Origin of the sequence: Catalinimonas alkaloidigena (assembly GCF_900100765.1) — a bacterium.
GTDB classification, from domain to species: Bacteria; Bacteroidota; Bacteroidia; order Cytophagales; family Flexibacteraceae; genus Mooreia; species Mooreia alkaloidigena.
Window position 1 is genome coordinate 1 of record NZ_FNFO01000013.1, and the last position, 57,671, is coordinate 57,671.

43 protein-coding genes (1 of these 43 running past the window's edge) are annotated in these 57,671 nt (G+C 59.6%); 28 read left to right on the forward strand and 15 right to left on the reverse strand.

Features of this window, described 5'->3' with window-relative positions; genetic code table 11:
* Positions 1-758, reverse strand: a 758-nt coding sequence (locus BLR44_RS28735; protein WP_143017467.1) for a hypothetical protein, incomplete at its 3' end; no start/stop codon positions are given.
* 120 nt (positions 759-878) lie between these two features.
* Between BLR44_RS28735 and BLR44_RS24940 the strand changes: the two genes are divergently transcribed.
* Entirely contained in the window at positions 879-1,295 is a 417-nt protein-coding gene (locus BLR44_RS24940; RefSeq protein ID WP_089687366.1) for an EVE domain-containing protein, read from the forward strand.
* Here the strand turns inward: BLR44_RS24940 and BLR44_RS24945 are convergent.
* On the reverse strand, positions 1,290-1,928 hold the full coding sequence (locus tag BLR44_RS24945) for an HAD family hydrolase (protein WP_089687368.1): 639 nt from the start codon (positions 1,926-1,928) through the stop codon (positions 1,290-1,292). The two genes, BLR44_RS24940 and BLR44_RS24945, sit on opposite strands and share 6 nt — an antisense overlap.
* A 59-nt stretch (positions 1,929-1,987) precedes the next feature.
* Positions 1,988-3,058 carry a branched-chain amino acid aminotransferase gene (locus BLR44_RS24950; RefSeq protein WP_176956200.1) on the reverse strand — a complete coding sequence of 357 codons (1,071 nt, stop codon included), beginning with the start codon at positions 3,056-3,058 and terminating at the stop codon, positions 1,988-1,990.
* Positions 3,059-3,556: 498 nt separating this feature from the next.
* Between BLR44_RS24950 and BLR44_RS24955 the strand changes: the two genes are divergently transcribed.
* The 3 genes from BLR44_RS24955 (at position 3,557) to BLR44_RS24965 (ending at position 8,312) form a co-directional block, all read left to right on the forward strand.
* Positions 3,557-4,150 carry an RNA polymerase sigma factor gene (locus BLR44_RS24955; protein ID WP_176956201.1) on the forward strand — a complete coding sequence of 198 codons (594 nt, stop codon included), beginning with the start codon at positions 3,557-3,559 and terminating at the stop codon, positions 4,148-4,150.
* 302 nt (positions 4,151-4,452) lie between these two features.
* Entirely contained in the window at positions 4,453-6,972 is a 2,520-nt protein-coding gene (locus BLR44_RS24960; RefSeq protein ID WP_089687373.1) for a glycoside hydrolase family 31 protein, read from the forward strand.
* Between the two features lie 11 nt (positions 6,973-6,983).
* Positions 6,984-8,312 carry a rhamnogalacturonan acetylesterase gene (locus BLR44_RS24965; RefSeq protein WP_089687713.1) on the forward strand — a complete coding sequence of 443 codons (1,329 nt, stop codon included), beginning with the start codon at positions 6,984-6,986 and terminating at the stop codon, positions 8,310-8,312.
* A 14-nt stretch (positions 8,313-8,326) separates the two neighbouring features.
* On the opposite strand, the gene BLR44_RS24970 is transcribed toward BLR44_RS24965, so the two are convergent.
* Positions 8,327-8,578, reverse strand: coding sequence for a hypothetical protein (locus BLR44_RS24970; protein WP_089687375.1), 252 nt, complete (start codon positions 8,576-8,578; stop codon positions 8,327-8,329).
* A gap of 343 nt (positions 8,579-8,921) precedes the next feature.
* Here BLR44_RS24970 and BLR44_RS24975 point away from each other — a divergent pair, with 343 nt between their 5' ends.
* The 12 genes from BLR44_RS24975 to BLR44_RS25030 all read left to right on the forward strand — a co-directional run bounded on the left by BLR44_RS24975 (position 8,922) and on the right by BLR44_RS25030 (position 29,534).
* Complete coding sequence (locus BLR44_RS24975; protein ID WP_176956202.1) at positions 8,922-9,482, forward strand: RNA polymerase sigma-70 factor; 561 nt, start codon at positions 8,922-8,924, stop codon at positions 9,480-9,482.
* A gap of 81 nt (positions 9,483-9,563) precedes the next feature.
* The gene (locus tag BLR44_RS24980) at positions 9,564-10,673 is read left to right on the forward strand and encodes a FecR family protein (RefSeq protein ID WP_089687379.1); all 1,110 of its coding nucleotides are present in this window, start codon (positions 9,564-9,566) and stop codon (positions 10,671-10,673) included.
* Positions 10,674-10,814: 141 nt separating this feature from the next.
* Positions 10,815-14,327, forward strand: a complete 3,513-nt coding sequence (locus BLR44_RS24985; protein WP_089687381.1) for a TonB-dependent receptor — start codon at positions 10,815-10,817, stop codon at positions 14,325-14,327.
* Between the two features lie 25 nt (positions 14,328-14,352).
* Entirely contained in the window at positions 14,353-16,278 is a 1,926-nt protein-coding gene (locus tag BLR44_RS24990; protein WP_089687383.1) for a RagB/SusD family nutrient uptake outer membrane protein, read from the forward strand.
* Positions 16,279-16,412: 134 nt separating this feature from the next.
* Complete coding sequence (locus BLR44_RS24995) at positions 16,413-19,346, forward strand: exo-beta-1,4-galactosidase (protein ID WP_089687385.1); 2,934 nt, start codon at positions 16,413-16,415, stop codon at positions 19,344-19,346.
* A 1-nt stretch (position 19,347) separates the two neighbouring features.
* On the forward strand, positions 19,348-22,371 hold the full coding sequence (locus tag BLR44_RS25000; protein WP_089687388.1) for a glycosyl hydrolase 115 family protein: 3,024 nt from the start codon (positions 19,348-19,350) through the stop codon (positions 22,369-22,371).
* Between the two features lie 48 nt (positions 22,372-22,419).
* A complete protein-coding gene (locus BLR44_RS25005; RefSeq protein WP_245706169.1) occupies positions 22,420-23,790 on the forward strand; it encodes a glycoside hydrolase family 28 protein in 1,371 nt (456 codons plus the stop codon).
* A 10-nt stretch (positions 23,791-23,800) separates the two neighbouring features.
* Positions 23,801-25,273: a glycoside hydrolase family 28 protein gene (locus BLR44_RS25010; RefSeq protein ID WP_089687393.1), complete on the forward strand. Its 1,473-nt coding sequence runs from the start codon at positions 23,801-23,803 to the stop codon at positions 25,271-25,273.
* Between the two features lie 296 nt (positions 25,274-25,569).
* Positions 25,570-26,595, forward strand: coding sequence for a hypothetical protein (locus BLR44_RS25015; protein ID WP_089687395.1), 1,026 nt, complete (start codon positions 25,570-25,572; stop codon positions 26,593-26,595).
* Between the two features lie 18 nt (positions 26,596-26,613).
* A complete protein-coding gene (locus BLR44_RS25020; protein WP_089687397.1) occupies positions 26,614-27,609 on the forward strand; it encodes a T9SS type A sorting domain-containing protein in 996 nt (331 codons plus the stop codon).
* Between the two features lie 79 nt (positions 27,610-27,688).
* The gene (gene rbsK / locus BLR44_RS25025) at positions 27,689-28,615 is read left to right on the forward strand and encodes a ribokinase (RefSeq protein WP_089687399.1); all 927 of its coding nucleotides are present in this window, start codon (positions 27,689-27,691) and stop codon (positions 28,613-28,615) included.
* Between the two features lie 274 nt (positions 28,616-28,889).
* Positions 28,890-29,534 (forward strand): hypothetical protein, encoded by a 645-nt coding sequence (locus BLR44_RS25030; protein ID WP_143017468.1) that lies wholly within the window; start codon positions 28,890-28,892, stop codon positions 29,532-29,534.
* Between the two features lie 4 nt (positions 29,535-29,538).
* Here the strand turns inward: BLR44_RS25030 and BLR44_RS25035 are convergent, their stop codons facing one another.
* The 9 genes from BLR44_RS25035 to BLR44_RS25075 all read right to left on the reverse strand — a co-directional run bounded on the left by BLR44_RS25035 (position 29,539) and on the right by BLR44_RS25075 (position 43,012).
* On the reverse strand, positions 29,539-30,567 hold the full coding sequence (locus BLR44_RS25035; RefSeq protein ID WP_089687402.1) for a GntR family transcriptional regulator: 1,029 nt from the start codon (positions 30,565-30,567) through the stop codon (positions 29,539-29,541).
* A gap of 219 nt (positions 30,568-30,786) precedes the next feature.
* Complete coding sequence (locus BLR44_RS25040) at positions 30,787-31,332, reverse strand: cob(I)yrinic acid a,c-diamide adenosyltransferase (protein WP_089687404.1); 546 nt, start codon at positions 31,330-31,332, stop codon at positions 30,787-30,789.
* A 201-nt stretch (positions 31,333-31,533) separates the two neighbouring features.
* On the reverse strand, positions 31,534-32,256 hold the full coding sequence (locus BLR44_RS25045; protein WP_089687406.1) for an ABC transporter ATP-binding protein: 723 nt from the start codon (positions 32,254-32,256) through the stop codon (positions 31,534-31,536).
* A 166-nt stretch (positions 32,257-32,422) separates the two neighbouring features.
* Positions 32,423-33,004, reverse strand: a complete 582-nt coding sequence (locus BLR44_RS25050; RefSeq protein WP_089687408.1) for a YdeI/OmpD-associated family protein — start codon at positions 33,002-33,004, stop codon at positions 32,423-32,425.
* An 8-nt stretch (positions 33,005-33,012) separates the two neighbouring features.
* A complete protein-coding gene (locus BLR44_RS25055; RefSeq protein WP_089687410.1) occupies positions 33,013-33,873 on the reverse strand; it encodes a Nif3-like dinuclear metal center hexameric protein in 861 nt (286 codons plus the stop codon).
* Positions 33,874-34,011: 138 nt separating this feature from the next.
* Positions 34,012-36,780 (reverse strand): phosphoenolpyruvate carboxylase, encoded by a 2,769-nt coding sequence (locus tag BLR44_RS25060; RefSeq protein WP_089687412.1) that lies wholly within the window; start codon positions 36,778-36,780, stop codon positions 34,012-34,014.
* A 132-nt stretch (positions 36,781-36,912) separates the two neighbouring features.
* Positions 36,913-37,869, reverse strand: coding sequence for a cation diffusion facilitator family transporter (locus tag BLR44_RS25065; protein WP_089687414.1), 957 nt, complete (start codon positions 37,867-37,869; stop codon positions 36,913-36,915).
* Positions 37,870-38,057: 188 nt separating this feature from the next.
* Positions 38,058-41,624, reverse strand: a complete 3,567-nt coding sequence (locus BLR44_RS25070) for a PAS domain-containing protein (protein ID WP_089687416.1) — start codon at positions 41,622-41,624, stop codon at positions 38,058-38,060.
* Positions 41,625-42,025: 401 nt separating this feature from the next.
* Positions 42,026-43,012 (reverse strand): glycoside hydrolase family 43 protein, encoded by a 987-nt coding sequence (locus tag BLR44_RS25075; protein ID WP_089687715.1) that lies wholly within the window; start codon positions 43,010-43,012, stop codon positions 42,026-42,028.
* Positions 43,013-43,223: 211 nt separating this feature from the next.
* On the opposite strand from BLR44_RS25075, the gene scpA reads away from it, so the two are divergent.
* The 7 genes from scpA to BLR44_RS25110 all read left to right on the forward strand — a co-directional run bounded on the left by scpA (position 43,224) and on the right by BLR44_RS25110 (position 48,916).
* Positions 43,224-45,371, forward strand: a complete 2,148-nt coding sequence (scpA, locus tag BLR44_RS25080) for a methylmalonyl-CoA mutase (protein WP_089687418.1) — start codon at positions 43,224-43,226, stop codon at positions 45,369-45,371.
* Positions 45,372-45,457: 86 nt separating this feature from the next.
* On the forward strand, positions 45,458-46,087 hold the full coding sequence (locus tag BLR44_RS25085) for a hypothetical protein (RefSeq protein ID WP_089687420.1): 630 nt from the start codon (positions 45,458-45,460) through the stop codon (positions 46,085-46,087).
* A 63-nt stretch (positions 46,088-46,150) separates the two neighbouring features.
* On the forward strand, positions 46,151-46,756 hold the full coding sequence (locus tag BLR44_RS25090; RefSeq protein ID WP_089687422.1) for a hypothetical protein: 606 nt from the start codon (positions 46,151-46,153) through the stop codon (positions 46,754-46,756).
* Between the two features lie 95 nt (positions 46,757-46,851).
* Positions 46,852-47,250: an antitoxin Xre-like helix-turn-helix domain-containing protein gene (locus tag BLR44_RS25095; protein ID WP_089687424.1), complete on the forward strand. Its 399-nt coding sequence runs from the start codon at positions 46,852-46,854 to the stop codon at positions 47,248-47,250.
* On the forward strand, positions 47,250-47,726 hold the full coding sequence (locus BLR44_RS25100) for an RES family NAD+ phosphorylase (RefSeq protein ID WP_089687427.1): 477 nt from the start codon (positions 47,250-47,252) through the stop codon (positions 47,724-47,726). The genes BLR44_RS25095 and BLR44_RS25100 overlap by 1 nt, the downstream gene beginning before the upstream one ends.
* 338 nt (positions 47,727-48,064) lie before the next feature.
* Positions 48,065-48,541 carry an MEKHLA domain-containing protein gene (locus BLR44_RS25105; RefSeq protein WP_089687429.1) on the forward strand — a complete coding sequence of 159 codons (477 nt, stop codon included), beginning with the start codon at positions 48,065-48,067 and terminating at the stop codon, positions 48,539-48,541.
* 3 nt (positions 48,542-48,544) lie between these two features.
* Positions 48,545-48,916 (forward strand): biotin/lipoyl-containing protein, encoded by a 372-nt coding sequence (locus BLR44_RS25110; protein ID WP_089687432.1) that lies wholly within the window; start codon positions 48,545-48,547, stop codon positions 48,914-48,916.
* Here BLR44_RS25110 and BLR44_RS25115 read toward each other — a convergent pair.
* The gene (locus BLR44_RS25115; protein WP_089687434.1) at positions 48,913-50,220 is read right to left on the reverse strand and encodes a hypothetical protein; all 1,308 of its coding nucleotides are present in this window, start codon (positions 50,218-50,220) and stop codon (positions 48,913-48,915) included. The two genes, BLR44_RS25110 and BLR44_RS25115, sit on opposite strands and share 4 nt — an antisense overlap.
* A 104-nt stretch (positions 50,221-50,324) precedes the next feature.
* On the opposite strand from BLR44_RS25115, the gene BLR44_RS25120 reads away from it, so the two are divergent.
* From BLR44_RS25120 to BLR44_RS25140, 5 genes are all read left to right on the forward strand, one after another.
* Positions 50,325-51,473 (forward strand): 3-keto-alpha-glucoside-1,2-lyase-like domain-containing protein, encoded by a 1,149-nt coding sequence (locus BLR44_RS25120; RefSeq protein ID WP_089687436.1) that lies wholly within the window; start codon positions 50,325-50,327, stop codon positions 51,471-51,473.
* 195 nt (positions 51,474-51,668) lie between these two features.
* Positions 51,669-52,652 (forward strand): YbaY family lipoprotein, encoded by a 984-nt coding sequence (locus BLR44_RS25125; RefSeq protein WP_089687438.1) that lies wholly within the window; start codon positions 51,669-51,671, stop codon positions 52,650-52,652.
* A 275-nt stretch (positions 52,653-52,927) separates the two neighbouring features.
* On the forward strand, positions 52,928-55,645 hold the full coding sequence (locus BLR44_RS25130; RefSeq protein ID WP_218127182.1) for a PAS domain-containing sensor histidine kinase: 2,718 nt from the start codon (positions 52,928-52,930) through the stop codon (positions 55,643-55,645).
* 3 nt (positions 55,646-55,648) lie between these two features.
* Positions 55,649-56,050, forward strand: a complete 402-nt coding sequence (locus BLR44_RS25135; RefSeq protein ID WP_089687445.1) for a response regulator — start codon at positions 55,649-55,651, stop codon at positions 56,048-56,050.
* Positions 56,051-56,119: 69 nt separating this feature from the next.
* Positions 56,120-56,503 (forward strand): hypothetical protein, encoded by a 384-nt coding sequence (locus tag BLR44_RS25140; RefSeq protein WP_143017470.1) that lies wholly within the window; start codon positions 56,120-56,122, stop codon positions 56,501-56,503.
* Positions 56,504-56,587: 84 nt separating this feature from the next.
* Here the strand turns inward: BLR44_RS25140 and lepB are convergent, their stop codons facing one another.
* Positions 56,588-57,671, reverse strand: the 3' portion of a protein-coding gene (lepB, locus tag BLR44_RS25145; RefSeq protein ID WP_245706170.1) for a signal peptidase I. It continues 26 nt past the right edge of the window; the window shows 1,084 of its 1,110 coding nt (coding positions 27-1,110); the start codon falls outside the window, past its right edge; its stop codon occupies positions 56,588-56,590.

Genomic DNA, 57,671 nt, shown 5'->3' on the forward strand with positions numbered 1-57,671 from the left:
CAGCCACCAGCCACCAGCCACCAGCCACCAGCCACCAGCCACCAGCCACCAGCCACCAGCCACCAGCCACCAGCCACCAGCCACCAGCCACCAGCCACCAGCCACCAGCCACCAGCCACCAGCCACCAGCTACCAACTACGGGCCGCAGTTTGCGGGTGCTGAACGTATAGCGCTGCCAGGTCTGCGGTTCGTGGGCTTCGTAGGTGCCGTTGCCGTTGGCATCTTCTCCAAATTTCACCAACAGCACGTCGGGGTCGGGCGTACGCTGGTACTGCAGGCACGAATGCCCCGGCAGTCGCAGCGTATAGCGATGGGTCCGGTCGAGCGAGTGCACAAAAAGTTGTTGCAGATCGGTCGCGTTCAGCCGACCATCCTGGTTGCTATCCTGGTCGGTAGCGACGACGTAGAGCGTAGCGTCTTCCACCGCATAGCGCTGAATGCCCAGTGGCTCCTGAAAGACCCGCACGGCCTGATCGTCTTCCCAGGCGGGGTGCATGCGGTACAGCACCAGGTTGCTGCATTGCTGTGCGGTGGTTTCCGGAATAAGAAACAGGTGCTGCGCCGAATCGAGTAGTTCGGCACGACCGAGGGAGGGGCCGCTGGGCGACGGCCGTGGCGTAGACGGCGTGGGAAGGGTCACGTGCGGATGACGCCACGACTGGACGAGCCGCGAACCGCCTTTGGCGACGAGCCAGCCCGAACAGGCCAGCAGGCAGGAGAGGAAACCGATGCGCAGGAAGTGACGTGCCTTTTTCATGGGTGCAGGGGGATAAAGTGAAAAAAGGTAGAGGTCAGCGCATATAGTTCGTAACGACGCGGGGGCGTGGATATTGGGCGAACGATTGGAAGAAGGCCCCTGAGCCTTTACTTTCGTCCCATGAATTATTGGTTAGTCAAGTCCGAACCCGAGGCTTTCTCGTGGGATCAGTTTGTGCAGGATGGCAAGGCGATGTGGGATGGTGTTCGTAACTATCAGGCACGCAATCACTTAAAGGCGATGCGTACCGGCGATCTGGTAATGTTCTACCACAGCGTGAGCGAGAAGGCCGTCCGGGGTGTCGGGCAGATCACGCGCGAATTTTATCCTGACCCTACCGTAAACGACGAGCGCTGGGTAGCGGTCGACCTCAAGCCGGTCTACCGACTGAAAAATCCCGTATCGCTGGCGACCATCAAACAGGACGAACGGCTGAGCGGCACCGCCCTGATTCGGCAGTCGCGGCTGTCGGTGATGCCACTCACCCCCGACGAATTCAACCGGATGCTGGAGCTGGGCGAGGCGGTCGAGTTATAAGCGACCAAGCAGCCACGTGTGTAGTTCCTCTACCGAATGGACCAGCGCGTCGGGGCGGAGGGAGGCCAGCTTTTTAGGCTCGGCAAGGGGCGTAAGCGCCACCGATACCACCGGAATCCCGACTTCCTGCGAGGCCAGAATGTCGCTCGGAGCATCGCCCACGTACACGGCCTGCGCCGGTTCCAGTCCCCACGCCGTCAGCATCGTGCGTATGCCGTCGACCTTGCGGGGCCCCTGGGGCGAGCCGGTTTCGATGTGCTCAAAGTAAGGGGCCAGCGCCAGGCGGTTGAGGGAAATTTCGGTGCTTTGCCGGCCTTTGCCCGTTACCAGCCCGATCCGGACATTTCGCGATTGCAAGGCTTCCAGCAGAGCGACAATGCCCTCAAACGGATGAGGGTATTCGTCGTGCAGCGTTTCGTAGTGCGTGAGGTAGGCACGCAGGCAGGTATCGTAGTGGGCGGGCGCCAGTGCCTGAATGGTGCCTTCTTCCGAAGGACCGAACGTCGCCACAATTTCTTCGTCCGAAAGGGAGCGCCCGGTGGCGGGTTCGATGGCGTTGCGGAACGCGGCGATGCACAGCGGAAGGGTATCGGCCAGCGTGCCGTCAAAATCAAAAATAACTGCCTGTAGCATAGGGAAATAAAAAAGGAGATTGCGGTGGCAACCTCCTGGAAATACGTAGTAGAGAAACGTTATTCGATGGGCATCAGCCAGCCGTGCGGATCTTCCGCGCGCCCGTAGCGCAGGTCGTCGAGTGCCTTGCGCAGTTGGTCGCCCACGGCGTTGTCGGTGGGACTGGGCAGGGGCAACTCTTCGCCCTGGTAGCTGATCATGGCAATCGGGGCCAGGGTGGCGGCCGTCCCGATTCCGAACGCTTCCTGCATTTTTCCGTCGCGCAGGGCCGTCACGACCTCATCGACCGTGACGCGGCGCTCTTCTACCGAGATGCCGAGGTCGCGGGCCATCTGCAACAGGCTGTTGCGCGTGATGCCGTGCAGAATGGTTTCGCTGGGCTGCGGGCTGATCAGCTTGCCGTCGATCACGAACGCCAGGTTCATGGTGCCGGCTTCTTCAATGTACTTGTGCTCCAGACCGTCGGTCCAGATCAACTGATGGAAGCCTTGTTTCTGGGCTTTCACGGTAGGGTACAGCGCGCCTGCGTAGTTCCCGGCCGACTTGGCGTAGCCGGTGCCGCCCGGAAAGGCCCGTGTGTATTCCGTTTCGATTTTCACCCGCACCGGTTCGCTGTAGTACGCGCCTACCGGCGAAGTGAAAATCATGAACCGATACGTATCCGAAGGACGAATGCCGATGTACTCGTCGGTAGCGAACATGAACGGACGGATGTAAAGCGACGACTGCGGGCGGTTGGGCACCCACGCTTCGTCGAGTTGTAACAGCTTTTTGAGGCCGCCTACAAAGATCTCTTCCGGAATGGTCGGCATGCACATGCGCTCGGCCGACAGGTTAAAACGCGCCCAGTTGGCCGACGGGCGGAACACCCGCACCTGCCCGGCATCGCTCCGATACGCCTTCAATCCCTCAAAAATGGTCTGACCGTAGTGAATCACCGCCAGGGCCGGATTGAATTCCATCGGGCCGAAGGGCACAATGCGCAGCTCCTGCCACTGTCCGTCGCGGTAGTCGGCAATGAACATATGATCGGAGAACTGACGGCCAAACTTCAGGTTGTCCTGATCCAACTCCGCCACACGCGACTGCGGAGTGTTTTCTATCGAGATATCAAGGGAAGTATCGATCATGATGGTATGCATTCGTTGGAAGGGGCAAGATACGCAAATCAGTGCGAAAAAATGTGTGGCCGCCGCCGGTTTCTGCCGAGTTTTCTTCGCTTACAGGCTTCTGGAAACGGAAAAGGACACCGTTGGCGGGAGCTTCCCGCGGCGCAAAAACTATCCTGGTGCCCAAGCAGGATAGTACCTTATAGTACAGAAGAGTACAGTACGGATGCAGCACACCTCATCCATACTTTCGTGATACTGAAAGTTTCGAAGTGGCTACTTCCCCAACCACTCGTTTGAGTGCACCTCGGTAGCCGTTTTGAAGCGGACAAGTCTTGTCGAAATTTTGAGGATCTGCCTCCGTTCCGAACGCTTGTTTCGGAAGCCTGATTCGTATTGCTCTGAAAATTTTGATGGTTGCTTTTTGAGGCATGCCCGCGGCGTATGTGCGGGACCGGTATGCCTTGCTCAAAACACTGGCGAACTACTACCCTACATAATCTGATAAACAACGAACCTATGCAAGCTACGCACGTCCGCTACGGAGGAACCAACGAAGAAGAAATCGCACTCTGGCGTCAGGTTGCCAAAGAAAACCAGGCCGCGTATGCGTCTCTTTTTAAGCGCTACAGCCAGATCCTCTACGGCTACGGATTGGGCATCTGTCCGGACGAAACCCTGGTCGAAGACTGCATTCAGGAGTTTTTTATGCGGTTGTGGGCGCGTCGTAAGTCCCTGTCCGAGCCGCGTTCCGTCAAAGCGTACATGCTGGCGTCGGTCCGTCGCCTGATTTTGGAGGCGGTAGAAAGCGGCCACAAACGCACCCGCCGGTATCAGTCATCGTACTTCTATACCACCACCACCGACCTGTCGTACGAACAGTTGCTGATTGAGAGCCAGCTGGTCGAACAGCGCAATCAAATGTTGCAGCAATACCTGGATCAGCTCACCAACCGGCAGCGCGAAGTAGTCTATTTGAGGTTTTTCCAGAACAGTAGTTTTAAAGAGATCAGCGAAACGCTCAACATCGATTTGCAGTCGGTGCGCAACCTCCTGTGCCGGGCCCTCAAAAAAATGCGTGAAGCGTCCGCCGTTATGGCCGAAGTCGCCTGACGTTTGAGGGCGCGTTGCGGGCCGCAGCGTCTCCGCATAACAGTAGACGTACGCGGGTGGCGAGGCCCCATGCCGTGTCCCCGCACTACCGGATCGATCACGTACTTTCTTCTCTAACACTAACACGGGTGTGTTCTGGCGAAAGCGGAGCACACCCGTTTTGTAGGATGCCGCCGCGGTATGACCTCGCGCGAACCCCTTCTCTAATTTTAGTAAGCATCGCCTCGCCCGTAACCTTTTAGGGAGTGGGGGGCGGCGCGCTGTCGTGTTACTGGAAAGCATTACCCCACAAGTCCATCTGTATGTATTTTGCCACTTCTCTTGTTTACACGTTGACACGATTCGTCGCGCCGCGCCGAGGGCGCCGACTGGGTTGCATCGGCCTTGTGCTGCTGTTGAGCACGGCGGGCGGGCCGGGAGCCCAGGCCCAAACTGCCGTGGGGGCCTACCGTTCTGGTTTCAAACACGAGGGCAACGTCGTCTCTTTTACCACTACCGAAGCCCGCGTCCGGCTGGAGTTCTGCACGCCCGGCGTGGTGCGCGTCCGCACGAGTTGGAACGACACCTTTGCCGAGAACGAACCCTGGATGGTGGTGCGCTACGATTGGCCGCCCGTCGCCGTACAGGCTACGGAAGAAACGGAACGGTTTGTCCTGACCTCCGCCCAGTTACGCATCACCGTACAGAAAAGTCCGTTCCGCATCGACGTGGCCACTGCCGAGGGTTCGCCGCTGCTGCTGGAATCAGGCACCGCGGGGGCCACGCAGGAAGCTGACACCGTCGCCTGTCGGAAGCAACTGGGCGCCGACGAACACTTTTTCGGCTTTGGTGAGCGGATGGATTTTCTGGACCGGCGCGGCCGCAAAACGCGGCTGAACGTTGGGCGGGGGCAGGGGCTGCCGCACATCGTCGGTGCCTACAACGTATTGGAAGCCAACTATGCGCCGGTGCCGTTTTTTATGAGCACGCGTGGGTACGGCCTCTTTTTCCATACGGCTTACGCTACGAACTGGGACATGGGGGCGACCGATCCGAACCAGTTGCAATTCGGGGCCGAAGGGGGCGAACTGGACTACTACGTACTCTACGGCCCCACCTTTCCGCAACTCCTCGACCACTACACCGATCTGACGGGCAAAGCGCCGCTGCTGCCCAAGTTCGCGCTGGGGTTGCACGTCGGTACGTACAGCGGTGGCACCTGGGGGCACGAAGAGCTGACGTCCGATCAGTACGTGGTGGCCCTGGCGCGCCGGTTTCGGCAACTGGGGATTCCGATCGACGTGCTGCACCTCGATTCGACCTGGCGGCTGTTCGGGAAGAACGGGGGCAAGGGCGCTACGACGTTCGAGTGGCGCGAGACGTTCCAGCATCCGGAAGCGATGTTCGACAGTCTTTATGCCCTGCACCTGAACGCGGTCGGGCTTCACCTGCGGCCCCGTTTCGACAACGGCCGAACCATGAACCTGCTGGCGATGGCGCAGGAAAAAGGATTTACCTACCCCGAGGAAGACAACCCCGGCGAATTTGTCAATTTCTTTGATTCCAGCGCCGTCAACTGGTGGTGGGACCATGGCGTGATGAAGATCGCTTCGCAGGGCGCGATGTTCCTGAAAACCGACGAAGGCAGCGCGTTTGGCCACCTGGCGAACGAAAGCGAAAAGGTCGGCCCGACGGGCGAAGAAGTAAAGCGCCTGCACAACCTGTTTCCGCTGGCCTATGCCAAAGCCCCCTATGAAAAGTTTCAGGCCTACAACGGCATCCGGGGCATGAACCACACGCGCGAGGGCTACGCCGGCATCCAGCGCTATCCGTTCATCTTCGCGGGCGACTGGCCCAGCGAGTGGCAGTATTTCGAGCCGGTGATCAGAGCCGGGCTGAACATCGGGCTGTCGGGCGTGGGCCACTGGGCACACTGCATGGGCGGATTCGAGCACAACGCCGACCCCGAACTCTACATCCGCTGGTGCCAGTTCGGGTTGCTGAGCCCCGTGGCGCACCTGTTCGGGATGGACCATCCGGGCTACAAAGAACCCTGGAACTACGGCGAAGAAGCGCTGCGGATTTTCAAGCAGTACGATGCCTTCCGCTACCGGCTGATTCCCTATCTCTACAGTTACACGTACGAGATGCACAAAACCGGTCTGCCGCTGATGCGGGCGCTGGTGCTCGACTACCAGTACGACCCGAACGTGTACGAACTCACCGATCAGTACCTGCTGGGGCGCGACATGATGATCTGCCCCGTGACCGAGAAGGGCGCGCAAACCCGCGTGGTCTACCTGCCCGAAGGCACCTGGTTCAACTACTGGACCGGCCAGCGCTACGAAGGCAAGCGCTACCTCAACGTCGTTACGCCGCTCGATACGCTGCCGATTTTTGTGCGGGCCGGGGCCGTTATCCCCCAGCAGCCGGTGGTGCAGTACGTCGGCGAAAAACCGCTGGACGAACTGACCGTCGAACTGTTTCCCGGCGAAGCGGCCTCCACCTTTACCCTTTACCAGGACGACGGCAAAAGCCTTGAGTATCAGAACGGGGCGTATGCACTTTCGACCTTTCGCCTGGTGCCGGAAGGAGCGGGGTTGCGCCTAATCCTGGCATCGCCCGAGGGGGCGTACCGGCCGTCGCCTTTTGCGTACCGGGCGAAGATCCACACGGACCGCGCACCGCAGGAACTCCGCGAAGGAAAAAAGAAACTGCCGTCTGTGGCGTCGCTGGGCGACCTCGACAACGGACCGGGCTGGTACTACGATGCTGATCAACACGTGTTATGGATCAAACCCAAGGGCAAGAGCAACGCCACCGTCGAGGTGGTGGTCCGCTAATCGTCATGCCGATGCTGCACCGACTTTTGCTGTGGGGGGCGTGCGTGAGTGTTGCGCTAAGCAGCGCGGCGCAGCCGCTGACCCTGCCGCTTCAATTTGATTTCGGAAGTGGTCAGGCCGCTGCGGGCTACCGGCAGGTGCTGCCAACCACGACGTATTCTCCGGAACGGGGCTACGGCCTGGCGAGTGAGCAGCCGGTCAAGAGTCGCACCCGCAAGGGCAACAATCCCCTGACCGACGATTTTCTCACCTCAACGCAGCCGTTCTACTTCGTGGTGGATCTGCCCGAAGGGAATTACGAAGTTACGCTGACGCTGGGCGACCCCAAGGGCACGTCCACGACGACGGTGAAGGCTGAATCGCGACGGCTGATGCTCCACCACCTCCAAACCGCGCGGGGCGAGCAGGTGACGCGGACGTTTACAGTCAATGTCCGCACGCCCCGGATCAACGCGGAAGAGCGCATCCGTCTTAAGCCGCGCGAGCACGACTACCTGAACTGGGACGACAAACTCACGCTGGAGTTCAACGATGCGCGTCCCTGCGTGGCGGCCCTGGAAATCCGCCGCGCCACTGCGCCTACCACGATATTCCTGGCCGGAAACTCCACGGTGGTCGATCAGGAGACCGAACCCTGGGCGGCCTGGGGACAGATGTTGCCTTCTTTCCTGAAGCCCGATGCGGTTGTGGCAAACCTCGCCGAATCGGGCGAGACGCTGGCGGCTTTTCAAAGTGAGGGCAGGCTGGCCAAGGTGCTGAGTATGATCCAACCCGGCGATTTTCTTTTCATTGAGTTTGCGCACAACGATCAGAAGAACAGAGACCCCGCCGCCGGCGCTTACCGCGGCTACTCCGACCGGTTGCGCGAGTTTATCCGCGAGGCCCGCGCGAAACGGGCGCATCCGGTGCTGGTCACGTCGATGCACCGCCGCCGCTTCGACGAAGACGGCCACATCATCAATACGCTGGAGGACTATCCCGACGCGATGCGAAACGTCGCGCAGGAACTGGACGTGCCGCTGATCGACCTGAATGCGATGAGCAAAACTCTATACGAAGCCATGGGCCCCGAAGACACTAAAAAAGCGTTTGTGCACTACCCGGCGGGCACGTTCCCCGGTCAGGACCAGGAGTTGAAAGACGACACACATTTCAACCCGTACGGCGCGTACGAAATGGCCCGCTGCATCGTGCAGGCGATTCAGGAGCAAGGCCTGGCCGTCGGGCAACTGTTGCGTGACGCAATTCCCCCGTTCGATCCGGCGCATCCCGATCCGCTGGCGATGTGGCACTGGCCCGACAGTCCGAACGCCAGCCTCGTGAAACCGGACGGGAATTAAATCGAAAGAATTGATTAGCGTTTTTTCTTGAAAAAGAGAGGAGCCAAAAGAAGAACTATACTCCAACTGGCCAGTTGTGCCGTCGGCACCAGCATGAGCGCAAGCATCGGATCGCCCCACCTGCCCACCAGACTGAAGGCCGCCCCCACTAAAAAAGACACGGCGAGCGTCAGCCCCAGACCCGTAATTGCCCACAGCATGGGGTTACCCTTTGACTTGTAGCCGAGATAGCCGTATAACAGCGCAATGAGCAGGGCGATTATCATGTAGAATATAGCCAGGAAATAGGGTACCTCTCTTATCGTGCGAAGCTGGGGTGCCTACCTCAAAAGTATCTATAAGTACCTTCTTGTTATGCTCTCACCAGGTCGTATACGTTACAGTTCAGGCGTCATTTTTCCCTTAATTCTTACCGGCATAGGTTTACGAAACTTTTTAGGCGGTGCGAAATAAAAAAAGCTTGCTGGCTTGTGTAGTGTCAACGTACAGTAGAGTACAGCACACTAGCGCGCCAACTCCTGATTAATATTATACTCAACGTACGCGGTTGTAACCACCAATCCTTACCTACTAGCGCGCTCCCACCACATGACAGCCCATAGTACACAAATGACCGATTGGCTTACGCGGATTGCTCACCAGAGCGATCGGCAGGCGTTCAAACAACTTTTTGACCTGCACTTTCACGGGCTGCATGCGTTCGCCTTGCACCTGGTGAAAAACCGTGAGGTGGCCGAAGAAGTCGTTTCCGATGTATTTACCAAAGTATGGGTGAACCGCGCCACGCTCCTGCAAGTGCGCGACGTCAAAGCCTACCTCTACACGTCGGTGCGTAATCAGGGACTGAACCAACTGGCCCTGCGGCATCATCAGATGCAGACCCGCACCACCGACCTGACGTTCGACCTGGCGGCCGACAAATCGCTGGGACCGGAGCGCACGCTGTTGTACCAGGAAATGGAGCAGGAGGTGCAAAAAGCCATCGGGCAATTGCCCGAACGGTGTCGCCTGATTTTTCAGATGGTCCGCCAGGAAGGCTTTAGCTACAAGGAAGCCGCCGAAATTCTGGGCATTTCCGTCAAAACGGTGGACAATCAACTCACCATCGCCACCCGAAAGCTGGCCGAATCGCTGCGACCGTACCTGGTGCAGCGGCAACTGGCGCACTAAAATTTTCCCACTCAAATTTTTTTAGTTCTTTTTAGGGGAACGTTCTACGCCTCCGGTCTATAGCCGTAGACCGATGATCTCATGCTGGACGACTCTCACATGTGGACGTTAATTGCCCGGGCGCTGGCCGGCGAAGCAAGCGCAGACGAATTGCGTCGTCTGGATGCCTGGCGCTCGCAACATCCGGACAACCAGCATCTGTACGAAACGGTGCGTGACGTCTGGACCCACCCGCCGTCGTCGTCGGCCGGGACCGGTGCCGCACAGCGCGTCTGGGAACGTACGCAAGCCCGCATGGAAGCTGCCGAACGGCAGAAAAAAGTCGTTTCGATGCCGTGGTGGCGCATGGCGGCCGCCGTTGCGTTGGTCGGTACCCTGGGACTGGCGGCCTATCAGTACGGCTGGCGCAGCGCTGAGGCGATTTCGCGCGTGGCTCAAACCGAACAGTTGGCGGCCACTCTGCCCCATGAAGCTCCGCAGTTTGAGGCGGCCGCTGTGCCCGTGACGTACCAGCAGGCGCAGAACCCGAAAGGGGTGCACACCGAATTGCAACTCGCCGACGGTACGAAAGTGTGGCTCAACGCCGACAGCCGACTGGCCTATCCCACCACCTTTGCGGACGACCGGCGCGATGTGTACCTGATTGGCGAAGGCTTTTTTGAGGTTGCGCCCGACAAGCAACGTCCGTTTACCGTCCACCTGGAAACTGGCGAAGTCACTGTACTGGGAACGTCGTTTAATGTGCGGGCCTACCAGGACGAAACCGAAGTGACCACGACCGTGGCCGAAGGAAAAGTAGCGTTTAGTCCGGAACCGGAAGCCGATAAAAATGAACCCCTCGGCGAAAATCCGGCCACCCGGCGGACGCTTTTAACGCCTCATCAGCGGGCAGTCTATTCTAAAAAATCGGCGGAAGTGCGCAAGGAAACCTCGGTTGCCGACCTGGATTACGCCTGGGTAAACCGGAAGCTTGTTTTTGAGGAAACGCCGTTCGATCAGGTAGCCCGAACGCTGGAACGGTGGTATGGCGTGCGGGTGCATCTGGAAACACCGCAACTGCGCAACTGCCGGTTGACCGGAACTTTTGAGAAGAAGGAGCTGAGGGAGATCATGCACCTGATTTCACTCACCCGAGACGTCGACTATAAATTCACACCGCAGGGACTGCTTATTACCGGAAGCGGGTGTTGAGGAACTACACCTTCTTTTGAGCGGCCTGTAAGCTAACATAAATTTAGTACGGACTGGCTTTTTACTGCCCGATCTGCTTGCCACAAGCGGAGGGAGACCGGCTTTGCTATACGTCAATTTCACCCAACTCAGAACGAACCTATGATGAAGCATTTTCTACCACCTACCCGCCCCGGCAGACGCCTCCGCTTGCTCTGCGGGCGCCTTCTGATCCTGTGCACACTCCTGGGATGGGCCGCGCCTCCTACGCGAGCGCAGGCACTTCTCGCCCACAATACCCTGGCACAAGTCGAGAAAAGCCTTACCCTGGACTTCAAGGACGAAAGCCTCAAAACCATTCTCAAAAGAATTGAGAAACAGTCGGGCTACTCGTTCATTTATACCAGCAAAAGCCTCGATGCCTACCCGCGGCAATCGTTGCACATCGAAGGAGCGCCGTTGGAAGCAGTCCTCAAACAACTGTTTGAGCCGCTGGGCATCCATTTTCAGATCGTCGACGATCAGGTCGTGCTCAACACACGGCAAAGCGCCAACCGACATGCACTGACCCTGCCGGTGCTGCGGGTACCGGCTCCGTTGCTCGCTCAGGTGACGGTTGCGGGCCGCGTAACCGATGCGGTGGGGGAGGGCATCCCCGGGGTGAACGTCCTGGAAAAAGGCACCTCTACCGGCACCATTACCGACGTGGAAGGGCGGTATACCCTGAACGTGGTGGGGGAGTCGTCGGTGCTGGTTTTCAGCGCCGTAGGCTACATGCAGCGGGAAGTTACGGTGGGGAACCAGACGGCGATTGACCTCTCGCTGGAAGAAGACGTGCGCGCCCTGGAAGAGGTCGTCGTGGTCGGCTACGGCACACAACAAAAGAGCGACATCACGGGGGCCCTTTCGTCGGTATCGGCCAAAGAAATCGAAGAAATTCCCGTGCAGAACCTGACGCAGTCGTTGCAGGGACGTGCCGCCGGTGTCGACGTGGCCGCCGGGAGTTTCAGTCCCGGTTCGGTGCCTTCCATTCGCATCCGGGGCAACCGGTCCATTCTGGCCAGCAACGAGCCGCTGTATGTCGTCGACGGCATTCCGCTGGCACCGGGCACGGGCCTCAACGACTTCAATCCCCTCGATGTGCAATCGATCGAAGTGCTGAAAGATGCTTCGGCTACTGCCATTTACGGGTCGCGGGGCGCCAACGGCGTCATCCTGGTGACCACCAAACGCGGTAGCAAGGGCGGCTTTAAAGTAAGCTACGACGGATGGGTCAGCTTCGACTCGCCGCTCGTGAAACAGGACGTGATGGACGGCGGCCAGTTTGCGCAGTTGCGGCGCGATGCGCAGTACAACAAAGGAACGGAAGGATACGCTACGCCTTATCCCGATCCGGTGCAGGATTCGCTGATTTTCTCCGGCGTGCGGGGCTACGGCGACATTTACAGCTGGCAGTCGGTGGCGGCGGGCTATCAGTGGGCCGACCGCGCCAACCTCGTGCCGCAGATGCGCCCGACTACTCCGGAAGAGCAGGCCCGGTGGGGCGTGAGTGAAGTGCCCGTCTACAATCCCGATAACGTACGCACCACCGACTGGCAGGACATCGCCCTGCGCAACGCCATTACGCAGAACCACCAGGTCAGCATCGGCGGCGGCGGCGAAAACATCCAGGCGCTGTTTTCTGGCGGCTACCTGAACCAGGAGGGCGTGAACATCGGCCAGAATTTCACCCGCTACAACGCGCGCCTCAGCCTCGACATGAAAGCCAACGAAATAATCACGGTCGGCGGGGCCATCAACGCCAGCCTCGGTGTGCAGGAAAACGGTCCGGACATGTACGGTCGGGCTCTGGGGCAGTTGCCCATTTCTGTGCCTTACGACGCCAACGGCGAGTACATCCTGAATCCGGGCGGGGACATCAACATCGTAAACCCGGTGCTCGATCCGTCCAACGTCTTCAGTCAGAACCGCATTTCGCGCTTTTTCGGAAGCTTTTACGGCGAAATCCGCTTGTTAAAAGATTTGCGGTACCGCATCAACGTCGGGCCCGATTGCCGGCAGGATCGCTGGGGATTCTTCCAGGGGCAGTACTCGGCGGCACAACAGGGGAACGGCAACGAAGCCCGCTACGAACAGGGGCAGAACTTTACCTACGTGGTGGAGAACCTCCTGTTCTACGATAAAAACTTCGGCGACCATACCCTGGGAGTGACGCTGCTGAACAGCATTCAGGAAGACCGCAGTGAAGGCAGCACCGTACGGGTACGTAACTTGCCTTACGATACGCAGAAGTGGTATAACGTCGGCACCACCGACGAAGGCGCTCCGGTGTCGTTCGGCAGTTCCTTTGCTATCCGTAGACTGAGATCGTATATGGGGCGGGTGAACTATTCGTTCAAAAACCGGTACCTGCTGACGGCCTCTGCCCGGTACGACGGCTCGTCGGTACTGCCTTCCGGTAACAAGTGGGATGTATTTCCCTCCCTGGCCCTAGCGTGGAAAATGCAGGAAGAAGCTTTTCTGCGCAATGTCGATTTTGTGAACGAGCTGAAACTGCGCCTGGGGTACGGGACGGTGGGGCAGTCGAGTATTGCACCTTATCAGACCGGCGGCACACTGGAGCGGTCCATTTACCTCTGGAACGAAACGGCCGCCTACGGGTACGTACCCGCCACGATCCGGACCCCGGGTCTGAGGTGGGAAAGATCCACCACCACGAACGTAGGGCTGGACTTCGGATTGTTCAACAACCGTCTTTTCGGGACGGTGGAAGTCTATCGAATCAATACCAACAACCTGCTGCTGCCCCGCTCCATTCCCGAGGTGTCGGGCTTTCCCAGCGTGCTGCAAAACATCGGCGCTACCCGCAACACCGGCCTGGAGCTGTCGCTTTCGTCGGTCAACCTGCGGACGCTGGATGACTTTACCTGGGAGACAGACGTGATTTTTACCACCAACAAAGAAGAGATCGTGAGGCTGTCGTCGGGTGCGCAGGACGACATCGGGAACCTCTGGTTCATCGGGCAACCCATCAACCAGGACACCCGCAACCCTACCGTATACTACGACTATCAGTTCGACGGCGTCTGGCAGATCGGGCAGGAAGACGAAGCCGCGCTCTACAACAGCGTGCCGGGCGACATTCGGGTGGCGGACATCAACGGCGATACGACCATCGATGCCAACGACCGGGTCGTGATCGGTTCCAACCGCCCCAAGTGGTCGGGCAGCATCAACAACCGGTTCCGCTACAAAGGCTTCGAACTGTCGTTCATGCTCTACGCCCGCATCGGGCAGATGATCAGCAACAACGCCTACCGCATGGGGCTAGGCGGTCGCTACCAGTCGCTCGACCTCGACTACTGGACGCCCACCAATCCCACGAACGAATTTCCGCGCCCCATCGGCGACGTCGACATTCAAACTTACGGAACGGCCCTGCGCTACCGCAACGGCTCGTTCATGAAAGTGCGCAACATCTCGCTGACCTATGCGCTGCCCGCCAGCGTGGTGACGGCCCTGCGGGGCAGCAGCATCTCGGTCTACGCGAACTACGTGAACCCGCTGCTGTTCGTCTTCGACGGCTACAAGGCCGGTGATCCGGAGGTTACCAACCCGACCGACGCGACCCCGAGTGTGAAGAGTCTCATCTTCGGCGTTCGTGCCAGCTTCTGATGTTCCATCCCCATTTCGCATCCTTATGTTCAAGATAAAATTACTCCCTGTTGCTACCCTGCTGCTGTTCAGCGTCACGTCCTGTAAGGATTACCTGGAAGAAGAACTGGTCGGCACGCTCACGTACGATTATTACAACACCGAGCAAGGCCTCGAAGACCTCGTGGAAGGTTCGTACGAAGGCGTGCGCTTCAAGTACCAGTACGAGCAGGCCTACTGCCTCTATAACTTCGGTGTGGACGAGTTTACCAACGCCGACCAGATCAACTTCAACTACTGGAACACGTACGACTCGCGTCTGAACGCCCTGCCGCCCGACGCGTACCTCGCCGATTTGTGGGGCACGTACTACAACAACATCAACCGCTGTAACCTGGGCATCTCGCGCCTGGCCGACTTCGAGGGCGGCATCCAGCTCGCTACGGAAGCGCAGAAAAACCAGCGCATCGGCGAGTTGCGGTTCCTGCGCGGCTTCTACTATTTCGGGCTGGTGCAGCAGTTCGGGGCGGTGCCGCTCACCCTGGAACCCAGCGAAGGCGTGGAACTGGAATTTCCGCGCACGCCGGTGCCCGACGTGTACCGCGCCATCATCAACGACCTGCGTTTTGCGTCCGAGCACCTGTCGGTGAACGAACCCGACGGCCAGTTCGGGCGGGCGACCAAAGGGGCCGCCGACCATTTTCTGGCGAAAGTTTACCTGACGCGCGGCAGTGCCGTGACGCAAGACCGGGGACAGCAGGCCACCGACATGGACAGCGCTGCCTACTACGCCGATCAGGTGATCAACTCGGGCAAGTACGCGCTTCTGCCCGATTACGGCACGCTGTGGGACCTGTCCAGCTATTCGGCCAACGTGGCGGCCCAAACCAGCAGCGAGATCATTTTCTCGGCACAATGGAACAACGATCCGCTATTTTCGGGGCGCTTCGGCAACCAGACGCACCTCTACTTCATTATGGCCTACGACCAGTTGCCGGGCATGAACCGGGACATTGAGAACGGGCGTCCGTTCCGCCGGGCGATGATGACCGACTACGCGATGGATATCTACGACCGGAAGAACGACTCGCGGTTCTACAAGAGCCTGATCACGACCTACTACGCCAACGACGGGGGCGACGAGTCGATTCCGAAGTGGACCGCCCTGACCGCGCCTGACCCGTCGCTGATCGGGCAGCCCAAGTTTGCCCAGGGCGACACCGCCGTGCGAATCATCGTCAACGACGAAGCCACCGACCTGACGGCCGCCGACCTGGCAAAAATGCCGTACTCGGTGTTTGCGCGGTATTACCGGGACAGCACCGGGACGCTGGTATCGGATTTTTCGCCGACCGGTACGCTGGCACAGCGGAAGTTTTTCCCCACCCTGAAGAAGTACGTGGACCCGTTCCGTGCCACCATCTCGCAGCAGCAGGGCACAAAAGACGGCATCCTGGCCCGGTTTGCGGAGACGTATCTGATTGCCGCCGAGGCCTACGGACGGATGGGCAACTACGCGCAGGCCGTGGAATACGTAAACGTGTTGCGGCAGCGGGCGGCCTACAAAGAGGGCGAGCAGAAGCCGCCGCAGTTTTACCTGGAAGAGGGGGGGGATTTATCGGAACTCACGTCGAGCACCGAAGATGCCCTGCTGGTGACGGAAGACAAGTTCATGACCGACGATCCGGCCGAACTGTATCCACCCAACGTCACTTCGACGCAGGATCGGTTCATCCACTTTATGTTGAACGAGCGCACCCGCGAAATGCTCGGGGAACTGCACCGCTGGGAAGACCTGGCCCGCACGGAAACGCTGCTGGTGCGCGCGCCTTACTTTAATCCGGACGCCAGCGGCATCCAGGAGAAACACCGGCTGCGCCCCATCCCGCAGCAGCACATCGAACGGTTGTTCCAGGACGGCAACCCCCTCACCGCCGAAGAGCGGGCGGCCTACCAGAATCCGGGCTATTGAGTTCCGCTGTCGGGCTTTCCGGGGCCGACTCAAGAGGGGGCGAGGGCGCTGCGCTACTCCGTAAATTTCCTCAGCGCTTAGTGAGTTAAGCAACGCGGTCTGTCTAAGTCAAAGGCAGACCGCTTTTCTATTGTATGCATTCCCGATTATTCCTCCTCCGCGTTACGTGTATTGCTTTACTACTCAGCACATTCGGTTGGCTGAGGTGTACCCCGATTGCCTCCGATGAGCCCGAGAATGTGCTTTCCCTGGCGGGAGCGTGGCGCTTCCGGATCGATTCGCTCGACGAAGGAATGGACCGGCAATGGTTCGCCCAAACGCTGCCCGAAACGGTACAACTGCCCGGCTCGATGCAGGAAAACGGCAAAGGCAACGACGTAACCCTGGCGACGCAGTGGACCGGCAGCATCTACGACAGCTCGTGGTACTTCAATCCGCGGATGGAAAAGTACCGCCAGCCCGACTACCTCAAGTTTCCGTTCTGGCTCACGCCCGTCAACTACTACGTGGGGCCGGCGTGGTACCAGAAACAGGTCACCGTGCCGGACCACTGGCAGGGCCAGCACCTTACGCTCCTGCTGGAACGGGCGCACATCGGGACGCACCTCTGGGTCGACAGCACCGACGTCGGCACGCAGAACAGCCTGGTGGCACCGCACGTCTACGACCTCACCGACTACCTGACCCCCGGAACACATACGCTAACGATCCGCGTCGACAACCGGCAAAGCGTGATGAACGTCGGACCCGACTCGCACAGCATCACCGACCACACGCAAGGCAACTGGAACGGACTGGTCGGACGGCTGGAACTCCGGGCTCGCGCGCCCGTCTGGCTCGACAGCCTCCAGGTGTATCCGGACCTCACCCACAAAAAAGCCCGCCTGACGCTGAAAATCCGCAACGCAACCGGACAACCCGCTACGGGGACGGTCCGCGTAGTGGCCCAGAGCTTCAACGTGGCGCAGTCGCACACCCCTGATCCGGTAACGGTCGATTTCCAGACGCAGGGCGAAACCACCGACCTGACCCTCGACCTGCCGATGGGCGACAGCCTCCTGACGTGGGACGAATTCAGCCCCGCCCTGTATCGCCTGACGGCCGAATTGACCACCGACGCCGGGCAGCGCGACCAGCAGCAGACCCAGTTCGGAATGCGGGAGTTTACCACGAACGGCACGCGTTTTTACGTGAACGGCCGGGAAACCTTTCTGCGCGGTACGGTCGAAAACGCCACCTTTCCGCTGACCGGTTACGTGCCGATGGACGTGGCGGCGTGGGAGCGGGTGTTCCGGATCTGTAAAGAATACGGTCTCAACCACATGCGCTACCACTCGTACTGTCCGCCCGAAGCTGCGTTTCAGGCCGCCGACCGGGTGGGCATCTACCTGCAGCCCGAAGGGCCGAGCTGGGCCAACCACGGCTCCTCGCTGGGCGACGGTCGCCCGGTCGATCTGTACATTTACGACGAAACCAACCGCATGGGGCAGTGGTACGGCAACTATGCTTCGTTCTGCATGATGGCCTACGGCAACGAGCCGCGCGGCGGGCACCAGGCCGACTACCTCGGCGACTTTGTCGAGTACTGGGAGGCCAAAGACCCGCGCCGGAAATACACCGGAGCTTCGGTCGGGATGAGCTGGCCGCTGGTGCCGCAAAACGAGTTCATGGTGAAGTCGGGGCCGCGTGGCCTGGCGTGGGACCAACGCCCCGAAACCGAGTCGGACTACCGGGAGCGGATTCAGGATTTCGACGTGCCGTACGTGGCGCACGAGATGGGGCAGTACTGCGTCTACCCGAACTTTAAGGAGATGCGCAAGTACACCGGCGTGTACCAACCCAACAACTTCGAGCTGTTTCAGGAAGACCTCGCCGATCACCACATGGCCGACCAGGCCGACGACTTTCTGATGGCCTCCGGCCGCTTGCAGGTGCTGTGCTACAAACACGAAATCGAAAAGTCGCTGCGGACGCCCGGTGCGGCGGGTTTCCAGCTGCTGTCGCTGAATGATTACCCCGGGCAGGGCACCGCGCTGGTGGGCATGCTCGACGTTTTCTGGGACGAGAAAGGCTACTTCGATGCGGAGCAGATGCGACAGTTTTGCAACACCACCGTCCCGCTGATCCGCGTGCCCACGTTTGTCTACCAGAACGACGAAACCCTGACCGCCGCCGTGGAAGTAGCGCATTTCGGTCCCGCCCCGCTCCGGCAGGCCCGCCCCGAATGGCGGTTGCTCGGCGTCGACGGAAGCGTGGTGGCCGGAGGGATACTCAACCAACAGGACATTCCGATCGGGAGCAATACTTCGCTGGGTACGGTCGAGTTTCCGCTTGCTTCTCTGACCGAACCTACGAAACTACATCTAGAAGTGACGCTGGCGGGCACCGCGTTCCAGAACGGCTGGGACTTCTGGGTGTACCCCGCCCAAACGGAAGCCGCCCCGGAAGGGGTGTACATCACGACGCAACTGGACGCCCGCGCCGAACAAATCCTGCAACAGGGCGGCAACGTCTTCCTGGATGCCTCGGGAAAAATCACGAAGGGCAAAGAAGTCGTGCAGCATTTCCGGCCCGTGTTCTGGAACACCTCCTGGTTCAAGATGCGTCCGCCCCACACGCTCGGCATCCTCGTCGATGCCGACCATCCGGCCTTTGCCGCATTCCCGACCGAGGCGCACAGCGATTTGCAGTGGTGGTCGATTCTGGAGCGGCAACAGGTCATGCACCTCGAAGACTTTCCGCCCGACTTCCGGCCGCTCGTGCAGCCCATCGACACGTGGTTCCTGAACCGGCGGCTGGCCTCTGTGCTCGAAGCGCGGGTTGGCGCGGGGAAGTTGCTGATGACCAGCAGCGACCTGACCTCTGACCTGGCCAACCGTCCGGCGGCGCGGCAACTGCGGCAGAGTCTGCTGGCCTACATGGCGAGCGAGGAGTTCTCGCCCCAAGCAACGATTCCGCTGGCCACGATCCGGGCGCTGCTGACCGAGGAGTCGCGCGAGCAGTTCGATCCGTATACCCTGCAAAGCCCCGACGAACTGCAACCGAATCTGCACAAACCCACCAATTAAGATGATGGATGCGCGCTGCCCGCGTGAGGCGACGGGCCAACAGAAGAACGTCTCCCCGGGGAAGACGAACGGCGTGCGCAGGCAACTCTTCGGCTGGATGGGCGGGCTGCTCCTGATGGGGAGCCACGGACTCCATGCCCAAACGCCCCCGGAAGCACCCCTGCAGAGCACGTCTACCTTTACGGAAGCCGTTTTCCCGCTGGTCCACCGGTCGCAGGCCAGTCCGGTGTGGTGGGATGCGCAGGACGCCCCCGTCGTCGGGATTGCCGCACATGCCCTCGCCGACGACATCACGCGCCTCACCGGCCAGACGCCCGCCTTCGACAGCGTCGGCCGTGGCACGACCGACGCTCGCTTTCCGGTCATTGTCGGAACCCTGGGATCGTCTGCACTCATCAACCGACTTGTTGATCACCAGAAGCTCAACCTCACCCGAATCGCAGGACAATGGGAAAGTTACGTGCTGGCGGTGGTGCAGGAACCGATGGCCGGGGTCGAGAAAGCGCTGGTGATTGCCGGTAGCGACCCCAGGGGCACGGCCTTTGGCGTATTTGAAGTGAGTCGGCGGCTGGGCGTTTCTCCCTGGTACTGGTGGGCCGACGTCACCCCCCGGCCGCAGACGAACCTTTACCTGACTCCGGGGACGCTCACACAGGGACCTCCGTCTGTGAAATACCGGGGCATTTTTCTAAACGACGAAGACTGGGGACTACAGCCCTGGGCGGCGCAGACGTACGAGCCGGAGACCGGTGACATCGGTCCCAAGACCTACGCCCGGATGTTCGAACTCCTGCTCCGGTTGAAAGCCAACTTCCTCTGGCCCGCCATGCACCCGAGCACCCGCGCATTTTTTCATTACCCGGGCAATCCGCAAACCGCCGCTGCCTACGCCATCGTGGTGGGTACTTCGCACGCCGAGCCGATGCTACGCAACAACGTTGACGAGTGGGAGGAAGCCACGCGGGGACCGTTCGATTACGTGCGTAACCCCCAGGCCGTTCACGACTACTGGGAGGCACGGGTGCGGGAAGCAAGTGGTCAGGAAGCGGTCTATACAGTGGGGATGCGGGGCGTCCACGACAGTGGGATGCAGGGCGTACACAATGCTTCGGAGGCGGCGGCGTTGCTGGAAACCATCATCGCCGATCAGCGGGCCATGCTGCAGACGCACGTGGATTCGAACCTACAACAAGTGCCACAAGCCTTTACCCCGTACAAAGAGGTGCTGGACATCTACGACCAGGGACTGTCGGTGCCGGAGGACATTACGCTGGTCTGGCCGGACGACAATTACGGCTACATCCATCGGTTGAGCGACCCGGACGAACGCACCCGCTCCGGGGGTTCCGGCGTCTACTACCATGCGTCTTACTGGGGGCGGCCCCACGATTACCTCTGGCTGAGTTCGACCCATCCGGCCCTGATCCGGGAGGAAATGACCAAGGCCTACACGTTGGGTGCGGAGCGGATCTGGGTGCTGAACGTGGGCGACCTTAAACCGCTGGAATACACCATAAGTTTGTTTCTGGACATGGCCTACGAGGTCCGGCCTTTCCTGGAAAAGACCGACATGAAGGGGCATCTGGAAGCGTGGGCGACGGAATTGTTCGGCACGGAACAGGGGCCTCCGGTGGCGAACGCACTGTGGGACTATTACGATCTGGCGTTTGAGCGCCGACCGGAATTTATGGGGTGGAGCCGTACCGAGCCTACCACCGCAACGCAACTCACCGCGTACAACCATTTCCGCTACGGCGACGAAGCCCAGCGGCGGCTGGATCGGTACGATGCGCTCGTGCAGCGCGTAACACGTCTGCGTGCAGCAACACCGCCCGACCGGAAAGACGCGTTTTACGAGCTGGTCTACTATCCGGTGGTGTGCGCGGCGCTGATGAACCAGAAGTTTCTGTACCGCGACAAGGCCCATTGGTACGCCCGGCAGCACCGCCTGAGCGCGCACAACTACGCCCAACGGTCGCAGCGGGCGTATGAGGCCATCGTGCGGGAGACAGCGTACTACAATCACGAGCTGGCTGGGGGCAAGTGGCGCGGCATGATGTCGATGGAACCGCGGAAACTGCCCGTGTACCAGGCGCCGGTGTTGCCGGAACTCGTGCCGGAGCACGGGGGACGCTGGGCGGTAGTGCCGGAAGGCGATTCTGTCCAAAGTGCGACAGACCTGTCGCTTCCGACGTTTACCCCCTGGGGACAGCACGCCTACTTCGTGGACCTGTTTCTGACCCACAAGTCGACCGTAGCCTGGAAGGCCTCTGCCTCCGCGGCATGGCTACAGCTTTCGGAACGGAAAGGCGTCCTAACGAGCGACTCGGGGCGCACCGAGACAAGGCTCTGGGTCAGTGTCGACTGGAATAGCGTACGCGCCGATACGGTGACTGGTACGCTGCTGTTGAAAGGGAAGAACAAGCGGGTGCGGGTGGCGGTCCGTGCCTGTCGTCCACGTCTTCCCGCGGGCTACGAAGGCTTTGTGGAGAGCAACGGCTACGTCTCGCTGTTTGCTGAGCATTTCCAGCGCAGTTCCTCCACGCAAACCTGGCAGCGACTCGACGGGCTGGGGCACACCGGAGCGTCCGTACAGGCCCTGCCGCTGACCGCCTCCGCTCCTGCCGAGGTGACCGAGGCGGACTGGCTGGCGTACGACTTTTACACGTTTACCGCCGCGGCGCCCGACTTTCACTTCTACACCCTGCCTACCCATCCGGTCACGCACGACGACAGCCTGCGGTTTGGCGTCTCCATCGACGACGGTCCCGTCCAGGTGGTCAATTTTCAGACCTTCGGGCGTAGCGAGACCTGGAAAGAAAACGTTCTCCGCAACAGTGCGGTGAGTAACATGAAGGGCCCTCCATTAGCCCCGGGGCCGCACACGCTGAAAATCTACCGGATCGATCCCGGCGTCATCCTGGACAGGATGGTCATCGACCTGCGCAAGGTTCCTCCGGCGTATTCGCCCGTTCCCGAAACCAGCTTGCGGGCTGAAGGTGATGCTTCCGGTTTGCGCAAGTAAGTACCATGATTAGCTATGTAGGCAGTTGAGCCAAAAAAGATGAAGATTGTGAGAATAACCAAAATCGTGTTGTCCCTGCTGATGCTTGTGAGCGGGGTGGCCTGTCAGAAGGAAAAAGGCAAGCTTACCGTTGCGGCATTACACGTAGAAGCCCCGTTTGCGATGCCAGCGATCCAAGTGCCCGATTTTTCCCGTTGTGAAACGTTGCGGATTACGGACTACGGCGCAACGCCGGGCGATCAGCAGAAAACCTCCCGGGCGATTGCCCAGGCCATTGAAGCGGCGCACCAGCGGGGTGGGGGAACGGTGGTGGTGCCGGCTGGCGAGTGGCCCACGGGCGCAATTCACCTGAAAAGTCACGTGAACCTGCACCTGGAAAAGGATGCCGTGCTGCGCTTTTCCGACCAGCCCGCTGACTACCTGCCGCCCGTCATGACGACCTGGGAAGGCATGGAGTGCTACAACTACTCTCCGCTGATTTACGCGTTCGAGTGCCAGAACGTCGCCATCACCGGGGAGGGGGAACTCAACGCCAAAATGGACGTGTGGGAGCGGTGGTTTGCCCGTCCGCCCGCGCATATGGCGGAACTGAAACGCCTCTACTACCTGTCCGCGGAAGACCGCCCGGTGGAAGAGCGGCAGATGGTGAACGACAGCGCCCATTTTCGTCCCCACTTTCTGCAGTTCAACCGGTGCGAAAATGTGCTGCTGGAAGGCGTCACCATCACCAACAGTCCTTTCTGGACCATCCATCCCTACCTGTGTACGAACGTGGTGATCCGCAACGTGCGGGTCTTCGCCCACGGCCATAACAACGACGGCGTGGACCCGGAGATGAGCCAACAGGTGCTGATCGAAGATTGCGTATTCGACCAGGGCGACGACGCCATCGCCATCAAATCGGGCCGGAACCAGGACGCCTGGCGTCTGAATACCCCCACCAAAAACGTGATCGTCCGGAACTGTTTGGTGAAAAACGGGCACCAACTGGTGGCCCTGGGCAGTGAATTGTCCGGCGGCATCGAAAACGTACTGGTCGACAGCTGTCGCGTCCTCGACGGAGCCAAGCTCAACCACCTCCTGTTCATCAAAACCAACGAACGCCGGGGCGGCTACGTCAAAAACATCCACGTACGGAACGTCACGGCCGGTAAAATCGACCAGGGCATCCTGGGCATCGAAACGGACGTGCTTTACCAGTGGCGCGACCTGGTGCCGACCCTGGAGCGGCGGCTCACCCCGATCAGCGAAGTCTACCTGACGAACGTGAAGGCGGCCGACGTGCAGTTCATTTCCCGCATGCAGGGGCAAGCGGAGCTGCCGATCGATCGCATCCGGCTGGACCACGTCACCGCCGACACGCTCCGGAAAGAAGCCCACCTGCACGAAAACGTGACTAACTTTCACACGCAGAACTAAGCCCTCCGCTATGGATTTACGGACACCACCTCTCTTTTTTCTCCTGCTTTGGTTTGGACTTTCGCAGTGCACCACAAAGACGGCTTCGGACCAGGCAGCCGCACCCGATAGCACTGTCGCCTTTACCCAGTCCTTGCGGCCCGCCTGGGCAGATTCGGTGGGGGCCACCGCCTTCCCCGAAGGCACGGCGGAGTTCTCGGTGAACGACTACGGCGCCCGGGCCGACGGAACAACGCTGACGACCGAAGCCATCCAACGCGCCATCGACGCCTGCGCCGAACAGGGGGGCGGGCTGGTGACGTTTCGGCCGGGGCAGTACCTGACCGGTTCGCTCTTTCTGAAACAAGGCGTTCATCTGCGGCTCGACCGGGGCGTTACGTTGCTCGGCAGCCAGAACATTGCAGATTACCCCGAGATCGACACGCGGGTGGCTGGGCTGGAAATGCGCTGGCCCGCCGCGCTTCTCAACGTCCTTGACCAGACCCATGTCGCCATTACCGGCGACGGGACCGTGCACGCCCAGGGCAAGCCGTTCTGGGACTACTACTGGAACTTGCGGCGGGAATACGAGGCGAAGGGGCTCCGCTGGATCGTCGACTACGACGCGAAGCGGCCGCGTACGCTGCTGGTGTCCAACGCCTCGGACGTGACGTTGCGCGGGCTGACCCTCCAACAGGCGGGCTTCTGGACGGTCCATGTTCTCTATTCCGACCACGTGACGGTCGACGGGCTGGTGATTCGCAACAACGTCGACGGCCACGGCCCCAGCACCGACGGCATCGACATCGATTCGTCCCGGTGGATTCTGGTCGAAAACTGCGACATCGACTGCAACGACGACAACTTCTGCCTGAAGGCGGGCCGCGACTGGGACGGACTCCGCGTCAATCGCCCGACCGAGTACGTGGTCATCCGTTACTGCCTGTCGCGAAAGGGGGGCGGGTTGATCACCTTCGGCAGCGAAACGTCGGGGGGCATCCGGCACGTGCTGGCCCACGATCTGCAAGCCAAGGGGACCGGCATCGGCCTGCGGTTCAAGTCGGCGATGACGCGGGGTGGCACCGTCGAAGACGTTCACTTGCAACGCATTACGATGGATAGCGTCGGGACTGTATTGGAAGCAACCGTCAACTGGAATCCGTCCTACAGCTACTCCACGTTGCCCGAGGGCTACACCTACGAAACCCTGCCGCCCCACTGGAAGGCCATGCTGACGCCCGTCGAGCCTGCCGAGCGCGGCATTCCGCAGTTTCGGGACGTGTTTGTGTCGGACGTAGAAGCCTCGTACGCCGACAAGGCCCTGGTCGCCATCGGCGCTGAAGCCACCCGGCTGGAAAACTTCCACCTGTGGAACCTGAACATCCGCGCCGAAGAGGCCGGTACGATCGACTATGCCACCGGATGGACCTTTCGGAACGTTGCCATTCGTACCGAGGAGGGCGACTCGCTCGTCGTCGACCACAGCGAAGCCATGGCGTGGTAAGCGCTTCGCAGACAGGCACTTTTCGCAGCGAAGGCAGGTGGCACCGCTTCTCAAAACGAAGCCGAGGGATGATCGTATGCTTACGTTTAAGGAAAATATAATCCTGTTAAAAGCATTTTCGTGTAGGTTGAAAGGATTTAGGAGGTAGGGTGTCGGGGAGTTTCTTACCTTAAGAAGACTTCCGGATTCGGGGTGGCCGACGCCGTCGTGTTCGTCTGAACCCAGCGCGCCGACCGCCCTCACGCCTTTGGTATTTTCGTTTGCTTCGCGCAATTCCCTTACTATTCCTCATACCTATGGTCCGTACAACACTCCTTTCTCTTGGATGCCTGGCCCTGTCTTTCTCCGCATCCGCCACCATTCTTCGGGTCAACAACACGCCCGGCAATTCTGCGCCCTACCAGGATCTGATCACCGCCCATGCTGCCGCCGCTACCGGGGACACGCTCTACATCGAGGGGTCCAACACGCCCTACGGTAGCCTCGACATCACCAAGCGGCTGGTCATTATCGGTCCCGGCTACTACCTGACGGAAAATCCCGCGACACCGGCCAGCCTGCCGGCAGAAGTCAACCGACTGAACCTGAACCGCACCAGCGACAGTGATCCGCTGTCGGGCGCGGCCGGAACGCAGATCATGGGGCTCTCGTTCACCGAAAACAGCAATGCGGCCGAGGTCAACGTGCACGTGAGCAATGTCTTTATCTCTAAAAACCTGTTTATCAACCCGGTCTATCTCGGCTCCAACGACATTGCGGGCGTACAGGTCTTTCAAAACTTTTTCCGGTTTGACGGACTGGGCTACAACGCCAACTCGAATCCGGGCTTCGTAGAGATTGGGTTTTACAACAACATCGTGGAGCGGAACCTGAGCCTGCCCGCCAATTCGACCGGCGCGATTGTACACAACCTGATCGCCGGGCGATTGCTGGCCAACGCGTTCAACGGCGAAATCCGCAGCAACCTGTTTACGTCGCCTACCGACAACTTCAGTTATTCCACGGCCGGCGTGGGGCAGATTTCGCACAACACGGCCGCCGCCGGGCAACTGGGCGCCGACAACAACAACAACGTTGCGGCAGCCAGCACCCTTTTTGTGGGGACTGGCAGCACCGACGGCAAGTACCGACTGCGCAACGACGCCACCGCTGCGAAGAACAACGCCCACGACGGCACCGACCGCGGACCCTTCGGTGGACCCATGCCGTACGTCCTGTCGGGGCAGAGCGATATTCCGGTGATCATCTACCTGGAGGTGCCGCCGTCGGTCACACCCTCCGCCCCGTTCGAGGTGACGATCCGTGCCGTTTCCCGCGACTAACCCGAAGGCGACGAACTGATGAAACCTCTACTTCTGATCGTAGGCATGCTGTGGGCGGGAAATCTCATGGCGCAAGCCCGCATTGTACGGGCCGAGTGGTTTATCGGTGCCGATCCCGGCGTGGGGCAGGCGACCCCGTTTGCCGCGATTACGGCCGATACCCTGGTGCAGCTTGAGACCGCTTTGGCCGTCGATACCTACATGCCCGGTGTGTACCGCTGGCACGCACGCGTGCAGGACGACAGCAGCCGCTGGTCACACACCTTTTCGCGTTCCTTTCTGATTACGCACGAACCCGTGACGGCCCCGGTGACGACCCTGGAGTGGTTCTGGGACGAAGATCCCGGAATCGGACAAGCCACGACAGTTCCCGGAATTTCCGGCGATTCGGTTGCGGTGTCCTGGATGATCGACGTGCATGCGCTGACGCCCGGCGTGCATGCGTTGTACACGCGGGTACGAAACGCCTCGGGTACCTGGAGCCACACCTACCGGCGCTCGACCCTGGTGCGGGCGGAGCCTCAGGCTCCCATCGCGCAGATCAATTATACGTACGCGACCGAGGAAGACACCCTTGCGTATACGTACACCTTTGCGGAGCCCCGGCATTATGTGGACCTGAATTTCGAACCGGAAACCACCCAGCTGGTGGATGCCGTCTACCGGATGTGTTTCACCGCCGTGCGGACCGACGGCGTGGCTAGTGCGCCGGAGTGCCGCACCTTCGAGTTTAACGATACGGCCACGGGTCTGGCCGCTCTGTCGGCCTCGGCCTTGCACGTGTATCCGAATCCGAGCGACGGCACCTTCCGCCTGGAGTTGCCCGAGGGGCGCACCCAAACCACGTACCTGACGTTGCTGAACGCTCAGGGCGGCGAAGTCTACCGCCGGGAAGTTGCGCCGCAGGCCGACGCGACCGTGGCGCTCGACTTTCGTACCGAACGTGCCGGTGTTTACCTGCTGGTGCTGGAAACAGGGGCCTCGCTGCGCGTCCAGCGACTCGTGATTCAATAAACCCTGTCCAGCGGCTTCTGCCCGGTCAGAAGCATGAGATCGGGTTGGTAAACCCGGCGGTTTTGCGGAAACTTGGGGCATGGCACGTCCTCTTGCGCCCTCCATTGTGGTGGTCGGCAGTTCCAACACCGACATGGTTGTGAAGGCGACTCGGTTGCCTGCACCCGGCGAAACCGTGGTGGGCGGTACGTTTTTGATGAACCCGGGCGGGAAAGGCGCGAACCAGGCGGTGGCCGCCGCGCGACTGGGCGGTGCCGTAACGTTCGTGGCCAAGGTAGGCGACGACGTGTTCGGGCAGCAGGCCCGGGAAGGGTTCCGGCAGGAAGGACTCGACACGTCGTGGGTCCTGACGGATGCCGAACATCCCTCCGGCGTCGCGCTGATCACCGTCGATGAACACGGAGAAAATTGCATCGTGGTCGCGCCCGGCGCCAACGGCACGCTGACCCCGGACGAGTTGCAACGTGCCCAATCCAGCATCGCGCAGGCAGCGCTGGTGTTGGTACAACTGGAAATTCCCCTCGAAACCGTGGCACGAGCCGTAGCCCTGGCGCAGGCGCATGGCGTGCGCGTCGTGCTCAATCCGGCCCCCGCCCGCACCCTTCCCGACGAACTGTTGCGGCACGTTTCCGTGATCACCCCCAACCAGACCGAGGCCAGCAGGCTGACCGGCATCACGGTGCACGACGACACTACGGCCGAATGGGCCGCGCGGGCGTTACATGCCAAAGGCATCGGCACCGTCATCTTGACGCTGGGCGCACAGGGTGCACTGGTACACCACGAGGGACAGACGTGGCGCGTCGCCGCACCGCCCGTCGAAGCCGTCGACACCACCGCCGCGGGCGACGTGTTCAATGGTGCGCTCGTGGTAGGGCTGGCCGAAGGAAGGCCCCTGCGCGATGCGGTGGATTTTGCCTGCCGGGCAGCGGCGGTGTCGGTGACCCGCATGGGCGCACAGGCCTCGGCCCCCCGGCGTGCTGAAGTAGACGCGTTGCAGTCGTGAACTTGACCTTGCTAGTCCTGCTGCGCTTGTAGGAGGGAGCCTGTCCAGCAGTCTTGCCTGCGTGGCGACCGGAACGATGGGGATTCCCTGTAGCCCACGGTGCGAATAATACTGATTTTTCAGTATTGAGCTTCTCAGTTGGTTTGCGTTTCTTTAAGGCCTCTTGCACTTCGGCACTCGTACCGCGTCGCTCTTCTGCCTGTGCATCCGCACGACGCTGGCGCACCTTCGTATCCCACATTCCGCTTTCCTTCATTTCTTACCCCATCGTACCATGCTTTCTGTTGTATCGGCTTTGGAGAGCCTCGATAAATTCGTAGGCGTCGCGAAAGAGTTAGCCCGCCTGCCTGCCCTGCTGTTGCCCCAGTACCGGGAGGCCGCTCAGGATCTGTACGAAATCTGCCAGCGGCTGCTGGCGGCCAACGAAAATCTGTCGCGCTGGCTCTACCGGTTTCTGTACTTCGACTTCCGTCATCCGGACGCCCGTACCCGTTTTCTGACGCTGGTGCAGGAATACCGCACCATGAAACACGGTCCCGATTTTCAGAAGCTGAAGTTCAGTTGCGGCGATATCGGGGCGATTTACTACCGCAACATCAGCGCCAAGCTGGGCAACTGGTTCACACGCAAGACCAGGCGCGAAGAGGTCGAAGGGATCTTCCAGATGCTGACCAACGCCGACAACGACATGGTGGCTTTTACCTACGATCAGGTGATTGCGTGCCTCGACAAACTGCTCGGGGAGGCCGAAGCGCACATGGACACGGGGCGGGAAGAGGAGGCGGAAGCCGTCCGGCTGAAGGGCAAGGCCGAGCTACGCGCAGTGACGGAACGGCTGGAAAAATTCAGCGGCGAACTGGCCGATCTGGTCGTTTCGTTTGCCGCCATTGCGCAGGTGCCCGTCACGCTGGGCGGTTAGGCCACTAGAGCGAGTGGCGCCGGATGAGGGTATACGGGTTCTGAATTTTGTGCTGGCTTTTGTCCAGGATGAGTTCGGCCGCGATTTTGCCCATCCGCTCGTGGTCGGTCGAGATGACGGTGATGCCGTTGACCAGGATTTTTTTGAGCGGCGTGTCGTTGAAGGCGATGATCCCCACGTCCCGACCCAGTTCCAGGTGCTGCGTGCGGCTCTGGATGATGACGTTGGCCAGGTCCGATTCCTCAATCACGCAATACACCTCGCCTTTCGCCAGCGGCATGCCTTCTTCAAACTCGGTGATGACCTCGTGGTCGAAGCCCTTGTCCCGGCAAAAATCCTGGAAACCTTCCACCAGTTCGGGGGGGTACGGGATGTTCTCCGGGAACACCATCACCAGTTTGCGGTAGCGGCTCAGCAGGTCCTGCCCCGAGGCCAGCGCGTCGTACAGGTCGCTGGCAAAATCCTGGAACACCGACGCATAGCCGGGTTTAAGGCCTTCGATGTCTTTGTCGAGCAACAGCAGCTGGTGGGGCGGAATTTTGCGCAGAATCTCCAGCGCCTTGGGCATGTCGTCGTAGAAAAACGGCATAACCACAAAGTAGCCGTAGTTGCCCAGGTTGCCCTCGATGAAGCTGTGCAGCAGGTCGGCGTTGTGGTGATGGATGCGCAGGTCGATGGTGACCTCTGGCCCCATCGCCTGTTTAAAACCGTTGTAGACGCTCTTTTTGTACGCGCTGATCTTGTTGAAAATCATCAGGATTTTGAGCGACGTGTCGGTTTGCGTGCTGCACACGTAGTAGCCTTTCCCCCGTACCGATTTGATGATGCCCCGGCTCCGCAGTTCTTTGTACGCCTTCTCGACCGTGTCGCGCGCCAGCATGTACTCCATGCTCATCTCGTTGATGGACGGAATGCGCTGCCCCTGTTGCAACACGCCCGTTTCGACGTCCTGCAGAATCGAGTCGATGATCTGTCGGTACTTCGGAACGGTAGAGTCTTCGTCGAGTGAGTTGAGCGGAAAGAAACGGTTCATGCGAGCGGAAAGCTTGGGTGGATGACAAAAACGGGGGCATCATGCCTTGTGGCGTGCCTGCCGGTAGCGGGCGGGCGGGGTGGTGTGCAATCGGTTGTTCATGCAAAAAGAAGGGCTGCCCGGAAATTCATACTGACTTCCCTGGAAATAGTGCCGGCATCTTTGCGCCTGTCAGATGGAGAAACCTGAGTCTCAGCAACTTGTTTCGAGACGAAACGACTACTTGCGGGGACGCCACGCCACCTCTTCGGCCTGCAACTCCTGTGCGACTTTCCGGCCCAGTACGAAAAAGTAGTCGGAGAGGCGGTTCAGGTAGGTGATGATCAGATCGGCCACGGTGTGGTGCATCTTCAACGCCACCACCCGCCGTTCGGCGCGGCGACAGACGGTCCGGGCCAGATGGCAGTGCGACACGAGCGGATGGCCGCCCGGCAGAATAAAGGCCCGCAGCTCCGGGAGTTGGGCATCCATCGCGTCCATCGCTTCTTCCAGCCGGGTCACGTCTTCGGCGTGCAGATCGGGGATGGAGGCGTTGGGCGAGGCAATGGCAGCGAGGGTCGAACCAATGGTGAACAGCCGGTCCTGAATTTCGCGCAGCAGCGTTCGTGTGGCTTCGTCGGTCAGTTGATCGCGCAGCAGCCCGACCCAGGCGTTGAGTTCGTCGACCGTCCCGTAGGCCTCAATCACCAGATCCGCCTTGGAGGCCTGGGTGCCTCCCAGTAAGGACGTAAAACCTTGGTCGCCTTTGCGGGTGTAAATTTTCATGAATGCAGGGAACAGATGGATTTCCGTCCGCAAGTTACGGGTTCCGGGGCAGTTGCGTGGGAAAGGGGATCGGTGGCGAACGTTGTACCGGTGGGAGGTAGGAGTTCAGAGCTGAGAAGGAACGATTGCGGTGGTCGAAGAAGCTTCTTCACACCTCAAACTTCGCTGACCATACCTCTTACCAACTACCAACTACCCATTTCATCCCTGCACCGAACGGATGTGTTCGTTGAGGCGATCGGTTTCGATGAGGCCGTCGCGCAGGCGCACCACGCGGTGGGCGTATTCGGCGATGTCCTCTTCGTGCGTCACCATGATGATCGTATTGCCCTGGCTGTAGAGTTTTTCGAACAGGTCCATGATGTCGTACGACGTCTTGGTGTCGAGGTTCCCGGTCGGTTCATCAGCCAGAATGATGCTGGGGTCGTTCACCAGCGCCCGTGCAATGGCGACCCGCTGGCGCTGTCCGCCCGACAGTTCGTTGGGCTTGTGGTGCGCCCGGTCGCCGAGGCCGACGCTGGTCAGGGCCTGCATGGCGCGTTCGGTGCGGTCGGCCTTGTTGTATCCGGCGTAGATGAGCGGCAGGGCCACGTTTTCGAGCGAGGTAGAGCGGGGCAGGAGGTTGAACGTCTGGAACACGAACCCGATTTCCTTGTTGCGGATTTCGGCCAGTTCGTTTTCGGTCATGTTGCTTACGTCTTTCCCGTTCAGGATGTACTGCCCGCTGGTGGGGGTATCGAGCGCGCCGACGATGTTCATCAACGTAGATTTCCCGGAACCCGACGGCCCCATAAAGGCGACGTATTCGCCGCGGTTGATCTGGATGGTGATCGACTTCAGCGCGTGGACCACTTCGCTGCCCATGACGTATTTCTTGGAAATTTCGCGGGTTTCGATAACGGTCGGGGAAGAGTTGCGTTGCATAAGCGGAAGAAAGTCAGGTAGGCAAAATACGAAATCCTACCCAGGTTAGGGGGATTTTTACGCGAACGGATGGAATAGGGGATTGGTGGAATCAGGCCTGCATTACGTGCAGGCTACCGCTGCGGTTTGTGTCGCGTACAACCCCGGTGGCGGGGGCGAAAACACATCAAGGATACAGGGTTTCGCCGCGTTCCAGCATGGTCACAAACTGCGCGATGCGCCGTGCGCGGGTCTCGGGTTTGCGGGCCGTTTGTATGCGGTGCAGCACGGCGTATCGGTTCTGGCGGTTGAGTGTCGCGAAAAAAGCTTTGGCCTTCGGGTGGGTCTGGAGCTGGGCCAGAAAGTCGGCCGGAACCGTGGCGGTCCGGTGCGAATCGTAGGCGGCCTCCCACTGGCCGTTCTGTTTCGCCGCTTCGATGGCGGCGAGTCCGGCGGGCTGCATGCGTCCCTGGGCAATCAGGGTCTGTACTTTTTCGCGGTTCACTTTCGACCAGAGGCTGCGGTGGCGCCGGGGCGTGAATTTTTGCACGAACGTGTCGGCATCGTATCGTCTGCGGAGGCCGTCGATCCAGCCGTAACACAGCGCTGCGTCGAGCGCTTCGGGGTAGCTGACCGAGGCGATCGCTGCCCCCTTTTTGGCAATCCGGAGCCAGATGCCGCCCGGCGTTACCGCGTGGTGGGCGTCCAGCCAGGTGGTAAATTCCTGCGGGTTGGCAAACTGCAAAACCGGTGGTTCCTGCGTCGGCATGGGAGCGTTTATTTTAGAAGCCAGAACGGTTCGGAAGCCGGTACGAACTGCACCGGCACTTCGGTCACGAATCCCTGCAGCCAGCGCGTTGCTTCTTCCATCCCGGCCTGTTCGGACGGAATGTGCCCCGGAATGATGAGCGCCTTGTGCAGGCGGGCGGTGACGGCATCGGCCGCGTATTCGATGGTTTCCCATTCGCGGGCTTCACCCATCACCAGTGCTTCCACGTCGTCGCGTTGCAGCAGGTGGCGTTGCGGGGGAAAGCCCGGTGCGCCCGGTGCCAGGGCCACGCGGGTAAGCGGCATGTCGGGGTCGCCCAGCACCCGCATGGCTTTGACGTGCAGGCGCTCTTCGACGGTTTGGGCCAGTTGGCGCACCGTGGTTTTCGGCAGCACAAACAGGTGCGGATCGTCGGGTTGCTGATACGCCTCCCACCCCAGGGCTTTTACCATGCCTACCATAATGCCGTCGGGCCTCCGCCGGTGCCAGTAGTCGTGAAAGCGCCAGACGACCAGATGATGGTCCTGAATAAATTTCTCTTTGGCCGCCAGCACCGGATCGTTTTCAGCGCGAAGGGGTTCCGTCGGGTCGAGGTGATCGTAAAACGTCGGCTCGTGGGTGATGATCAGGTTCAGCCCCTGGTCGGCGGCGTGCTGCAGCACCTCCAGCGTCGCCATCATGGTGACCGCCACGCCGGTCACGGGCGTATTCGGGTCGCCGGCCTTGAACGTATCGACCGTAGGTTCTTCCCACGGTACACCCACGTGTTGCTGAATGCGGGCAATGACCTCGCGGGCGGTCAGCGTTTTCTGGGCGCAGGCAGCGAGGTGGAAGCTGGCGAGGAACAGGAGGAATAAAACACAACGCATAAGACGTAGAGTTTGGGAGATGGGAGGGACGCGGCAGGGCACGGGCCACCGCCGTCGGCCTAACTTACGGCAAAAGCAAACGAGGCACAACCAGCGGGTGGTCGTGCCTCGTGCGTATTCGATGGATGATGGGCCGGTTTACCCCGTGGTGCCTAGAGCACTGGACAGGGCGTTGATCGTTGTGAGCAGATCGACGAGGCAATCGGGATTGCGGTCGTCGGGCTTCTCGGCCGACTGGCGCCACGACCGCAGCAGCGCAATCTGCTTGTGGTGCAGGTGCTCGATGATCGTGTTGCGGAGGTACGTAGAGTAATAGTGATTGGTCCGGCGTTCCTCGATGGGACGACCCAGCAGCTCGGCCAGAATGTCGCGTGTCTGCTCAAACTCCTGCAAAAAGAGCGAGAGGAACCGCTCGCGAATCTCTTCTTGCTGCACCAGCGACGCGTACGCTTTCATGATTCCCTCGTCCGTAGCCGAAAGGCTCGTGTCGATGTTGGTCAGCACGTAGCGGATGAACACGTCGTGTTTAACGGCCTTTTTTAGCTCCCCGAAGCCATCGGGATTGGTGTCCTTCAGCTTCTTGAGCGCGTGCCCCACGCCGTACCAGCCGGTCATGTTGTAGCGCGACTGGCTCCAGGAAAATACCCACGGAATGGCCCGCAGGTCGTCGAGCGAGTTGGTGCCGGTCCGGCGCGACGGGCGCGAGCCGATCTTCGACATTTCGAGGGCGTCGATGGGTGTGGCCTGCCGGAAGAAAGGAATGAACCCTTCGCCTTCGATCAGGTTGCGGTAATGCCGCTGGCTTTCGCGCGCCAGGTATTCGACCACATCGCTGAGCGGGTGCGCCTGCTTGGTGGTGAAGCGGTTCAGAATCGTGGTGCTGACTGCCGTTGCGGTGAGCAGCTCCAGGTTGTACGCCGCGTTGATTTTGTTGGCGTACTTCTGTTCGATGGTTTCGCCCTGTTCGGTGAGGCGGATGTTGCCGTCGACGCTGCAATGGGGCAGTGCACGGATGAAGTAATGCGTCGGTCCGGCGCCGCGGCTGATGGAGCCGCCTTTGCCGTGGAAAAACTTGATGGTCACGCCGTGGTCTTCGCCGACCTGTTGCAGGCGCGCCTGGGCTTTGTAAAGGTGCCACTGGCTGGCCAGAATGCCACCGTCTTTGTTGCTGTCGCTGTAGCCGATCATGATCTGCTGCGTAGGCTTGGCGTAGCCGCGCAACTTCTGGATGGCCGCCAGGCTGCGTTTCGTAAACGGATGCGACAGGAAATCGTGCATCACGCCGGGGGCCTCTTCCAGGTCTTCGATGGTTTCGAACAACGGCACCACCGGCAGCGGCAGGTACAGCCCTTCTTCCGTCTCCTGCGTCAATCCCGCTTCGCGGGCCAGCACGTATACGGCCAGCAGGTCGGACAGGCTACGCGTCATGCTGATGATGAGCGCCCCGATGCCCAGCGTGCCGTACTGGCGGGTGTGTTTTTCCAGCACGTGGTAGCAGTCGAGCACGGCCCGTGCGTTGTCGCCTAGCTCTACGTTCCGGTGCGTAAAGGGTCGGTTGTACGCCAGCTCCTCGTTGAAGAAGGCGCGCCGTTGCTGCTCGTTCCACTCCATAAAGTCGCCGGATTCGAGGCGGGCCGCCTTCAAAAGCTGCTGGAGGGCTTTGTCGTGAAACGTGCTGTTCTGGCGGATGTCGAGGTGCGCCAGGTGAAAGCCGAAGCTTTTGACGATGCGGAGGCACTGCACCACGTCGGTATGGGCGACCGACTGCGCCCCGAAGTCGAGCAGCGTCTGGCGCAGCAGCTCCAGGTCGTCGATCAGTTCCTGCGCCAGCTTGTAAGACCCCGCATGCTCCTCCAGTTCGGTGGCGTGTCCGCGCTTCATGTGCAGCGGAAGCTTGTAGAGCATCAGGTTGGTAAACTGCCGGAACGCCTCGGTTTCGTTGCGCCGGAAGGCCTCCTCACCGCGCTCGCCCATCTCTTCGCGCATCGCCTGCATCCGCGCCTGGAACGGCTGCGAAAGCTCTGCGGGCGTTACGGCAAAGCTCAGCCAGCGGACCAGGTTGGTCAGGTGGCGGCGCAGCACCACGAACGCATACAGTCGCAATTGCGCCAGCACTTCGGCCGTGAGCGCCGCCGTTACAAACGGGTGTCCGTCGCGGTCGCCGCCCACCCAGTTGCCGAGGCGAATGGTCGGGTAGGCCTCTTGCTGTGCTAGGGCCTGTGGGTCCAGCCCAACGGCCTCCCAGGCCTGCATCAACCGCTGGTCCACCACGGGCACCACGTCGGGGAAGACGTTGATGAGGTAATGCAGAATGTTGCGGAACTCCGACTGAATGTCGGGTTTGCTCAGGTAAATTTCGCCCGTTTTCCAGAGTCGGTAGAGGTTCAGCTTGATCTCACGACGAATCTGCGCCTGCTCCACTTCGGTGAACATCGTGTTCTCGCGCTGCACCATCAGCAGGTAAAAATCGCGGTGATGTTCCAGCACCGTGGTGCGTTTGGCTTCGGTCGGGTGTGCCGTCAGAACGGGCTCCACTTCCACACCGCGCATGTGCGCCATGATGTCTTCCTGCGAGATGCCCTGATCGAGGAGCAGTTGCAGGTTGTTGGCCCACAGACCGTTCACGCTGCGCATGTCCTCGTTTTCTTTTTCCCGGCGTTGTTGCACGGCCGCGTTGACTTCGGCGGTGTTGACCAACTGGAAAATAATGGAGTACAACTGGATGTGCCGGTTGGTGAAGGCCGCTTCCTGGAAGGGAGGCGTCTCCTGAATCCAGGGAATGTAGCGGGCAATTTCGGCTTCGCCGTTTTCCACCAGCACTTCTTTCAGGGCTTGCAGCAGAAATTCCAGGTCGTGATAAGGCTTACCTAGCTTTTGTTGTAAGAGGGTGAGTTGTTCGCTAATCATCAAGAACGAATGAATGGTACGTGTCGAAGATGGGTGGCAGAAAGCAGGTGTTTGGCTCGAAGCTAACCGAAAAAAAGAGCGCGACCAATAGAGGATTCGGTTCTTTGTCGATTTCGCAAAATAAAAACAAGGTTATAAAGCAGTGTCAATGGCGTCGTCATTTTTACGGTCGCGCTCGGTCGAAACCGACCGGGCCTCGATAAAGATGCGCTGAACGTCAGGGTGTTGTGCGCGGATGTTGCGCTCGATCCGCTCCACGGCCTGTTCCACCTCAGCAGCCGAAAGCCCTTGTTTGAAGTTCACGTCCAGGGCCAGAAATACTTCGTTCGGGCCGAAGTGCATCGTCAGGGGGCGTTTGGCATCGCGGATGGCCGGGTCGGTTTCGGCCAGGGCTTCGATCTGCTTCAGCACCTCCGGGTCGGCTCCTTCGCCGATCAACAGGCCTTTGCTCTCGTACGCCAGCAGCGTGGCGGTGGTCGAAAGAATCACGCCGATGACCAGCGAGGCGGCCCCGTCGAAGTAAGGGTTGTTGAGCTGATGTCCCAGATATACGCCCAGCGCCGCCACCACGAGGCCCAACAGTGCCGCCGAGTCCTCGAAAATCACGGCAAAGTTGGCCGGGTCTTTACTGGCGCGAATCGCCTCCCACACGCCTTTTGTGCCGCGGGTCGCGTTGAACTGCTTCAGGGCCAGGCCCAGCGCAATGCTCTCGAACAGCGCCGCCAGGCCCAGCACCACGTAGTTCCAGGTGGGGTCGGTCAGGGGGCTGGGGTGGCGCAGGTGGGCAATGCCTTCGTAGAACGACATGCCTCCGCCGATGGCGAAGATCAGAATGGCCACGATCAGCGACCAGAAATACAACTCCTTGCCGTAGCCGAAGGGGTGCGATGCGTCCGCGGCCTTCTGGCTTTTCCGGATGCCCAGCAGCAGCAGCAGTCCGTTGCCGGTGTCGACCACCGAGTGAATGCCTTCGGAAATCATGGCCGAACTGCCGGTAAAGTAGGCAGCAACAAATTTGGAGGCGGCAATGGCCAGGTTGGCGCCAATGGCGGCGTAGATCGCGAGTTTAGAGGCGTTTGCAGATGCCAAGAGAAACGTCGTTTGCGTGTGAAGGTTCGGGAAGCGTCCGTCGGCAGCGCAGGCTGGAGGCGACAGGACCAACTCTAGCACAACCTTACGACATCGGACGGAAACTTGTTGGGCAGAAGCCCGGCAAAATAACCCCGGTTATGTAGAAGGGGCGCTGGGGGGAGCATACTCAGGGCACCCCATTTTCTTTACGAAGGCGTACGGAGCGGGTCTTCGTCACCCTTAAAAAACGCAAACGCCCGCTCGCAGTTTTGCTTCAGGTAGCGAAACTGTTCTTCGAGGGATGCAGGGTCGATCGGGTCGGGTTTGTCCGATTCCAGCTCCGACAGCAGGGCCGAGGTGTGCTCCATGCCGAAAAAGCCGATGCTGCCTTTCAGCGTGTGGGCGTTCTGGCGGAACGTCTTCCAATCGTGCGTGTGGAGGGCGGTTTCCATTTTGGCCAGCAGAGCGGGCACGTGGCGCAGAAAAATCTGGATCATCTGGCTTTTGAGTTCCGCGCTGCCCCGCGTGTACTCGTCGATGCCCGCGCTGTCGATCCGGTCCAGCCGGGGGGCCGCCGCCCATGCGTCCGGCGGCGGGATTTCGGGGGGCGTGGTCGGGGCAAACTCGTCGTCGAACGCCTTGAGCAGAGCGATGTAGAGCGCCTCAGGTTTAAACGGTTTGGAGATGTAGCCGGTCATGCCGGCTTCCCAGTATTGCCTTTCTTCTTCGCGCAGCGCGTGGGCCGTCATGGCCAGAATCGGAATGGCGTTGACCGGTGCTTCCATCGCACGGATGGCACGCGTGGCCGCCAGACCGTCCAGTTCGGGCATCTGAATGTCCATCAGGATCAGGTCGTACACCTTGTGCTGCACGCGGTAGAGAACTTTGCGGCCGTTTTCGGCGATGTCGACCGCACAGCCCGCGTCGAGCAGGTACTTTTGCGCTAGCACCTGGTTGTTGAGGTTGTCTTCCGCCAGCAGAATGGTTTTGCCGTGGAGCTTTTCGAGGGGCAGCAGGCGTCCGCTCAGCAGGTCGTCGGACGGAATGCGCGCCACGTCGCCTTCCCGGAAGGGCAGTTCGATGCTGAAGGTCGAGCCGCGCCCCGGCTGGCTTTCGACCTGAATGGTGCCTTCCATCAGTTCGAGCAGTCGTTTCACGATGGTGAGGCCCAGGCCGGTGCCGCCGAAACGCCGGGTGGTGTCGCCTTCGGCCTGTTCGAAACTGTTGAAGATGGTCTGGAGCTTTTCTTCCGAAATGCCGATGCCGCTGTCGGCAATGGCAAAGCGCAGCCGGTACTGATCCTGCTGGTGCGATACGACCGAGGTCGTCACTTCCACAAACCCCTTTTCGGTGAATTTGATGGCGTTGCCCAACAGGTTGTTGAGGATTTGGGTGAGCCGCACGGGGTCGCCGATCAGGGCCGGGGGCAGTTGTGCATCGGTCTGGAACAGCAGCCGCACGTAATGCTTGTCGACCTTGACCGAGAACAGCCGCTGCAGCGAGGCCAGCAGTTTCTGCGGGCTGAAGTGAATTTGTTCAATCGCCAGTTTCCCGGCTTCGATTTTCGAAAAGTCCAGCACATCGTTGATCACCACCAGCAGCGTCTCGGCCGATTCGTAGATCGACTGGGCACACTGGTGCTGTTCGGTCGGAAGTTCGCTCTGCAACAGCAGCCGGGCAAATCCCAGGATGGCGTTCATGGGGGTGCGGATTTCGTGGCTCATAAACGCCAGAAACTCCTGTTTGATGCGCGCTGCCTCTTCGGCCAGTTCCTTGCCGCGCACTGCTTCCTGGTGGGCTTCTACGGTCGCGGTGATGTCTTGCACGGCCCCGATCAGGCGCACCACCCGGCCCTGGGCGTCGACCACGGGGCGGGCAAGGGAGCGCAGGTAGCGGACGGAGTGGTCGGGAAGAACGATCTGGTATTCGAAGTCGTACGGTTCGTGGTGCTCGATGGCGCGGTTGATCAGCGCCTGCAACTGCTGGGCCGTGTAGGGGGGGATCAACTGCAAAAATTCTTCCAGCGACGGGGCACTGGCGCGCGGTTCCAGGCCGTAGAGCCGGTAGGTTTCTTCCGACCAGAACACCTTGTGCGACACCAAATCGTGCTCCCAACTGCCGATCCGGGCCAGTTCCTGCGCTTCTTTCAGGTTCTGTTCGCTTTCCTGGCGTTTGCGGTGCGCTTCCACCGTCTCGGTGATGTCTTGCACCGTACCGATAAGCCGCACGACCTTTCCTGAAGCGTCGGTGATGGGCCGGCCGATGCACTTGAGCCACAACGTTTCCTGATCGGAAAAAATAACCGGGTGTTCGATGGTATACGCCTCCTGATGGGCCACCGCCCGGTCCATGGCTTCCCGAAATTGTGTGGCGGTGGCGGGGGGAAGCATCGCCAGGTATTCTTCCAGCATGGGGGGACCCAGCTGCGGGTCGCGGCGGTAAATGCGGTAGGTCTCTTCCGACCAGTAGGGCTGGCCCTGTGCGGTCAGCACGTACTGCCAACTGCCGATTTTGGCCACCTGTTGGGCCTCTTTCAGGTTCCGCTCGCTGTCCTGCAACTGCTGCCTGATCCGCGATTCGGTCGTGATGTCCTGGACGGTTCCCACCAGTGCCACCGGGTGCGCCTGCGCATTGGTCACCACGCGCACGTGCACTTCCAGGTGTTTGGTGGTGCCGCTCGGCAACGTAAACCGAAGTTCGTGGGTAAGGCTTTCGTGGGTGTGGAGGGCCTGCCGTACGTGTGCCTGAAACGCCGCCGCATCGGCCGGGTGGATGCGTGCCAGAAAGTCTTCGGGGCGGTAGTGTGCGGAGGTGGAGTTCAGTTCAAAAAGGTGACAGAGAATTTCGGTATAAGAGAACTTTTGGCTTTCGAGCATAAACTGCCAGCTCCCCAGCTTGGCCATCGACTGCACTTCCTGAAACGTCTGTCGGCTTTGCTTCAGCGCCTTTTTCGTACGAATCACCTCCGTAATGTCCTGTGCAAAACACAGCACCATGTCGTCTTTCATCTGGTTGCGATACGACCAGTGCCGCAGGTCCCCGTCCTGGGTCAGGAGCGTCATGACGCCCCGGTCGGTGCGGTGCCTGCGGAGGCGCTCCAGGTAACCTTCCACCTCGTGGGCGTAGGGAGAAGCAATAAAGCTACGCAGCGGCTGGCCGATCACCTGCGTGGGCGTATAGCCCAACTGTTGCAGCACGGCTTTGTTGATGTAGCGGAGGTACCCCTCAGAATCGTGTACGCCCAGCAGCGCAGGGCTGTCTTCGACCAGCGATTGGTAATACAACTGCTGAGGGCCAGGGGAGGATGGCTCCGCAAGCAAATGTCCCGCGCAGTGGGCCAGCATCTGGACCAGCTCGACCTCGGCGGACGTAAACACCTTGGTAGGGGCGTGAGTACTGAAACTCAACACGCCCCAAAGCTTTCCTTTAACGTATACGGGGGCACCTGCAAACGCTGCCTGCTCGGCATCGGGCGTGAGGGGAAAGGCGGTGGCCGTTTGCTGACGGACGATCCCCGCAAGGGGCGTGTCGGCCAGCGGAAGCGTGTCTGCAGGGGGCGCGTGAGGATAGCTGCACCGCACGTGGTATCCCTCTGCCTGCACTTGCGCCAGTTGTCCGCTTTCCGCGCGAAAAAAAGTAGTACCCACTTGCAGAAGCATGGCAAGCTGGACGCTGGCCGGAGCCTTGTGTGCGTCTGCCAAGGCCCGTAGCATCTGCATGCCGTCTGTCCATTCTTCTGTCCCGGGGCGATCAGAGGAGTTTGTTTTAGGCATGAGAACGCTGGTGTGGTAAACGTTTTGAGAGTTACTTCGGCATTGGTTTTATCAAATTTAGTGAATTATCGGGGAGATGATACGCCTGACGCGCCGTGTTCATCGAATAGTGGGATGACACACACACAAGCGAGAAATCTTGACTTAATAGTCTTATTTTTAATGAGATAAGTTCAATGAAGAGTGGGCGTCAGATAGGAGATAAGCGCTTCGACGTAGCTCAAATTACTCATTTTCGGTTGCCTCCTAAGCGTCTTCGAGTACCACGCGCTGCCGAATTTGATGCGGCAAGACTCCCCGACATTTTAGTGAAATCAAGAACTGCCGGAAGCGAATCGCCTGCCGCCGCTGGTGCGAGGAAACGCTCGGAAGCGCAGACGGGCCATCCGTAGAAGACCTCGTTACTTTTTCTTTAATGGATGGGCCTTCACCCCTTTGTTGGTGAGCACAACCGGTTTGATGAACCCTTGCTTGTCGAAATACATCCGCTCGATGCACGTTTCGCGTGAGTTGCCGTCGGTTTCGGTGAGGGGGCGGCGGTGGTAGACCATGTACCAGCGCTCTTCGTTCGGGATTTTGATGACCGAGTGGTGCCCCGCGCCGGTTGCGATCTTCGGGTCTTGTTGCAGCACCTTCGCGATACGCTTGAACGGCCCGAACGGCGAATCGGCCACGGCGTAGGCTACGCTGTAGTCGGGACCGGTCCAGCCGCCTTCCGACCACATGAAGTAGTACTTGCCGTCGCGGACGAACATGAACGGCCCTTCCACATAACCCTCCGGCGTAATTTCTTTGAACGTGGAGCCGTCCTCGAACGGTACAAAGCCGGTAAAATCGTCGTTCAGTTGGGCGATGTTGCAGTGCCGCCAGCCGCCATAAATCAGGTAATACTTGCCGTTGGGATCGTGAAATACAAACTGGTCGATGGGCTGCGCACCGTGGTGAAATTTATCGACCAGCGGCTTGCCGAGGTGGTCTTTGAACGGCCCCGCCGGGTTGTCGGCCACCGCCACGCCGATGCCGCCCACTTCATCATCACTCTGAATGTCGTTCGCCCCGAACAGCAGAAAATACCGGTCGTCTTTCTGGAGGATGGCCGGCGCCCACATGGCCCGTTTTGCCCATTTGATCGAAGCCGTATCCAGGATGTGTTCGTGTTTGGTCCAGTGGACCAGATCGGGAGAAGAGAACGCATCGAGAAACACCTGCTGTTCGTACGGAGCCGAATAGGTGGGGTAAATCCAGTATTCATCGTCGAAAATGATGCCTTCCGGATCGGCGTACCACCCGGGAAAGACAGGATTACCGGCGTGCTTCGTCGGGGTAGATTGGGCGGAAAGCAAGCTGGTGTAGGCCAGCCACAGGCAAAGGAATAGGAATTGGCGCATGAGCCAAAAGTAATAGAGTTCCTGAAATCTCAACGGGAGCGAAGGGGAGACGTACCACCTTTAACGCTGATGTACAAACGTAAAAGTGATACGTCTGGCCGTGCTAACGCCTTTTGAGGCTTCGGGACCGGTTCTGGTTCGCTCTGATGGAAAGCTCTTATCTTTGTTCAGACGACGTTACGGTTTTCGTCACGTACCCAACACCAAGCCCATGCAACCTGATTTCGCCCGCATTGACCCGACCGCCCCGCTACCCGAACGTGCGCCTTCTGCCGGTCCGCCCACGCCCAAAACGCCGGCGTGGCTCACGGCCGAGGGGATCAAAGTAAAGCCTCGCTATGCGGCCGACGACCTGAAGCCGGTGCAGCATCTCGATTTCGGTGCGGGCGCGCCGCCGTACGTGCGCGGACCCTACGCCACGATGTACACGCAACGGCCCTGGACGATCCGGCAGTACGCGGGTTTTTCGACGGCCGAAGCGTCCAACGCCTTTTACCGGCGCAACCTGGCGGCAGGGCAGAAGGGGCTGTCCGTGGCATTTGACCTGGCGACCCACCGGGGCTACGATTCGGACCATCCGCGTGTGACGGGCGACGTGGGCAAGGCGGGCGTGGCGATTGATTCCATCCTGGACATGGAAATCCTGTTCGACGGCATTCCGCTCGATCAGATGTCGGTGTCGATGACGATGAACGGGGCGGTGCTGCCCATCATGGCGTTTTATATCGTGGCGGCCGAGCGGCAGGGGGTCTCACCCGCGCAACTGAGCGGCACGATCCAGAACGATATCCTGAAGGAATTCATGGTGCGGAACACGTACATCTACCCGCCGGAAGCGTCGATGCGCATCGTGGCCGATATTTTTCGCTACACCTCGCAGCACATGCCGCGCTTCAACTCCATTTCGATCAGCGGCTACCACATGCACGAAGCCGGGGCACCCGCGCACCTGGAGCTGGCCTACACACTGGCCGACGGACTTGAGTACGTGCGGGCCGGACTGGCGGCAGGCATTCCGATCGACGATTTTGCGCCGCGCCTGTCGTTTTTCTGGGCCATCGGGATGAACCACTTCATGGAAATCGCCAAGCTGCGGGCCGGGCGCATGCTCTGGGCCGCGCTACTCCAGCCGTTCGGACCGAAAAATGAGAAATCGATGGCGCTGCGGGCGCACTGCCAGACGTCGGGCTGGAGCCTGACCGAACAGGACCCGTTCAACAACGTGACGCGCACCTGCGTGGAAGCACTGGCCGCCGCCCTGGGTGGGACGCAATCGCTCCACACGAACGCCCTCGACGAAGCCCTGGCCCTGCCGACCGATTTTTCGGCGCGCATCGCCCGCAACACGCAACTCTATCTACAACACGAAACCGGCATTACGCACGCCATCGATCCGTGGGGCGGTTCCTACTACGTCGAACGGCTGACACACGACCTCGCCAATCGGGCCTGGGAACTAATCAAAGAGGTGGAAGACCTGGGCGGCATGACCAAGGCCATCGAAACGGGCCTGCCCAAAATGCGCATCGAAGAGGCCGCCGCCCGCAAACAGGCGCGCATCGACAGTAACAAGGACGTGATCGTCGGGGTGAACCGCTACCGTCCCGAACAGGATGAAGAAATCGAATTATTGGAGGTCGACAACCGGGCGGTGCGGGCGTCGCAACTGGCGCGCCTGGAAAAACTAAAGGCCGAACGAAACCCCGAAGCGGTCGAAAAAGCGTTGACCGCCCTGGCCAACGCAGCGAAAACGGGCGAAGGCAATTTGCTGGCCCTGTCGGTGGAAGCGGCGCGTCACCACGCCACCCTCGGCGAAATTTCGTCGGCGCTGGAAACGGCCTTCGGGCGGCACCGGGCCGCGATTCGTTCCATCTCGGGCGTCTATTCCAGCGAATTGTCGGACGACGAAAACTTTCAGGCGGCGCGCCAACTGGCCGATCGGTTTGCGGAAGAGGAGGGACGTCGCCCCCGCATCATGGTCGCCAAAATGGGGCAGGACGGACACGACCGGGGCGCGAAGGTGATCGCGACGGGCTTTGCTGACCTGGGCTTCGACGTCGACGTGGGGCCGCTGTTCCAGACGCCGGCCGAAGTGGCCCGCCAAGCCGCGGAGAACGACGTACACCTCGTGGGCATTTCGTCACTGGCCGGAGGGCACAAAACGCTCGTCCCGGAACTGATCGAAGAACTCAAGAAAATCGGGCGGGACGACATCGGCGTGATCGTCGGGGGCGTCATTCCTCCCCGCGACTACGAACCCCTACGGCAGGCCGGCGTGCTGGGCATCTTCGGGCCGGGCACCATTCTGTCGGTCGCTGCCCAGCAAATCCTGAAAACCTTATTGGAGGAGGTCGAATGACTAGAGCGTAGCGGCGTCCTGGTCCTTCACTACGGATACGCTTCGTCAAGCGGTTTCTAGACAGTCATTAATTTGAAAAAAGCGCTATGACCTCACCACCTGTATATCGATACCACCGCATTCGAAACCTGGACCAGTGGGACGATCCTGTGATTCATCACGTGCTCTGGACCCCGGCCACCACAGGGGGCGTTTTTCACCGCACACACCGACTTGTGCAGTTTGATCAACACCAGGCCGGGTTTCGGGCTTCAATGGAGGCGCAAGCGATCTGGGGTGGGCTTGTGGTGGTGGGCATCCTTGCGTGGATGGGGGGATTTTCGCCCGACGCTTCTACGGAACTGTGGCAACGGCTTGGAGGGTTGGTGTTGATAGGATGGAGTCTCTGGCGCTTGTATCGCGCCCATGTACCGATTCGGTTCGATAAACAGCACGGGTATTTTTCCTGCGGTTGGCGGGTCCGAAAAAAAGCGCCCGACGGGATGGAGGTGGATCGGGCGGTGGCGCTCAAGCGGATTTACGCCCTGCAACTGGTCAGCAAACCCACCCGGCTTTTCCGCAACGAAGGACAGGAAATCGACAATTTCGAGTTGAATCTGGTTTTGACGCAGGGAATACGTATGCCCGTCGTCGCTCATAGTAACCTCTTGCGCCTGCGTGCCGATGCCGCCCAACTAGGGCAATTTTTGGACGTGCCCGTCTGGGATGCGGTGTAATGTCCCGAACTAGAAAAGACAAGTTCAACCTGTGCCGTTGGGTGGATCGGGAGTTAGGAGAGTATGAAAAATTACCTACGCATTGCCTTAATTTTAGTGCATTTCTCCTTGCTAGTTCAAGGGTGTGCGCAAAAACAAGAACATGATCAGAGTACAGCGGACCCGGTAAAAAGCGAAGCTCCAAGACTTGCTTTACCCGCCTCTGACGAACTCTATGAATTGATTGAAGCGGTGCTCAGAGAAGATAGTACATGGCCTTGGAACGGGACCAGAGTGAGACTACTCGATAGCTTGCCTGCCGATTCATTTGCATATGACTTCTTGATAGACAAGTACTGGATTCCTGAAGAAGAGAGAATACTCCTTACTAGTCATTGGGCAGAATTACAGGATAACAGAGATCATCTCCGGTCGTATCGACTGGACTCAGCAAAGTTGTCCGGCCCTACACTACTGCATGTCAGAACTACAGATTTTTACGCTGAGGATGCAGAGGAAAATATGTTTCTCGTCATTGCTTCTCCCTTGTTTTTTGACGATAACCAGCAAGCTGTGGTTGCTGTTGACTTCATATGTCAGGGCTTGTGCGGCGAAGGATGGAGTATAATTCTGAACAGGGAACGTGGGAAATGGGTCAAAGTAGGAAGATTCATGAGGTGGATTTCGTAATTAGTATTGTAGGCATTGACTGGACCTTATTTTTTGAAGTCTGAATCGAAAGTGCGACATTTGACGTTACTAGTATAGACAAATGTCATAAAGTTATGTCTGCACTTTCGATTTTACTGGAAATGCCTGAGCAGGCGACGCCCCATCTGTTCATTCGCAAGGGGGTGCCGGCCAGTGCTATTCAACGCATTATGCTTTCTGCCGGGCTGTCGCAAAAGGAAATCGCCGATCTGTTGTACGTTTCTACACGGACGCTCAGCCGTCTGGACGAGCACGAACCGGTGAACCTGCAATTGTCGGATCGCCTCTACCAACTGGCCGACATCTGGGGATTTTTGACCGAAGGCTGGGGCGAGGACTACGCCCGGCGTTGGATCAGGAAACCGCTGCGAGCCCTGGGGGGGGAGACGCCCCTGCAAACCATGATGACCAGCGCGGGCATTGAGCGTCTGCGTCAGGTGGCCGGTCGTCTGCAACACGGCATCCCGGTCTAGTGCGGCTCTACCGGCTTTGCAACCCCCGCTATACGTCGCTCGACGGGCAAGGGGCCTACCTGTACGGTGGCCGTTGGAATCCGCCGGGTGTGCGCGTGGTCTACCTCTCGGAAAGCATCTCGCTGGCCGCCCTGGAGATCGTTGTGCATCTTGATCTGGACGAGCAGGAACTGCCGCCCGCCTACCAACTCCTCATTCTGGACGTGCCCGACGATTCGATAGAAACCGTTGACCGGAGCGCGTTGCCCGCCGACTGGCAGGCTCCCGACCGGGACGTTCCCGCCATTCAGGCGATGGGCCAAGCCTGGGCCGAACGAGGAGAGACGTTGCTTTTAGAAGTTCCGTCCGTCATCATTCCCCGCGAAGTCAACTACGTCCTGAATCCAATGCATCCGCGCTTCAAGGACGTGACGGTCGTTGAAGAGGAACCGTTCCGGCTGGAAGAGCGCCTCTGGAATCCGAACGTGAGGAAGTAGCGTAGCGCAATGAGTGAATGAGTGAATGAGTGAATGAGTGAATGAGTGAATGAGTGAATGAGTGAATGAGTGAATGAGTGAATGAGTGAATGAGTGAAGTAGCATGCCTTGAGGCGTAGCGTAGAGGGTACGGTTAGCAGTTTTCAGTGGGCAGACGGCGAAGTGCGCGGTATGGAAATATGAAGTAGAAAAAGGCGGTCATCCTGCCAAGCTGAGGCCGGGGCGGCCCCGCCGTTGCCGGATCTTCCCACCACCCAAGCAAATGCTCCTTCCGAACTCATAACTCTAAAATCATAACCTTCACCTTTCTCAACCTGTAACTTTCTCAACCTCTCCCCATGCTGACGCCCGCACCCCCGATTCTGGAAACCGATTTTTACCTGCAACACGGACAGTTGCTGTGCGACAGTTACCGACGGTGGACGGGGAAATCGTTGCTGGACACAGAAGCCACGTCGGAAGAGCGAATCGAATACCTGTTTCATGCGCCTTACGCCCTGCTGTCACACGGCACGGAAGCCGACCCCATTTTCAACTTCGGGAGCCTGGTGGCGCTGCAACTGTTCGAGCTGGACTGGGCGGCGTTTACCCGACTGCCGTCGCGGAAATCGGCCGAGCCGATGAACCGGGACGAGCGGGCGCGTCTGCTGGAGCGCGTCACCCGGTACGGCTACATCGACGATTACGAAGGCATCCGGATCTCGGCGACCGGCCAACGGTTCGTGATTCAACAGGCCACCGTCTGGAATCTGGTAGACGCGCACGGGGTGTACCGGGGGCAGGCTGCGCTGTTCGATCACTGGCAACCGCTGTAGGAGATGCTAAAACGACTTTTACGACTGTTCACGGGAACGTCCGGTTCTCAACAATCGAGGCCCGCCGATCACCCAACGCGGCCGGACGACGTAGTACGGGCGCAACAGGCCTTGGCCGCGCCCCAGGACGTGCATGTTGTAACGGTGCCCATGGTAGGCGCGACGGTTACGCAAGTAAGCCTCAACAAGTGGCTGGTTCCGGAAGGGGGCTATGTGCGACGGGATCAGCCTCTCGCAGAACTGGCAACGGAGAAAGCTTCTTTTGAAGTGAATGCGGCGCGGGAAGGCTTCGTGTATTACCGGGTAAGTGCAGGCGAAACCGTACCGATGCGCTCCCCGATCTGCCTGATCAGCCCTACTCGGATGAGGCGCTAGAAGTGCTCTTCAAAACGGATCAGGCCTTCGCTGTCGGTGAGGCGCACGTCGTCGAGTTCACCGGCGACGGCAAACTGAAAGCGCAACCCCACAACCTGCCCTGCCGAGGCGATGGAATCGACCGTGGCGGCCGGAACGTCGTTGAGAAAGATGCGGGCCTGTGCATCGGCCACTTCCAGACGAAAGCGCTGCCAGGCATCCGTAGCCACCCCCAGGGCCGACAAATCGGCCGTTTTTCCACTCACGTACTGATTGTTGAGCATTAGCGACAGATCGCCCACGCAACCCGGTTGCGCAAGGGGCACCACAAAAGCACCGTCTGTGCAGAGCACCATCACCGCCACATACTGACACGGCGAATAGCCACTGCGGAAGGTATTGCGCAGCGAGGCTTCCAGCGTAAAATGCGCGGACGAGAGCCCTTCCCAGCGGTCGACGTAATGAAATTCCATGGGGCGAAGCGAACCTTCCGGGGGCTCGGGGACCGCCTCGGGACGAACCGCGAGCGCCCCTTTTTTCGCTAATTCTTCCGGCAGGAAATAACGGATATCGTCGCGTTCCCCCCAGGTGGCAAGCCAGCCGTTGGAGGTGAGGTAGACGTCGTGTTCGCGAAGAATTTGCCCGTCGGCCACCAGCTTGGCGCGGTAGTAACCGGGAAGTTGGTACGTAGCGGTGATGACGTGGCCGGTCGGGTCCAGGTCGAGGCGGCGCGACTCGTCCCACGATTGCTGCAACTGCGCTTTCTGCACGGGCAGGCCGTGGTAATCGTACCGAAAAATGACCGTATTGGGCAGCCCCAGCGTCACTGTTTCGGCCTCAAAGGTGACGCCCGCTGGATCGTAAGCGGCGGTGATTGGAGCCTCTTCGAGGGCTGGTTCAGCCGGTTCCGGCCGACGCCAGGCCAGCAACCCGAGCACCACCACGGCCAGCAGCGCCACACTTCCCCAAAGGAGCCCGCGCCGCCGCGGCGGCGTAGTAACCGACTTTTCCGTCAGTATTGGAGCGGGTTCGGGCGGTAGTTCCGCGCGGGTGTGCGTCAGGCGGAAGTCGCGCCAGTGTTCGTAGCCCGCGAACTGTGCCAGCGTATTCAGGGTGCTTTCCTGCGGTTGCGAAGCGTACTGAACGCGTCCCCACACCCGCTTCAGGGTCGTGGCACTGAGCGAAACGCCCGTGGCTTGCAGCATCTCTTCGCTGAGGTTTTCAAAATCGCCGGTGCTCCATGCCTCTGCCGGTCCCCACCCCAGGCGGGACTCGATTTCCTGCAAACAGCGGGCGAGGAGCGTAGCATCAGCGGTGGGTACCATAGCGGAATGGGGAAAATCAACTTGTGCAAGCTTGTACGGGTTTGAATGGCTTCGCTGGGCCGCACCCGTGAACTTGGAGGGAAAATACAAAAACGCTTTTTCGCATGGAAATTTCCTCATTTCTTCCGCTACCCTTTTGTGACAAACGGACATTTTACGGGTTCGCTTTGTGTCTACTCCTGACTCTGGCGGGCTGGCCCGGTCATGCGCAGGCGCCGGTTCACATCGGTTTCGACGATCCCCGTTGGCAGGTCGACGCCCAGGTCCATCGCGTCGAACCGTTTCAGGGGCAGTCCAGTGTCTATCTGGACGGACAGATGCATCTGAACGACCTCGATCTGGGGAATGCCGTCATTGAAGTCGACGTCGCCCCGAACCCCAACCGCAGTTTTGCCGGGATTATGTTTCGGGTGCAGGAGGGCGGGCAGCACGAAGAGGTGTACATCCGTCTCCACAAATCGGGTTTGCCCGACGCGGTGCAGTACAACCCCGTATTCAACGGGTTCGGCGGGTGGCAGCTCTACCCTGAACACCAGGCCGCCGACGAGTTTCCGACCACGCGCTGGATTCACCTGCGGCTGGAAGTGCACGGGCCGCACGCCGCACTGTTCATCGACGGCAAAAAAGAGCCTACGCTCGTGGTCGAATCGCTACGTACGGGGGCAACGTCGGGCAGTGTGGGACTTTGGGGTTTGTTGGGGAATCGCTTCGCCAATTTTTGCTACACATTGCTACCGGACGGCAATCCGGTGGCCACCGCCGCCGCATCGGAACCGGTGCCGGGGCTGATCACCGCGTGGCAGTTGTCGCCGAACTTCCCCGCCGCCACGGTCGACCCGCTGCAGTATCCGAGCTTACCTCAAACGACGTGGGAGACGGTAGATGCCGAACCCAGCGGCCTGCTCAACCTTGCCAAATATCGGGGCAAAACGTCTGCGCCCGGCGAGGAGGAGATGGTCTGGATTCGGTTACCGATTCGGGCAGCACGCGCCCGACAAGTGCTGTTTACGTTCGATTTCAGCGACGAAACGGTACTCTACCTGAACGGGAAATTGCTGTTTGGGGGCGACAACCACTTCCTGGCGAAAGGACTGCTGTTCCGGGGCGATGTAGCGCTGGGTAGCAATTACCTGGCCCTTGACCTGAAGCGTGGGCAAAACGAACTGCTGGTGGGGGTCAGTGAACAGGGCAACGGCTGGGGCTGGATCGGCCAGTTCGTGGAAACCGACGGCCTGACCTGGGACGTGAAATGAGGAAGATAAGCAGACCGCGTGGCAGCGTAACGTCGCTACCGTCCCGTATCGCCAGCCACCGGGCGTATTGGTGGCGTAGGGCCGGCTACTCCCGGTCAAACGCATACTTATTTTTCGAAAAGTGACGTTCGTGTCATAAAATCCCAATCCATTTTAGAAAATCTTCGTTCTTGATGAAAAGACGAAGATTTTTTTATGGGGTTCATACGCTTTTTCGCCTTCCTGAGTATCGGGGTCAGTCTTCTGTCCGCCGGCTGTGGCAGCGGCGGGCGGCAGGACGCCGCAACCGATTCGTTGCGGGTCAGTGGGACCATTTCGTACCGTCCGCGTGTCGAGCTGCCACCCCACGCGGTGGCGTACGTCCGGCTGGTGGATGCCAGTTTGCCCGAAAACGAAACGCCGCCTTTGCGGGAGGTTCGCATCAATTCGCCGCGCCACGTGCCCATCCGGTTTGAGTTTCAGGTGGCCGACGCCGATCTCAGTCCTACGCATACGTACGCGCTTCATGCGCGCATCACCGACGGCAACCAGCAGGTGCTCTGGGCCACGACCGAGCCGGTCACGATTCCCCTCGTCGGGCACCACAGCCCGCTGACGGTGGAGGTGACACGCGTGCAGGCCGACAAAGCCCCGCAGGCGTTTGTCTTCAACTGCGATAGCGTGCAGATGACCGTCCGCATGGAAGGGGAAAACGCCCAACTGTTGTGGAACGACCAGACCATCCATCTTAAAAGGGCAGAGGCCGCTTCCGGTGCCAAGTACACCAACGATTCGGTCATGTTCTGGAACAAGGGGGAATCGGCTTCGTTAGTCATTCAGGACGCTGCTTACCAGAATTGCCAGCTGATGGAAGGCCCCTGGGAGGAGGCCGAGCGGCGGGGCGTAGCGTTTCGGGCGGTGGGGCAGGAGCCGGGCTGGAATCTGGAAATCACGGACGACAGTCTCCATTTTCTGACCGATTATGGCGCGTCCGTTTACCATTTTTCGATTCAGGATCGGGAAAATAATGCGGATGCGGCCGTGAGCCGCTACCATTCGGCGCAGGCGGGGCATCGCCTGGAAGTGGTGCTGGAAGGGCTGCCGTGCCAGGATGCCATGAGCGGAGAAGAGTACAATACGTCGGTCACCGTACGACTCGACGAGCGAGAGTTTAAAGGATGTGGACGGGCTTTGCTTTGAGGGGCTTTGGTGCCACATCCATCGTTAAAAAATATTCACCAGTTATGCAAAATGGCGCTGGCTTTTACGGGCAACGCCTTTGCTGATGAGATACCTACAGCGTGCAAGAGATTCATGGCGTCGGACCGCAACCCGTTTCCGATGACCTAAAACGATATGCAGCTTGCCTTCGGGAACATCACTTGGACGAGACGACCACGGTGTATGAGCAGTTGCTACGTAAGTACCGGTTCCCAGTGCCGGCGGGAGGTATGCCCGTGCGGTCCTTTTCGCGTGTGCGGCAGCGAACCGATGCGCTGCTGAGGCAGGTCGCAGAAGGGCAGGCCTGGACCTACCTCACTACCTTGATGCAACGCTGGCGGCGGACGCACCACCAGGGCAATGGCCAACTCTTGGCACTGTTCTGTAGCCTGGGACGCCAGGTACTGACGCAGCAGCTTTCGCGTTACACCACCGCCGCCGAACCGACTTTGCGCCTGACGCAGGAACTGGACCGCTGGTATCAGGCCCTGGAACAGTACCTGTGGCAGTTGCACCATGCACCCGCGGGGGAGGAATCCCTGCAGTACAACCGACACCACGTGCTGGAAAAAATTCTGGCCTCCAGCCCGGCCATTCTGTTTATCTACGACCTGCAGGCACATCGTCTGGTGTACGCCAACCGGCAGGTGGAAGACACGCTGGGGTATGCGCTGCCCGACCTGATGGCGATGGAGCGGGCGCAATTGTCCGAATTTGTGCACCCCGACGACCTGGAAGCCCTGTGGCAGGGCATGCACCACCGGCTTCAGCAACTCAACGGGGCCGTGCAGGTAAACGAATTTCGCATACGCGACCCGCACCAGCAATGGCGCTGGTTTCGGGCGTACGTTACCCTCCTGCGTCCCGCTACGGCCGATACCAGCGGGCAACTGCTGGGGAACGTGCTGGAAATCACCGATCAGAAAAACGCGCAGGAAGAGTTAATCCAGTCGCGTGACTATTACCTGACCCTGCTGGAAGACTTCCCCGCGTTGGTCTGGCGGATCGATGCCTCCGGCGAACTCAATTACATCAACCGGGAGCTGAGGCGGTTCCGGGGGCAGGACCTCGAAGCCCTGCGGCACTCTTCCTGGGATGATGGCCTCCATCCCGACGACGTAGCGTCCTACGTTACGTCCTTTCGACGCGCGTATCAGCACCACGAACCCTTCCAGCTCGAATGCCGGGGGCGGCACCACAGCGGCGAGTACCGGTGGATGCTGGTGCTGGGGCGTCCACTCTTTTCGCAGCAAGGCACGTTTACCGGTTTTTTGGGCGTGGCCTACGACCTGAACCACCAAAAAGAACTACAGGTGGCCCTGGAGGCAGCCAACGAAGAATTGCGCAACGGCAACCGGGAGCTGCTGCGCACGCAACATGAACTCCAGGAACTGAACCAGCAGTTGGAGTGGCGTGTGCAAACGCGGACCAAGGCTTATCAGGCCAACGAAGAGCGGTACCGGGCTTTTGTGCAGCAAAGTTCGGAAGGCATCTGGCGGTTCGAGTTCCGGTCTGGCGAAGGGGTGCCGACCCACTGGCCCGTCGAGCAGCAGATCGACTATTTCTACCAGCATGGCTACCTGGCCGAATGCAACGATGCCATGGCGCAGATGTATGGCTTCTCCAAAGCAGAAGAGATTACCGGACTTGGTCTGAGCGATCTGCTGATTCGGGAAGAGAAATCCAACCAGGACTATCTGCGGGCCTTTGTCGAGCACCAGTACCGGCTGGTGGATGCCGAGTCGGTCGAGCTGGACCGGCAGGGGCACGTACGCCATTTTCTGAACAACCTGGTGGGGTTTGTCGAAGCGGGCCGGTTGGTGAGAACCTGGGGCATGCAGCGCGACATCACCGCCCGGAAGGTGGCGGAAGAGTCGCTCAAAGCGAGCGAAAAACAGCTTCGCCTGATCACAGACGCCTTGCCCGTGCTGATCACCTACGTCAACGCCGAAGGGCGGTACCGGTTCAACAACCGGGCGTACGAAGAGTGGTTCGGCATTACACGCGAACAGGCGTACGACAAGCGCGTGGAAGAGGTAATCGGCGAGGAAGCGTATCGCACCATTTCCCCGGCCATGGAGCGGGCTTTCCGGGGAGAGTCTGTCTACCTCGAAACCGAAATGCCCTACCGGCACGGCGGGCGGCGGTTCGTCGGCATCAACTTCATTCCCGATCAGGCCCAGGGGTATTATGCGCTCATCACCGACATCTCGTCGCAGAAACGCACGCAGGATGCGCTGGTGAAGGCCCTGCAGGCCACCAACCGGCAAAACCAGGAGCTGAACCGCATCAACACCGATCTGGACGGCTTTGTGTACGCGGCCTCGCACGATCTGCGCACGCCCATTGCCAACCTCGAAGCCTTGCTAAATGTGTTTGTGCGCCGGGTGGAAGGCCGGCTCGACATTTCGGAGCAGGAAATGCTGCGGATGATGAAGCGTTCGTCCGAAAAGCTGATTCGCACCATCGACGACCTGGCGCAGTTCATGCGCATGCAAAAAGAAGAGCGGTCGGCAGAGGTCGTCTTTTTTGGACAGGTGCTCCAGGCGGTGCGCGAAGACCTGGACTTCATGATTCACGAGGCAAACGTCGCGTTCGAGGTCCAGTTCGACGTGGATCGTATTCGTTTCGAGCCCAAGGTATTACGACGCGTGTTGTACAATCTGTTGAGCAACGCGGTAAAATACAGGTCGCCAGAGCGTCGCTTACGCGTAAAAATTCATACCTTTCAGTCCAAAAATAAAGTACACCTGACGTTCGTAGACAACGGATTGGGCATTCAGCCCCATCAGCTCTCGAAACTGTTTAAGCTCTTCAAACGCATCCATACCCATGTGGAGGGGACGGGAATTGGACTTTACATGGTGAAACGCATGCTGGAAAACAGCGGTGCCACCATTGAAGTCGAGAGTGAAGCGGGGGTAGGAACCACTTTTTTTCTGACTTTTAACGCTGAAGCAACCATATCCTAAATTATGAGTAAAGTACGGAGCATCCTGTTGGTCGACGACGATACGATCAGTTCTATGATCATCGTCCTGCTGATGGAAGAACTCAATGTTAACGTAAAGATTTATACGGCCGCCAATGGCCAGGAGGCACTCGATTTCATCCAGAACTTTGAAGGAGACGACCAAACGGACAAAAAATTTCCGGAACTGATTCTGCTCGACATCAACATGCCCGTGATGGACGGTTTTGAGTTTCTTGACAAACTGGTGACGCTCAAAGATTTACCCGATTTCCGGATCATTATGCTGACGACGTCCAACTACCCCCTTGACCGGGAGCGGGCGAAAAAATACCCGATCAGTGGGTACGTCAACAAACCCCTGACGGAAGAGAAAATGAACGAAATTCTGGCGACGGCCTGGTAAGGCCATGCCGGGGGAGGTGGCGCCGGGCGGGGGGAATTCTACAGGAAGCAACCTTTCAATTCTATGCACATGCGTACACTCCCGTATTTGTTTCTGATGATGGTGTTTGCCGCCACGGCGCTGCAGGCCCAGTCTGCGACCATTCCCGCATCGTTCGCCGGTACCTGGAATGGCACCTACCAGGGCGATGGTGCCGGGTCGTTCGTCCTTACCCTCGCCGACGATGGATCGAGCGTGCGGGTGAAGCAAAACGACGGTAATTTCTACACCGTTCCCCTGACAGTCTCGTTCGAGCGCGACGCACTGACGGCCGAGGGCGTCATTCCGGGGTCGGCCAGCCAGGTATCGCTGGAAGGCACTTTATCGGACGACGGCTTGTCGGGGCACTGGTCCACGCAAGACTCGTCCGGGTCAGCCGCTCAGGGGACGTGGGTCGCCCAACCGACTCCCTGAACACAGAACTTTTAAGGCAACAAAACCAAAAGGGGGCTCTTCCAGAAGAGCCCCCTTTTGGTTTATGGGTTGATCGGCAGGCGGTTAGTGAATGCCTGAGAAGATACGATTCCAACGAATTTTGTCTTTCGGATTGCCGTAGCTCTGGTATTTGTCAACCGACCACCAGACAAACAGCGCTTTACCCATAACGTGGTCTTCCGGTACAAATCCCCAGAAACGCGAGTCGGCCGAATTGTGGCGGTTGTCGCCCATCATGAAGTAATAGTTCTGCTGGAAGGTGTAGCTCGTAACCGGCTGTCCGTCAATAAGTAACTGATTGCCATCGATCCGAACGTCGTCGAGCCCTTCGTAGTGCTGAATGGTGTAGCCGTACTTGCCTACGGTTTCGGGCGTGATGTCGATTTGCATCCCTTCGGCCGGAATGCGCAGCGGCCCAAACGCATCGATCGACCACTGGCCGGGCGTATCCTGCCCCCAGACCAGAATGTTGTTCGGCACCCGGTCGGTGTAGAACTCACGCGTTACCGACGTGATCGACTCCAGGCCTTCCATGGCCTTGGCATGGGCCGGGGTGGTTTTGATGATGTACTCGTTCTTGACGGGCTGTTGCCAGTCTTCCGGCACAATGTCGAACCGAGCCCAGAACCGTTCGTTCAACTGCTGCGTGGTGTTGAGACGGTAGGTAAACTCGGCTTCGGGCGGTTCCTGACCGGGTTCGCCGTTCAGGTAGACGGTCCCCTGCTTGATCTCCAGGTTGTCGCCGGGCATGCCGATGCACCGCTTGATGTAGTACGTGCGCATGTCGACCGGGCGCTCCAGTTCGGCCGGATAGTTGAACACGACCACGTCGTTCCGTTTGATCTCCGAAATGCCCGGCAGGCGGTATTGCGGCAACTGGATCAACGTGGAGTAGGCCGGAATGTCGGTTCCCCAGATGGTCTGAAACGTCAGTGGAATTTGCAGTGGCGTTTGAGGTGTGCGGGCACCGTAGTGGATTTTGCTGACGAACAGGTAGTCACCAACCAGCAGGGTTTTTTCCATCGACGGCGTGGGGATGTTGTAAGGCTCCAGAAAGAGCCACCGCAGCAGCACAGCCATCGCTACCGCAAACAGCAGGTCGTAGGCTCCTTTGCGGAAGCCACCTTTCGGCTGACGGTTTTTGGGT

Coding starts and splice junctions, on each gene's coding strand:
- BLR44_RS24940 (WP_089687366.1), top strand. CDS start 879: ATGAATTATTGGTTAGTCAAGTCCGAACCCGAGGCTTTCTCGTGGGAT.
- BLR44_RS24945 (WP_089687368.1), bottom strand. CDS start 1,928: ATGCTACAGGCAGTTATTTTTGATTTTGACGGCACGCTGGCCGATACC.
- BLR44_RS24950 (WP_176956200.1), bottom strand. CDS start 3,058: ATGATCGATACTTCCCTTGATATCTCGATAGAAAACACTCCGCAGTCG.
- BLR44_RS24955 (WP_176956201.1), top strand. CDS start 3,557: ATGCAAGCTACGCACGTCCGCTACGGAGGAACCAACGAAGAAGAAATC.
- BLR44_RS24960 (WP_089687373.1), top strand. CDS start 4,453: ATGTATTTTGCCACTTCTCTTGTTTACACGTTGACACGATTCGTCGCG.
- BLR44_RS24965 (WP_089687713.1), top strand. CDS start 6,984: ATGCTGCACCGACTTTTGCTGTGGGGGGCGTGCGTGAGTGTTGCGCTA.
- BLR44_RS24970 (WP_089687375.1), bottom strand. CDS start 8,578: ATGATAATCGCCCTGCTCATTGCGCTGTTATACGGCTATCTCGGCTAC.
- BLR44_RS24975 (WP_176956202.1), top strand. CDS start 8,922: ATGACCGATTGGCTTACGCGGATTGCTCACCAGAGCGATCGGCAGGCG.
- BLR44_RS24980 (WP_089687379.1), top strand. CDS start 9,564: ATGCTGGACGACTCTCACATGTGGACGTTAATTGCCCGGGCGCTGGCC.
- BLR44_RS24985 (WP_089687381.1), top strand. CDS start 10,815: ATGATGAAGCATTTTCTACCACCTACCCGCCCCGGCAGACGCCTCCGC.
- BLR44_RS24990 (WP_089687383.1), top strand. CDS start 14,353: ATGTTCAAGATAAAATTACTCCCTGTTGCTACCCTGCTGCTGTTCAGC.
- BLR44_RS24995 (WP_089687385.1), top strand. CDS start 16,413: ATGCATTCCCGATTATTCCTCCTCCGCGTTACGTGTATTGCTTTACTA.
- BLR44_RS25000 (WP_089687388.1), top strand. CDS start 19,348: ATGATGGATGCGCGCTGCCCGCGTGAGGCGACGGGCCAACAGAAGAAC.
- BLR44_RS25010 (WP_089687393.1), top strand. CDS start 23,801: ATGGATTTACGGACACCACCTCTCTTTTTTCTCCTGCTTTGGTTTGGA.
- BLR44_RS25015 (WP_089687395.1), top strand. CDS start 25,570: ATGGTCCGTACAACACTCCTTTCTCTTGGATGCCTGGCCCTGTCTTTC.
- BLR44_RS25020 (WP_089687397.1), top strand. CDS start 26,614: ATGAAACCTCTACTTCTGATCGTAGGCATGCTGTGGGCGGGAAATCTC.
- rbsK (WP_089687399.1), top strand. CDS start 27,689: ATGGCACGTCCTCTTGCGCCCTCCATTGTGGTGGTCGGCAGTTCCAAC.
- BLR44_RS25030 (WP_143017468.1), top strand. CDS start 28,890: ATGCTTTCTGTTGTATCGGCTTTGGAGAGCCTCGATAAATTCGTAGGC.
- BLR44_RS25035 (WP_089687402.1), bottom strand. CDS start 30,567: ATGAACCGTTTCTTTCCGCTCAACTCACTCGACGAAGACTCTACCGTT.
- BLR44_RS25040 (WP_089687404.1), bottom strand. CDS start 31,332: ATGAAAATTTACACCCGCAAAGGCGACCAAGGTTTTACGTCCTTACTG.
- BLR44_RS25045 (WP_089687406.1), bottom strand. CDS start 32,256: ATGCAACGCAACTCTTCCCCGACCGTTATCGAAACCCGCGAAATTTCC.
- BLR44_RS25050 (WP_089687408.1), bottom strand. CDS start 33,004: ATGCCGACGCAGGAACCACCGGTTTTGCAGTTTGCCAACCCGCAGGAA.
- BLR44_RS25055 (WP_089687410.1), bottom strand. CDS start 33,873: ATGCGTTGTGTTTTATTCCTCCTGTTCCTCGCCAGCTTCCACCTCGCT.
- BLR44_RS25060 (WP_089687412.1), bottom strand. CDS start 36,780: ATGATTAGCGAACAACTCACCCTCTTACAACAAAAGCTAGGTAAGCCT.
- BLR44_RS25070 (WP_089687416.1), bottom strand. CDS start 41,624: ATGCCTAAAACAAACTCCTCTGATCGCCCCGGGACAGAAGAATGGACA.
- BLR44_RS25075 (WP_089687715.1), bottom strand. CDS start 43,012: ATGCGCCAATTCCTATTCCTTTGCCTGTGGCTGGCCTACACCAGCTTG.
- scpA (WP_089687418.1), top strand. CDS start 43,224: ATGCAACCTGATTTCGCCCGCATTGACCCGACCGCCCCGCTACCCGAA.
- BLR44_RS25085 (WP_089687420.1), top strand. CDS start 45,458: ATGACCTCACCACCTGTATATCGATACCACCGCATTCGAAACCTGGAC.
- BLR44_RS25090 (WP_089687422.1), top strand. CDS start 46,151: ATGAAAAATTACCTACGCATTGCCTTAATTTTAGTGCATTTCTCCTTG.
- BLR44_RS25095 (WP_089687424.1), top strand. CDS start 46,852: ATGTCTGCACTTTCGATTTTACTGGAAATGCCTGAGCAGGCGACGCCC.
- BLR44_RS25105 (WP_089687429.1), top strand. CDS start 48,065: ATGCTGACGCCCGCACCCCCGATTCTGGAAACCGATTTTTACCTGCAA.
- BLR44_RS25110 (WP_089687432.1), top strand. CDS start 48,545: ATGCTAAAACGACTTTTACGACTGTTCACGGGAACGTCCGGTTCTCAA.
- BLR44_RS25115 (WP_089687434.1), bottom strand. CDS start 50,220: ATGGTACCCACCGCTGATGCTACGCTCCTCGCCCGCTGTTTGCAGGAA.
- BLR44_RS25120 (WP_089687436.1), top strand. CDS start 50,325: ATGGAAATTTCCTCATTTCTTCCGCTACCCTTTTGTGACAAACGGACA.
- BLR44_RS25125 (WP_089687438.1), top strand. CDS start 51,669: ATGGGGTTCATACGCTTTTTCGCCTTCCTGAGTATCGGGGTCAGTCTT.
- BLR44_RS25135 (WP_089687445.1), top strand. CDS start 55,649: ATGAGTAAAGTACGGAGCATCCTGTTGGTCGACGACGATACGATCAGT.
- BLR44_RS25140 (WP_143017470.1), top strand. CDS start 56,120: ATGCGTACACTCCCGTATTTGTTTCTGATGATGGTGTTTGCCGCCACG.